The organism is Thiomonas sp. X19 (assembly GCF_900089495.1).
Taxonomy (GTDB): domain Bacteria; phylum Pseudomonadota; class Gammaproteobacteria; order Burkholderiales; family Burkholderiaceae_C; genus Thiomonas_A.
Genome location: NZ_LT605203.1, coordinates 1,644,731 through 1,700,975, shown reverse-complemented (window position 1 = coordinate 1,700,975; position 56,245 = coordinate 1,644,731). Strand labels below are relative to the sequence as shown.

At 67.4% G+C, this 56,245-nt stretch carries 49 protein-coding genes and 3 pseudogenes (2 of these 52 cut by a window edge); 20 read left to right on the top strand and 32 right to left on the bottom strand.

The genetic code is table 11. The features are described 5' to 3' along the window. From THIX_RS07950 to glcF, 3 genes are all read left to right on the top strand, one after another. Positions 1–137 carry the 3' portion of an FAD-linked oxidase C-terminal domain-containing protein gene (locus THIX_RS07950; protein WP_112485804.1) on the top strand. It extends 1,357 nt beyond the left edge of the window, so 137 of the gene's 1,494 nt are visible here — the last part of the coding sequence; the start codon falls outside the window, past its left edge; the stop codon is at positions 135–137. Positions 138–375: 238 nt separating this feature from the next. Further along, the gene (glcE, locus tag THIX_RS07945) at positions 376–1,500 is read left to right on the top strand and encodes a glycolate oxidase subunit GlcE (RefSeq protein WP_112485803.1); all 1,125 of its coding nucleotides are present in this window, start codon (positions 376–378) and stop codon (positions 1,498–1,500) included. A gap of 86 nt (positions 1,501–1,586) precedes the next feature. Beyond that, complete coding sequence (glcF, locus tag THIX_RS07940) at positions 1,587–2,813, top strand: glycolate oxidase subunit GlcF (RefSeq protein WP_112485802.1); 1,227 nt, start codon at positions 1,587–1,589, stop codon at positions 2,811–2,813. A 42-nt stretch (positions 2,814–2,855) separates the two neighbouring features. Here the strand turns inward: glcF and THIX_RS07935 are convergent, their stop codons facing one another. From THIX_RS07935 to lplT, 4 genes are all read right to left on the bottom strand, one after another. After that, positions 2,856–3,407: a glutathione peroxidase gene (locus tag THIX_RS07935; RefSeq protein WP_112485801.1), complete on the bottom strand. Its 552-nt coding sequence runs from the start codon at positions 3,405–3,407 to the stop codon at positions 2,856–2,858. Continuing rightward, positions 3,404–4,333, bottom strand: coding sequence for a DMT family transporter (locus THIX_RS07930; protein ID WP_112485800.1), 930 nt, complete (start codon positions 4,331–4,333; stop codon positions 3,404–3,406). The genes THIX_RS07935 and THIX_RS07930 overlap by 4 nt, the downstream gene beginning before the upstream one ends. Positions 4,334–4,630: 297 nt before the next feature. Then, on the bottom strand, positions 4,631–5,488 hold the full coding sequence (locus THIX_RS07925) for a TlpA disulfide reductase family protein (protein WP_112485799.1): 858 nt from the start codon (positions 5,486–5,488) through the stop codon (positions 4,631–4,633). A gap of 40 nt (positions 5,489–5,528) precedes the next feature. Beyond that, positions 5,529–6,854, bottom strand: a complete 1,326-nt coding sequence (lplT, locus tag THIX_RS07920; protein WP_112485798.1) for a lysophospholipid transporter LplT — start codon at positions 6,852–6,854, stop codon at positions 5,529–5,531. 307 nt (positions 6,855–7,161) lie between these two features. Here lplT and THIX_RS07915 point away from each other — a divergent pair, with 307 nt between their 5' ends. From THIX_RS07915 to THIX_RS07905, 3 genes and pseudogenes are all read left to right on the top strand, one after another. Next, positions 7,162–8,355, top strand: a complete 1,194-nt coding sequence (locus THIX_RS07915) for an alanine racemase (protein WP_112485797.1) — start codon at positions 7,162–7,164, stop codon at positions 8,353–8,355. A gap of 21 nt (positions 8,356–8,376) precedes the next feature. After that, a complete protein-coding gene (gene radA / locus THIX_RS07910) occupies positions 8,377–9,792 on the top strand; it encodes a DNA repair protein RadA (RefSeq protein ID WP_112485796.1) in 1,416 nt (471 codons plus the stop codon). Positions 9,793–9,871: 79 nt separating this feature from the next. Further along, a pseudogene (locus THIX_RS07905) lies at positions 9,872–10,194 on the top strand (type II toxin-antitoxin system HicB family antitoxin). An 84-nt stretch (positions 10,195–10,278) separates the two neighbouring features. On the opposite strand, the gene THIX_RS07900 reads toward THIX_RS07905, so the two are convergent. The 3 genes from THIX_RS07900 to THIX_RS07890 all read right to left on the bottom strand — a co-directional run bounded on the left by THIX_RS07900 (position 10,279) and on the right by THIX_RS07890 (position 11,954). Beyond that, positions 10,279–10,911 (bottom strand): LysE/ArgO family amino acid transporter, encoded by a 633-nt coding sequence (locus THIX_RS07900; protein WP_112485795.1) that lies wholly within the window; start codon positions 10,909–10,911, stop codon positions 10,279–10,281. Positions 10,912–11,003: 92 nt separating this feature from the next. Further along, complete coding sequence (locus tag THIX_RS07895; protein ID WP_233224452.1) at positions 11,004–11,336, bottom strand: type II toxin-antitoxin system RelE/ParE family toxin; 333 nt, start codon at positions 11,334–11,336, stop codon at positions 11,004–11,006. Between the two features lie 87 nt (positions 11,337–11,423). Beyond that, a complete protein-coding gene (locus THIX_RS07890; protein WP_112485793.1) occupies positions 11,424–11,954 on the bottom strand; it encodes a glycine zipper 2TM domain-containing protein in 531 nt (176 codons plus the stop codon). A 231-nt stretch (positions 11,955–12,185) separates the two neighbouring features. Here THIX_RS07890 and THIX_RS07885 point away from each other — a divergent pair, with 231 nt between their 5' ends. After that, positions 12,186–12,608 carry a DoxX family protein gene (locus tag THIX_RS07885; protein WP_112488252.1) on the top strand — a complete coding sequence of 141 codons (423 nt, stop codon included), beginning with the start codon at positions 12,186–12,188 and terminating at the stop codon, positions 12,606–12,608. A 331-nt stretch (positions 12,609–12,939) separates the two neighbouring features. On the opposite strand, the gene THIX_RS07880 is transcribed toward THIX_RS07885, so the two are convergent. Next, on the bottom strand, positions 12,940–14,805 hold the full coding sequence (locus THIX_RS07880) for an ABC transporter ATP-binding protein/permease (RefSeq protein ID WP_233224451.1): 1,866 nt from the start codon (positions 14,803–14,805) through the stop codon (positions 12,940–12,942). A gap of 230 nt (positions 14,806–15,035) precedes the next feature. On the opposite strand from THIX_RS07880, the gene THIX_RS07875 reads away from it, so the two are divergent. The 3 genes from THIX_RS07875 to waaF are packed head-to-tail and all read left to right on the top strand — an operon-like array spanning position 15,036 to position 17,376. Next, positions 15,036–15,971 (top strand): branched-chain amino acid transaminase, encoded by a 936-nt coding sequence (locus THIX_RS07875; protein ID WP_112485792.1) that lies wholly within the window; start codon positions 15,036–15,038, stop codon positions 15,969–15,971. A gap of 36 nt (positions 15,972–16,007) precedes the next feature. Beyond that, positions 16,008–16,208: a zinc-finger domain-containing protein gene (locus tag THIX_RS07870; protein ID WP_112485791.1), complete on the top strand. Its 201-nt coding sequence runs from the start codon at positions 16,008–16,010 to the stop codon at positions 16,206–16,208. Between the two features lie 13 nt (positions 16,209–16,221). After that, positions 16,222–17,376: a lipopolysaccharide heptosyltransferase II gene (gene waaF, locus THIX_RS07865; RefSeq protein ID WP_112485790.1), complete on the top strand. Its 1,155-nt coding sequence runs from the start codon at positions 16,222–16,224 to the stop codon at positions 17,374–17,376. Between the two features lie 242 nt (positions 17,377–17,618). Here the strand turns inward: waaF and THIX_RS07860 are convergent, their stop codons facing one another. The 5 genes and pseudogenes from THIX_RS07860 to THIX_RS07835 all read right to left on the bottom strand — a co-directional run bounded on the left by THIX_RS07860 (position 17,619) and on the right by THIX_RS07835 (position 20,977). After that, positions 17,619–19,025 carry a DEAD/DEAH box helicase gene (locus THIX_RS07860; RefSeq protein WP_112488250.1) on the bottom strand — a complete coding sequence of 469 codons (1,407 nt, stop codon included), beginning with the start codon at positions 19,023–19,025 and terminating at the stop codon, positions 17,619–17,621. Between the two features lie 324 nt (positions 19,026–19,349). Continuing rightward, entirely contained in the window at positions 19,350–19,871 is a 522-nt protein-coding gene (locus THIX_RS07855; protein WP_112485789.1) for a GNAT family N-acetyltransferase, read from the bottom strand. Then, positions 19,872–20,171 (bottom strand): DUF1778 domain-containing protein, encoded by a 300-nt coding sequence (locus THIX_RS07850; protein ID WP_112485788.1) that lies wholly within the window; start codon positions 20,169–20,171, stop codon positions 19,872–19,874. It lies immediately after the preceding gene. A 239-nt stretch (positions 20,172–20,410) separates the two neighbouring features. Then, positions 20,411–20,763, bottom strand: a pseudogene (locus THIX_RS24570) (WYL domain-containing protein). Between the two features lie 34 nt (positions 20,764–20,797). Further along, positions 20,798–20,977 (bottom strand): hypothetical protein, encoded by a 180-nt coding sequence (locus THIX_RS07835; protein ID WP_112485786.1) that lies wholly within the window; start codon positions 20,975–20,977, stop codon positions 20,798–20,800. A 277-nt stretch (positions 20,978–21,254) separates the two neighbouring features. On the opposite strand from THIX_RS07835, the gene THIX_RS07830 reads away from it, so the two are divergent. Beyond that, positions 21,255–21,716, top strand: coding sequence for a RidA family protein (locus THIX_RS07830; RefSeq protein WP_112485785.1), 462 nt, complete (start codon positions 21,255–21,257; stop codon positions 21,714–21,716). Between the two features lie 40 nt (positions 21,717–21,756). Here THIX_RS07830 and parC read toward each other — a convergent pair whose 3' ends face one another. Both parC and THIX_RS07820 read right to left on the bottom strand, forming a co-directional pair. Next, a complete protein-coding gene (gene parC, locus THIX_RS07825) occupies positions 21,757–24,135 on the bottom strand; it encodes a DNA topoisomerase IV subunit A (RefSeq protein ID WP_112485784.1) in 2,379 nt (792 codons plus the stop codon). Positions 24,136–24,249: 114 nt separating this feature from the next. Beyond that, complete coding sequence (locus tag THIX_RS07820) at positions 24,250–26,223, bottom strand: DNA topoisomerase IV subunit B (protein WP_112485783.1); 1,974 nt, start codon at positions 26,221–26,223, stop codon at positions 24,250–24,252. A gap of 374 nt (positions 26,224–26,597) precedes the next feature. On the opposite strand from THIX_RS07820, the gene THIX_RS07815 reads away from it, so the two are divergent. The 3 genes from THIX_RS07815 to bamC are packed head-to-tail and all read left to right on the top strand — an operon-like array spanning position 26,598 to position 29,286. Further along, complete coding sequence (locus THIX_RS07815) at positions 26,598–27,212, top strand: bifunctional 2-polyprenyl-6-hydroxyphenol methylase/3-demethylubiquinol 3-O-methyltransferase UbiG (protein WP_112485782.1); 615 nt, start codon at positions 26,598–26,600, stop codon at positions 27,210–27,212. Positions 27,213–27,242: 30 nt separating this feature from the next. Continuing rightward, a complete protein-coding gene (dapA, locus tag THIX_RS07810; RefSeq protein WP_112485781.1) occupies positions 27,243–28,130 on the top strand; it encodes a 4-hydroxy-tetrahydrodipicolinate synthase in 888 nt (295 codons plus the stop codon). A gap of 10 nt (positions 28,131–28,140) precedes the next feature. Beyond that, a complete protein-coding gene (bamC, locus tag THIX_RS07805; protein WP_112488249.1) occupies positions 28,141–29,286 on the top strand; it encodes an outer membrane protein assembly factor BamC in 1,146 nt (381 codons plus the stop codon). 89 nt (positions 29,287–29,375) lie between these two features. Here the strand turns inward: bamC and THIX_RS07800 are convergent, their stop codons facing one another. The 9 genes from THIX_RS07800 to THIX_RS07760 all read right to left on the bottom strand — a co-directional run bounded on the left by THIX_RS07800 (position 29,376) and on the right by THIX_RS07760 (position 39,623). Then, entirely contained in the window at positions 29,376–30,593 is a 1,218-nt protein-coding gene (locus THIX_RS07800) for a fatty acid desaturase (protein ID WP_112485780.1), read from the bottom strand. 228 nt (positions 30,594–30,821) lie between these two features. After that, positions 30,822–32,087 (bottom strand): RsmB/NOP family class I SAM-dependent RNA methyltransferase, encoded by a 1,266-nt coding sequence (locus THIX_RS07795; protein WP_112485779.1) that lies wholly within the window; start codon positions 32,085–32,087, stop codon positions 30,822–30,824. Then, on the bottom strand, positions 32,084–32,734 hold the full coding sequence (gene purN, locus THIX_RS07790) for a phosphoribosylglycinamide formyltransferase (protein ID WP_112485778.1): 651 nt from the start codon (positions 32,732–32,734) through the stop codon (positions 32,084–32,086). Before purN ends, THIX_RS07795 begins: the two co-directional genes overlap by 4 nt. 151 nt (positions 32,735–32,885) lie before the next feature. Next, positions 32,886–33,317 carry a type IV pilin protein gene (locus THIX_RS07785; protein WP_199195250.1) on the bottom strand — a complete coding sequence of 144 codons (432 nt, stop codon included), beginning with the start codon at positions 33,315–33,317 and terminating at the stop codon, positions 32,886–32,888. Positions 33,318–33,329: 12 nt separating this feature from the next. After that, positions 33,330–37,112: a PilC/PilY family type IV pilus protein gene (locus tag THIX_RS07780; RefSeq protein WP_112485776.1), complete on the bottom strand. Its 3,783-nt coding sequence runs from the start codon at positions 37,110–37,112 to the stop codon at positions 33,330–33,332. A 54-nt stretch (positions 37,113–37,166) separates the two neighbouring features. After that, on the bottom strand, positions 37,167–37,718 hold the full coding sequence (locus THIX_RS07775; protein WP_158540827.1) for a PilX N-terminal domain-containing pilus assembly protein: 552 nt from the start codon (positions 37,716–37,718) through the stop codon (positions 37,167–37,169). Positions 37,719–37,738: 20 nt separating this feature from the next. Further along, positions 37,739–38,551 carry a PilW family protein gene (locus THIX_RS07770; RefSeq protein WP_158540826.1) on the bottom strand — a complete coding sequence of 271 codons (813 nt, stop codon included), beginning with the start codon at positions 38,549–38,551 and terminating at the stop codon, positions 37,739–37,741. Then, entirely contained in the window at positions 38,548–39,114 is a 567-nt protein-coding gene (pilV, locus tag THIX_RS07765; RefSeq protein ID WP_112485773.1) for a type IV pilus modification protein PilV, read from the bottom strand. The genes THIX_RS07770 and pilV overlap by 4 nt, the downstream gene beginning before the upstream one ends. After that, positions 39,111–39,623, bottom strand: a complete 513-nt coding sequence (locus THIX_RS07760) for a GspH/FimT family pseudopilin (RefSeq protein ID WP_112488248.1) — start codon at positions 39,621–39,623, stop codon at positions 39,111–39,113. Before THIX_RS07760 ends, pilV begins: the two co-directional genes overlap by 4 nt. Positions 39,624–39,816: 193 nt before the next feature. Here THIX_RS07760 and nrdR point away from each other — a divergent pair, with 193 nt between their 5' ends. Both nrdR and ribD read left to right on the top strand, forming a co-directional pair. After that, positions 39,817–40,305, top strand: a complete 489-nt coding sequence (gene nrdR / locus THIX_RS07755; protein WP_112485772.1) for a transcriptional regulator NrdR — start codon at positions 39,817–39,819, stop codon at positions 40,303–40,305. A gap of 46 nt (positions 40,306–40,351) precedes the next feature. Further along, positions 40,352–41,491, top strand: a complete 1,140-nt coding sequence (gene ribD / locus THIX_RS07750) for a bifunctional diaminohydroxyphosphoribosylaminopyrimidine deaminase/5-amino-6-(5-phosphoribosylamino)uracil reductase RibD (RefSeq protein WP_233224450.1) — start codon at positions 40,352–40,354, stop codon at positions 41,489–41,491. A 12-nt stretch (positions 41,492–41,503) separates the two neighbouring features. Here the strand turns inward: ribD and THIX_RS07745 are convergent, their stop codons facing one another. From THIX_RS07745 to THIX_RS07715, 7 genes and pseudogenes are all read right to left on the bottom strand, one after another. Next, the gene (locus THIX_RS07745; protein WP_112485771.1) at positions 41,504–42,700 is read right to left on the bottom strand and encodes a pyridoxal phosphate-dependent aminotransferase; all 1,197 of its coding nucleotides are present in this window, start codon (positions 42,698–42,700) and stop codon (positions 41,504–41,506) included. A gap of 253 nt (positions 42,701–42,953) precedes the next feature. Continuing rightward, positions 42,954–43,460: pseudogene (gene nusB, locus THIX_RS24795) on the bottom strand (transcription antitermination factor NusB); the annotation flags it as partial. Further along, a complete protein-coding gene (ribH, locus tag THIX_RS07735; protein WP_112485769.1) occupies positions 43,406–43,873 on the bottom strand; it encodes a 6,7-dimethyl-8-ribityllumazine synthase in 468 nt (155 codons plus the stop codon). The pseudogene nusB and the gene ribH, both read right to left, overlap by 55 nt. Positions 43,874–43,886: 13 nt before the next feature. Beyond that, positions 43,887–45,053 carry a bifunctional 3,4-dihydroxy-2-butanone-4-phosphate synthase/GTP cyclohydrolase II gene (gene ribBA / locus THIX_RS07730; protein ID WP_112485768.1) on the bottom strand — a complete coding sequence of 389 codons (1,167 nt, stop codon included), beginning with the start codon at positions 45,051–45,053 and terminating at the stop codon, positions 43,887–43,889. Positions 45,054–45,209: 156 nt separating this feature from the next. Continuing rightward, positions 45,210–49,187: a translocation/assembly module TamB domain-containing protein gene (locus THIX_RS07725; RefSeq protein WP_112485767.1), complete on the bottom strand. Its 3,978-nt coding sequence runs from the start codon at positions 49,185–49,187 to the stop codon at positions 45,210–45,212. A 1-nt stretch (position 49,188) separates the two neighbouring features. Then, on the bottom strand, positions 49,189–51,096 hold the full coding sequence (locus THIX_RS07720; RefSeq protein ID WP_112485766.1) for an autotransporter assembly complex family protein: 1,908 nt from the start codon (positions 51,094–51,096) through the stop codon (positions 49,189–49,191). Positions 51,097–51,350: 254 nt separating this feature from the next. Continuing rightward, a complete protein-coding gene (locus tag THIX_RS07715) occupies positions 51,351–51,992 on the bottom strand; it encodes a riboflavin synthase (protein ID WP_112485765.1) in 642 nt (213 codons plus the stop codon). A 208-nt stretch (positions 51,993–52,200) separates the two neighbouring features. On the opposite strand from THIX_RS07715, the gene ybgC reads away from it, so the two are divergent. The 4 genes from ybgC to tolA all read left to right on the top strand — a co-directional run bounded on the left by ybgC (position 52,201) and on the right by tolA (position 55,142). Then, complete coding sequence (ybgC, locus tag THIX_RS07710; protein ID WP_112485764.1) at positions 52,201–52,665, top strand: tol-pal system-associated acyl-CoA thioesterase; 465 nt, start codon at positions 52,201–52,203, stop codon at positions 52,663–52,665. A 175-nt stretch (positions 52,666–52,840) separates the two neighbouring features. After that, positions 52,841–53,584, top strand: coding sequence for a protein TolQ (gene tolQ / locus THIX_RS07705; protein ID WP_112485763.1), 744 nt, complete (start codon positions 52,841–52,843; stop codon positions 53,582–53,584). Then, positions 53,585–54,067 (top strand): ExbD/TolR family protein, encoded by a 483-nt coding sequence (locus tag THIX_RS07700; protein WP_112485762.1) that lies wholly within the window; start codon positions 53,585–53,587, stop codon positions 54,065–54,067. It begins immediately after the preceding gene. A gap of 88 nt (positions 54,068–54,155) precedes the next feature. Continuing rightward, the gene (tolA, locus tag THIX_RS07695; protein WP_112485761.1) at positions 54,156–55,142 is read left to right on the top strand and encodes a cell envelope integrity protein TolA; all 987 of its coding nucleotides are present in this window, start codon (positions 54,156–54,158) and stop codon (positions 55,140–55,142) included. A gap of 131 nt (positions 55,143–55,273) precedes the next feature. Here the strand turns inward: tolA and dnaE are convergent, their stop codons facing one another. Further along, a protein-coding gene (gene dnaE / locus THIX_RS07690; RefSeq protein ID WP_112488246.1) for a DNA polymerase III subunit alpha crosses the window boundary here: on the bottom strand, positions 55,274–56,245 show its end. The gene runs 2,499 nt beyond the window's last position; 972 of the gene's 3,471 nt are visible here — the last part of the coding sequence; its start codon lies off the right edge, out of view — the gene reads right to left on this strand; it ends in the stop codon at positions 55,274–55,276.

The window sequence follows — 56,245 nt, the reverse complement described above, 5'->3', positions numbered from 1 at the left end:
CCATGCGCCGCGCCTTCGACCCCGCCGAGCACCTCAACCCGGGCAAGAACATCCCCAGCCACGCGCGTTGCGCCGAGTACGGCAAGATGCATGTGCGCGGCGGGCGCGTGGCGTTTCCGGAGCTGCCACGCTTTTGAGCCGCGCACTCACCCCGCCCGGAGCGCTTCTGTTTCTCCTCCACAAACTGCGGTGGACGGAAAGGGACCGTGATGGCAACCAGCACGTCGCGCAGCGCTGTTCTCACCTCCCCCACTGGTGGGGGAGGCCGGGAGGGGGAGCCGCGATGCGCAACAACCCTCCCTTCCCCAACCCTCCCCACGCCGTGTGGAGGGCGTGAACCCCAGGACTCGATCCACCCTTTCATCGCCTGAACCCGTGAACCCATCCGACACACTCGCCACCCTGCAAGAGCAGGTGCGGCAGGCAGCAGCCAACCACACCCCGCTTGCCGTACGCGGCGGCGGCAGCAAATCCTGGCTCAACCCTGCCTCGCGCCAAGCGCGCACCGGCACCATGCTGGACCTGCATGCCTACGCCGGCATCGTCAGCTACGAGCCCACCGAACTCGTCGTCACCGCCCGCGCCGGCACACCGCTGGCCGAGCTGGAAGCCCTGCTTGCGACCCAAGGCCAATGCCTGCCGTTCGACCCGCCCCATTTCGCCCACACCGGCGCCCGCGCCACGGTGGGCGGCATGGTGGCGGCAGGGCTTGCCGGTCCCGCCCGCCAGGGCGCCGGCGCGGTGCGCGACTATGTGCTGGGCGCGGTGCTGCTGAGCGGCCGCGCCGAGGTGCTGCATTTCGGCGGCCAGGTGATGAAGAACGTCGCCGGCTTCGACGTCTCGCGCCTGCTGGTGGGGTCGATGGGCTCGCTCGGCGCCATTCTGGAAGTCTCGCTCAAGGTGCTGCCGCGCGCCCCGGCCGACGCCACGCTGGTGTTCGAGATGAGCAAGGAGCGCGCGATCGAGCAGGTCAACCTCTGGGGCGGCCAGCCGCTGCCCATCGCCGCCAGCGCCTGGTGCTGTGGCGGCGATGGCTCCGATCACCACCTCCACCTGCGCCTGCGCGGCGCACAGGCTGCAGTGGCCGCCGCCTGCGCCCGTCTGGGTGGGCAGCGCGTGGACGATGCCGCGGCAGCCGCGTTGTGGCAAGGCCTGCGCGAGCAAACCCTGCCCTGGTTCGCCACCACCTGGGCGCAACCCGGAGCCGCCGGCGAAGCCCTGTGGCGCCTGGCGGTGCCGCCCACCACACCGCCCATGCGCCTGCAGGGCGATCTGCTCATCGAATGGGGCGGCGCCCAGCGCTGGCTCAAAACCGCACTGCCCGCCGCCGTGATGCGCGAAGCCGCCGCACGGGCCGGTGGCCACGCCACGCGCTTTCGCGGCGGCGACCCGGACACGCCGGTGTTCACCCCGCCAGCGCCGCCGCTGGACCGCATCCACCGCGAGATCAAGCGCGCCTTCGATCCTCACGGCATCTTTCCGACGGTGATGGCCGGCTGAACCCAGCGCCGACGACCTCCCGCCCTTCGCGTCTCACCGCCCCCGCCTCACCGCCTCCGCCTCACCGACCCCTCCTTCCTGCCTTCATGGAAACCCGACTCTCCCCCGAATTCGCCGGCACGCCCGACGGCCAGCAGGCCCAGAGCATCCTGCGCGCCTGCGTGCATTGCGGTTTTTGCACCGCCACCTGCCCCACCTACCAGTTGCTGGGCGACGAACTGGATGGCCCGCGCGGACGCATCTACCTCATCAAGCAGGTGCTCGAAGGCGCCGCGCCCACGCGCAGCACCCAGCAGCATCTGGACCGCTGCCTCACCTGCCGCAATTGCGAAACCGCCTGCCCCTCCGGCGTGGCCTACGGCCAGTTGGTGGACATCGGCCGCCGTGTGGTGGACGCCAAGGTGCAGCGCCCAATGGCTGAACGCGCCAAACGCTGGGCGCTGAAAGAAGGCCTCACCTCGCCGCTGTTCGGCACGGCGATGAAGCTCGGCCAGGCGCTCAAGCCGCTGGTGCCCAAATCGCTGAGAGAGAAGGTGCCGCCGGCGACACCGGCCAGCGCCTGGCCGACGCGCGAACACGCGCGCAAGGTGCTGATGCTGGCCGGCTGCGTGCAACCGGCCATGGCGCCGAACATCAACGCCGCCACCGCCCGCGTGCTCGACGCCCTGGGGGTGCAGGCGCTGGTGGCCGAAGGTGCCGGCTGCTGCGGCGCCATCCGCCAGCACCTGAGCGACCACGACGGGGCGCTGGCCGACATGCGCCGCAACATCGACGCCTGGTGGCCACAAGTCGAGCGTGGCATGGTCGAGGCCATCGTCGTCAATGCCTCAGGCTGCGGCGTGCTGGTGAAGGACTACGGCCGTGAACTGCGGCACGATCCGGCCTATGCCGACAAGGCCGCACGCATCTCCGCACTCGCACGCGACCCGATCGAATTCCTCGCCGCGCACGGCGAGCACATCGCCGCCAAGCTCCGGCACAAGCCGGCCGAAAACCTGGCCTGGCACCCGCCCTGCACCTTGCAACATGGCCAGCGCCTGGGCGGGCAGGTGGAAGCGCTGCTGCGCGGCCTGGGTTTCAGCGTCAGCCTGCCGGCGGAGAGCCACCTGTGCTGCGGCTCGGCCGGCACCTACTCCGTGCTGCAGGCGGATTTGTCGAAACAGTTGCGCGAGCGCAAGCTCAAGCACCTGGCGCATGTGGCGCCGCAGCGCATCCTCAGCGCCAACATCGGCTGCATCCAACACTTGCAAGCCGGCACCACCATGCCGGTGCAGCACTGGCTGGAGTTCCTCGACGAAGCCTTGCGGAACTGAGAGCGGGCCGAACCGTGTCGAACTGGACCGACCCTGGCCGGATCAACCGGCAGCCACGGGTGCCGACACAGGGTTGTCCAGCGCGATCTCGATGTCGGCCCGCAGCGCATCCGGCTGGGTCTGCGGCGCGTAGCGGCGGATCACCTGACCGTCGCGGCCAACCAGGAATTTGGTGAAATTCCATTTGACGGCTTCGGTGCCGAGCACGCCGCTGGCCTGGTCCTTGAGCCAGCGCCACAGCGGGTGGGTATGGGCGCCGTTGACATCGATCTTGTCGAACAGCGGAAATTCGACGCCGTAGTTGATGCTGCAAAACTGGGCGATCTGTTCCGGCGTGCCCGGCTCCTGCGCGCCAAACTGGTTGCAGGGAAAGGCCAGAACCTCGAAGCCCCGGTCGCGGTAGGCGTGGTGCAGCGCCTGCAGCCCGGCGTATTGCGGCGTGAAGCCGCAGGCGCTGGCGGTGTTGACGATGAGCAGCACCTTGCCGCGCCATTGCGCCAGCGACTGCGCCTGGCCGTGGATGTCGGTGGCGCTGAAGTCGAACACGCTGGGTGTTGCAGGTTTCGTGGTGATATCGGTGTCGGCGGCGCTCATATCGGAGTCTCCCGGGGCGAATGTTGCTGCGGTGGCTGCGGCGGCAGCGCCGGTTGGCGCCAGGCCGCGAGCAGGATGGCCAGCAAAATGAGGCTACCACCGATCAGCGCCTGCACGCTGAGTTGCTCGGCCCCCAGCAGCACCGCGCTGCCGCTGGCGAAGACGATCTCCACCGTCATCACCACCGCCGTGAGGCTGGACGGCAGGCGCTCCGCGCCATATTGCAGGCCGAGGTTGGCGGCGAGAAAGGCCAGCGCCAACAAGCCCACGGCCAACACCAGTGGCAGCGTCGGCACGGGCAGGCCGCTGGCCACGCCAGCGGCCGCCAGCGCCGACGCCAAGCCACCGGCCACCAGCGTGCCGCCGGCGAACATCGCCAAGCCGCGCGCCTCCGGCGGCGTATGCGCATACTTGCGCAACAGCACGTTGTTGAGGGCGAAGGTCATGCCGCCCACCACGCCCAGCCAGTCGGCCGGATGCTGCGGCAGCGGCAAGCCGCCGCCCGGCGGCCACAGCACCACCATCGCCCCGGCCAAGGCCAGCACCAGCCGCAACCCCACCAGCGGCGTGAGCCGCTCCTGCAGCAGCCAGCGCGCCAGCAGCGTCGCCCACACCGGCATGAGGTAGAACAGCAGCACCACCCGCACCACATCTCCTTCGGTCACGCCCCAGTTGAACGCGGCGTTGGTCGCGCCCGAAGACAACAGAATCAGCCACAGCGCAGGGTTGCGCAGCAGCGCGCCCAAAACCCGAGGCCGCGCCAACAGAATGGCTGCCGTGCTCAGCCCATAGATCGCCGCCGTTGCCCACAAGGGATTCAAGCCCAGCGCCCGGAGGTCGCGAAACGGCCACCACGACACGCCCCAAACGAAGGCGTTGAGCATCAGGCCGCTGATGGCGGCCAGGGTTTGGCGGGACGTGTGCATACAGAGAAGTGGAGTCCGCTCGGTGAGCGGAGAAAACATGCAGATCGGTGGGTGGGCAACGTCTTGTTTCGTCCTCCTGCCGCAAGGCGAAGCAAGGTCGCGCACCACCAGCAAGCTTAGGGCAACGCTGAACAAGTCCCTCGTGCGCATCGCGTCCGCGCCTCGGGCGGTCTGCGGCGTTGCAAATCCGCGCCATAGCTTGGGCTATGGCTGTGGTTTGCGCCTTGCATCCCATCCCGATGCAAGGCGAGTTGCATCACGGGAACTTGTTCAGCATCGCCTTAGGTGAAGGACGTCTTAGTTCCCGCCCAGTTCCGCAATACCCTGCTGCAGCGTCGCGGCCGACAGTTCGCCGATATGCATGCGCTGCACCTTGCCGTCTGCGGCGATGAACAGAGTGGTGGGCAGGCCGGGGGACTGGTAGTACGACAGCAGGCGGCTGTCGGGGTCGAGCAGCACCTCGGAGGGCGCGAGTTTTTCGCGGCGCAGGAAGTCGGCGACGCGCTGTGCCGATTCGCCCTCGTTCACCAGCACGATGCGCACGTTGTGTTCCTGCCGCGCGGCCTGCACCAGGGTGGGCAGTTCGCGCCGGCAGGGCGGGCACCAGGTGGCCCAGAGGTTGAGCACCAGCGGCTTGCCTTCCAGGCTTCGCAGCGCGACCTCGCCGCCGGGGCGCGCCAGGGCGAGAGCAGCCCCCTCAGGCGCATTCCCCGCCTCGCCGCCCAAGCGCTGCAGACTGAGCTGCGGCAGTGGCGGCCGGGGTGGCTGCACCGCCTGCAACAAGGCACCGGCTGCCAGGATGACGGCCGCACCGGTTGCCGCGCTCATCGGCAGGCTGCGCCGTAGCGTGGGCCGGCGCCAGGCCCAGAACGCCACGCCAAGCACGGCAGCCGCCCAGCCCGCCACAGGCGTGAAGCCGCGGTCGCGGATGTCCAGCATGGACAGCATCGTGGGGTAGTTCGCCAGGTGCTGCGCAACGAAGACCGCGCGCGCCGCCACCAGGGCCAGCACCAGCAGGGGCAGCAAAGCCGGCTCCGCATGGCCCTGGCCTTTGCGCTGCGCCGCGCCGGCCACAAACACCGCCACGGTGTAGCCCAGCACCAGGATGAGCGGTCCCCAGGGCAGCACCAGGGGGCCGATGCGTAGCGCGTCCATCAGGTGGCGGCAGTTGGGTTCAACCGTGAGGATGATGGGCTCAATGCCCGGACTCGTGGCGCGGCTCGCCGATGATCTGGGTCCAGTCGCGCTCGCGCATATTGCGCTTGTTCCACTGCATCACCAGCCACATGGCGCCGACCACGAACACGCCGAACAGGCCGATGATCCACTGGATATGCAGGTTCAGTTTGATGAGCAGGGCGTACACCGACAGCATGACCAGCACGCTGACGTTCTCGTTGAAGTTCTGCACCGCAATCGAATGCCCGGCCGACAACAGCACATAGCCGCGGTGCTGCAGCAGCGCGTTCATCGGCACCACGAAGTAACCGGCCATGGCGCCGATGGCGACCATGAACACGCCGGCCAGCACCAGATAGAGCGGCAGATGCAGGCTGCCGACGCTGAACTGCAGGTCGGGTACCAGGCTGCGCGTATACAGCGACAGCACCATGCACAGAATGCCCATGCCCATGCCCATGGGCAGCACGGTCAGGCTCTTTTTCAGCGGCACGCGGGTGGCGGCCAGTATGGCGCCTGCCGCCACGCCGAATGCCACGGTGGCTTGCAGCGTGGCGGCTTTGCTCAGGTCCAGCCCCAGGGCGTACTCGGCCCACTTGATGACGATGAATTGCAGCGTGGCGCCTGCGCCCCAGAACAGCGTGGTCACGGCCATGGAAATCTGCCCCAGCTTGTCGGTCCACAGCACCTTGGTGCAGTGGATGAACTCGACCAGTTGCTTCGCCGGGTTGGCGGTCTGGTGCGGGTAGCGGGCGCCGGTGTCGGGAATTTTCAGATTGCACAGCGCGGCGATGATGTAGACAAAGACGATGACCCCAAGCGCCGCCTCGGCCGCGGTGTTGATGCCCAGGTGCGCGAGACCCGGCAGACCCAGCAGATAACGGCTGGCCATCTGGCTCACCAGAAAGCCGCCGAACACGGTGCCGAGAATGATGGAGCCCACCGTGGTGCCCTCGATCCAGCCATTGGCCGCCACCAGTTGTTGCGGTGGCAGCAACTCGGTGAGGATGCCGTACTTGGCCGGCGAGTAGGCTGCGGCGCCGAGGCCGACCACGCCGTAAGCCAGCAACGGGTGGACGCTGGCGAGCATGAGCATGAGTCCGACGACCTTCACCAGATTGGTGATGAACATGACCCTGCCCTTCATCATCGAGTCGGCGAAGGCGCCGACGAACGGCGCCAGCACCACGTAGGACACGGTGAAAAAAAACTTCAGCAGCGGCGTCATCCAGCCCGGAGCCTGCAGTTGCAGCAGCAAGGCGATGGAGGCGATGAGCAACGCGTTGTCGGCCAGCGACGAAAAGAACTGCGCGGCCATGATCCAGTAAAAGCCTTTTTTCATTATCTCGATCGCAGTTGCATCACGGGTGTCGCCGGTCGCGCGGGCGGCCCTGCGCTTGTCTCCCCCAGCCTGTTGCTCGCTGCCGCCAGGCTGCGGCTTTCGAGAAAACGGAGTGCCCCGAAATTTTCTCGATCCCCACGGGGCGGCTGCGCTAAGTTGCAGGTCTGGGGGCGGTTTATAGCACAGCGGTCGAGCCAGGATTTCTGCCAAACTACACTGCGCTTCCACCTCCCGCACACCCCCTGCACGCCTCCTGGTCACCACCTGCACGACCCCATCACGAGCACGGCAACGCCCTGCGCCCCCCATGCCACGCCCCATTCAAGCCACCATCCACCCCGAGGCCCTGACCCATAACCTGGCGCGCGCGCGCCTGGCGGCGCCGCAGGCGAAGGTGTGGGCGGTGGTGAAGGCCAATGCCTATGGGCATGGCATCGAGCGCGCGTTCGCGGCCTTGCGCGCGGCCGACGGCTTTGCCCTGCTCGACCTGGCCGAGGCCGAAGCCCTGCGCGCCCTGGGCTGGGGCGGTCCCATCCTGCTGCTGGAAGGCTGTTTCGGCGCGGACGACCTGCAGCTTTGCGAGCGCCTCAACCTGTGGCATGTGGTGCACGACGTGGCCCAGCTCAACTGGCTGGCGGCTCGGCGCAAACCCCGCGCGCACCGCGTGTATCTCAAGATGAACACGGGCATGAACCGGCTGGGCTTCACGCCCGCGCAGTACCGCGCCGCGTGGGAGCGGCTGCAGCAATGCCCGGCCGTGGGCGAGATCACCCACATGACCCATTTCGCCACCGCCGACGGCCCGCAAGGCACGGCCGATGCGTTCGACTTGTTCCAGCGCTGCATGGGCGACCTGCCGGGCGAGCGCAGCCTGTGCAATTCGGCAGCGTTGTTGCGCCATGGTCAGGGGCGCCGCCCGGCGGATGGGGTGCTCAAGCTCGCCGCGCATGCCACCCGCACCGCAAGCACCGCACAAGCCGCCGAACAAGAAGCGCCCCAAGCCGCCATTCTGGGCGACTGGGTTCGTCCCGGCATCATGCTCTACGGCGGCTCGCCCACCGGCCTGGCGTCCGATGCGAAGGCCTGGGATCTGCACCCGGCCATGAGCCTCGTCACCCGCATCGTCGGCGTGCAGCAGATTCCCGCCGGTGCCAGCGTGGGCTACGGCGCCGCCTTCACCTCCGAGCAGCCGATGCGCATCGGCGCGGCCGCCGTGGGCTATGCCGACGGCTACCCGCGCCATGCGCCCACCGGCACGCCCATCGTGGTGGACGGCATCCGCACCCGCATCGTCGGCCGCGTGTCGATGGACATGGTCACCGTGGACCTCGACCCCGTGCGCGCCGCCGGACGCGCCGCCGACGTCGGCAGCCCGGTGCTGTGCTGGGGCCGCCACAACGGCGTCGAGTTGCCCATCGACGAAGTCGCCGCCGCCGCTGGAACCCTGGGCTACGAATTGATGTGCGCCCTGGCCTTGCGCGTACCCGTGCAAGTGGAGTGAGGGGCATGGTCACGCCGCATCATGGCTAAACCCCAAACCGTCTACGTCTGCTCCGAATGCGGCGGCAAGAACGCCAAGTGGCAGGGCCGCTGCTCGCATTGCGAGGCCTGGAACACGCTGGTGGAAACGGTGGAGAGCGCGGCGTCCGGCCCCCGCCCCGGCGCGCGGCATGGCGCGGCGGCAGCGCAGTTCGCCGCACGCGGCGGGCTGGCCGTCCCCAGCGGGCCCATTCTGCTCACCGAGGTGCAGGCCGAGCGCCATCGCCACCAGCCCAGCGGCATCGATGAACTCGACCGCGTGCTCGGCGGCGGCCTCGTGCCCGGCGGCGTGCTGCTGCTGGGCGGCGACCCGGGCATCGGCAAGTCCACGCTGCTGCTGCAGGTTCTCGCGGGGCTGGCGACCACCTTGCCGGTGCTCTATATCAGTGGCGAAGAATCCGCCGCGCAAGTCGCGCTGCGGGCGCAGCGCCTGGGGCTGAAAGACGCCCCGGTGCGACTGATGGCCGAAACGCAGTTGGAGGTCATGCTCGACACCCTGGCGAATGAACGCCCCGCCGTGGCGGTGATTGACTCCATCCAGACCGTCTACACCGAGGCCTTGTCATCCGCCCCCGGCTCCGTCTCGCAGGTGCGTGAATGCGCGGCGCAGCTCACCCGCGCCGCCAAAACCAGCGGCATCACCCTGGTGTTCGTCGGCCACGTCACCAAGGAAGGCGCGCTCGCCGGGCCGCGCGTGCTGGAGCACATGGTCGATACCGTGCTGTATTTCGAGGGCGACACGCAGTCGCGCTTCCGCCTCATTCGCGCCATCAAAAACCGCTTCGGCGCGGTGAACGAACTCGGCGTGTTCGCCATGACCGAGCATGGTCTCAAAGGCGTGTCCAACCCCTCGGCCATCTTTCTCTCCACCCATGCCGAACCCGTGCCCGGCACCTGCGTGCTCGCCACGCTGGAAGGCACGCGCCCGCTGCTGGTGGAAGTGCAGGCGCTGGTGGACAGCGCCGCCGCGCCCAGCCCGAGGCGCCTGTGCGTCGGCCTGGACGCCGCGCGCCTGGCCATGCTGCTCGCCGTGCTGCACCGCCACGCCGGCGTGGCCAGCGGCGATCAGGACGTGTTCGTCAACGCCGTGGGTGGCGTGCGCATCACCGAACCCGCCGCCGACCTCGCCGTGCTGCTCGCCATCCAGAGTTCGCTACGCAACCGCCCCCTGCCCCGCGGCCTGCTCGCCTTCGGCGAAGTGGGCCTGGCCGGCGAAATCCGCCCCGCCCCCCGCGGCCAGGAACGCCTGCGCGAAGCCGCCAAGCTCGGCTTCTCCATCGCCATCATCCCGGCAGCGAATGCACCCAAGGGCGCGGGCAGACAGTTCGAGGGGCTGGAACTGCACCCGGTGTCGCGCATCGATGAGGCGCTGGAGGTGGTGCGGGGGTTGCAGGGGTAACAACGCGACAGCTCCCAAAAGCGCTTCGTACCGAGTTCGGCAGTGCTCCTTGCCATCGGGAAACTAGAGGGTTTTCACCATGAGCGTTGACCACTACACCTATCGCGTCGCCTGGTCGCCGGAGGATGGCGTGCATGTCGGCTTGTGCGCCGAGTTTCCTTCCCTCTCCTGGCTGGCTTCGACGCCCGAAGCGGCCTTGAAAGGGATCGGCAAGTTGTGGCCGAAGCCGTGGCCGATCTGCTAGCCAGCGGCGAAGACATTCCGGCTCCGCTTGCCGAGAAGCATGACAGCGGCGAGTTCCGGGTTCGCATTCCGCCGGAAGTTCACCGCGCCTTGGCCTTGCAAGCTGCTGAACAGCACGTCAGCCTGAACCGCCTCGCCAGCGCGAAACTGGCGGCTTAAAGATTTTTGGCTTGGTTGGACGCATTGGTGCACACACAGATACGGCGTCGTCCCGCTGTGGATTCAAGCTCGAACCCATCCCGGCTACAGCAGCCCCGCTGCGACATACGCGGCCAATCCCAACAGGCAGAGCGCCACGAAACCATCAAGGATGCGCCAGACGGCGGTCGAGGTCACCCAGGCGCTCGCCCTGCTTGCGCCCCAGACCAGCAGGCTGAACCACAGTGCGGAAGCCAGTACAGCACCGAGCGTGAATGCCGGGCGCTGCGGCGCTGGCAATGCGGCACCCACCGTACCCAGGATGAACAAGGTGTCGAGCCACGCCACCGGATTGAGCAGGGAAGCAGCGAGCAGCTCCGGCCAGCCATTGCCGCGCGGGGCTGTGCGTTCTGCAGGTTCAGTGGCTTGCCACTTCGCCACCTCGGCATCGCCACGCAACGCGGCGCGTGCCGCGCGCTGGCCGTGCCATGACATGACGACCACGCCAATCCATAGCGCCGTGTGTTGCAGTGGGGAAGATTGCTGCAGCATGGCCGACACACCCGCCATGCCGATAGTGATGAGCAGTGCGTCGCTAAAGGCGCCGATGGCGACCAGCCCGGGCGGCCAGCGTCCGGCCAGGGCCATGCGGAGAACAACGATGTCTTTCGGACCGGGATAGATGAAAACGCCCAGGCCAAGGAGCAGGCCTTGCGACAAGGCGGAGGTTGTGGTCATGGTGCATGCCGACAACCTCCGAAGCTGGACCGGCTCAGGTCAGAAACGAGGAGATCATAGCCACGGCGCGTGATGATTCCAATGCGCTCCTGTCATTGCGTCCCCTTGCTGCACTCCCACTGGCTTTCAAAATCGAAAGGGAGTTGCAGGTGGTGCCTGATGGACAACAGATGGATTGTCGAGTCGATGCGGGCGTAGAGCAGCAGGTAGCGAGGAAGGAGGTATTCGCGCAGCTCGCCGTCCTTTGCAATGGCCTCGGGTTTGCGGTGCAAACCGTCGATGCCGTTGCTGGCTTCGACGGAGCGGGTTGGGCGGCCAAAGAACCGCCTGCCCATGCCGGGAAAGCGTTCCAGGTTCGGGATCAGGGTGTCGGTCAGTTCGATCAGCGGGGCATCGAATGCCTGGAGCGCATCGGCCTCCAGCAAGAAGCGCTCGACCTCTTTGACATTGCCCGCGAAGTTCGCCGTGAGCTTGACGCGGGGCCCCTGGCCCGACGCCAAGCCGGTGGCGCCTCAGTTGCACCCCGTGGCCATCGCCCCCAGGCCGGAGCCCACCGCCGCTGCCGCGACGCGGCCGTTGCCGTGGCCGACCATGGAGCCGATCAGGCCGCCAGCCACGGCTCCCAGCGCCTGGTTGACGCTGGGGCCGCCCGGGCAGTTCTGCGTGGCGATGGCGCCGATGCCGGCACCGGCTGCGGCGGCTGCGACCCGTCCGTTGCCATTGCCGATGGCCGAGCCGGCCAAGCCGCCGGCCACGGCCCCCAGCGCGGGGTTGATGGCCGGGGCGGCGTAGCTCGGAGCCGGCGCGTAACCGGGTGCGGGCGCATAGATGGGCGCCTGGTTGTTGTAGCCGTAAGCCGGTGCCGGCTGTGCCGCATAGGCGGGTTGTTGCGCATAACTCGGCTGTTGCCCATAGACCGGCGGGGGGGCGTAGGCGGGCTGCGGGGCGTAGCCATAGCCGGGCTGGGTGGGGTATTGAGCGCAGCCGGCAAGAGCGGCGAAAGCCGGCAGCATGATGGCCAGGGCCAATGAACGGACACGCATCGCAGTTCTCCTTCCTGAGGATGTTGGTTGTCGTATTTAACGAACCAGGACGAATTTTGCGGACAGCTGACGCGAACGGATGTAGCGGGTTGTGACGCCGGGTGCGAATCTGCCTACACTTCGGCAACCGCGGCGCATGTCGCCAAGCTCGCGCGGCGCATGGCGAGCCTTCATCCACGCAGCCGGCGCGGCCACGACCGCAAACCGCCGGCCAACACCCAGGAGATTCGGATGCAAGACGCACTAGGAGCCCTGTTGATTGCCATTGGCCGCGTGTTGATGGCCGCTGTTTTCATCCACGCCGGCCTGTCGAAAATCGACGGCTACGCCCAGACCGCCGGCTTCATGCAGTCGCACGGGGTGCCGGGCGGGCTGCTGCCGCTGGTCATCCTGCTGGAATTGGGCGGCGGCATCGCCTTGGCGCTTGGCCTGTTCACCCGTTTCATGGCTGCGGCGCTGGCGCTGTTTTCCATTGCGGCAATCCTGATCTTCGCGCTGCCGCCGGCCGGGCGCATGGGTGTGATCGTGATGTATGCCGAAATCGCCATGGTCGGCGGGCTGATTCACTATGCGGTGCGCGGCGGTGGCGGGCTCAGCATCGACCAACTGCGGCAGACCAAGAAAAGGCGGCGTTCGAGCGGCTTCGGGTATTGAGCGCAGGCACCGCCCGTGGCTGGGTGCGCGTGATCTGGCGCGCATGGGTCGACCGCAAACCCTACGATCCCGCACTGCACGGCGGGCGGCAAGGCCTGCGCCAAACAGCGGAGGGTTGACACAGGGTGTCTCATGAGCGCCCCAGGGCCGGGCTGCGCCCAACCCGCCCCCCGTGGGGTTCAAGAAAACTTGGGGCGGCCCTGCGTTTTCTTGAGAGCAAACGTCGGGCCGCCCCGGGTTTTCTCATCCCGCTCGGGGGGCTGCTCTCAACCCAACTTGGGCGTGCAGCAGGTGGGCCAGGCCAGTGGCCAGTCGCCAGTCGCCAGTCGCGTCAAGCCCCTGCCAGCGCCCAATCGCCCGACTCGCTCGCGGCCCGGGTTTCGGCCAACTGCGGAGTGTGTGACACCAGGTGGCCCGGCTCGCCTTCGCCACCGGCCTTGACCAACAGAATCTGCCGGTGAAAATGCACCACCCCGGGCCGGTGCGCCACGCTCACCAAGGTGGTATGCGGCAACTCGCGCTGCAGCAGTTCGTACATCGCGGCTTCGGTGGGTGGGTCGAGCGCGCTGGTGGCTTCGTCCAGGAACAGCCAGTCGGGCGCGGCCAGCAAGGCGCGTGCAATCGCCAGGCGCTGTTGCTCGCCGGGCGAGAGGCGCTGCATCCAGGTGTCGGCCTGGTCGATGGACGCGAACAGATACGGCACGCGGGCCTGGGTCAGCACCACTTGCAAACGGGCATCGTCAAACTGCTCTGTCGGCATGGGATAAGTGAGCGCCTGGCGCAGCGTGCCGATGGGCAAATACGGCTTTTGTGGCAGGAACAGGCTGCGCCCCGCAGGCAGGCGGTAATGCGTGCCTTCGGCATACGGCCAGATGCCGGCGAGCCAGCGCACCAGGGTGCTCTTGCCCAGGCCCGAGGGGCCGACGAACAGGGTGTGCTGCATGGGCTGGATGCGCTGGCCGTCGGCCTGGAGCAGCGGCCGGCCGTCGGGCGTGGCGACGCGCAGATCGCCGAGCTCGATGGCGAGCACGGCTCCGCCACTGCTGCCGCCACTGCCGGGGCCTTGCGGCAGCAGCCCGCCGGCCGCAGGCGCTCCGGGCAACTGCCCATCCATCAAGTCTGAAATCGGCACATGGCGCACCGCCTCGACCGACTGCACGAAGGTGTAGAGCCGCTCGACCGTGGCGCGCCAGTCGACGATGCGGCCATACGCGTCGATGAACCATGACAAGGCGCCCTGCACCTGGCCGAAGGCACTGGCGGTTTGCGTCAGCCCGCCAAGCTGGATCTGCCCGGCAAAGTAGCGCGGAGCGGCCACCAGGATGGGGAAGATGATGGCGAGCTGGCCGTAGAACGAGCTGTACCAGGTGAACAACTTCTGCCGCTTCATGATGCCCCACCAGTTGCTCCACACATTGGCGAAGCGGCTGTTGTGGCCTTCCATCTCGCGGTCTTCGCCACGGTAGAGAGCGATGCCCTCGTTGTGTTCGCGCGTGCGCGCCAGGCCGAAGCGGAAGTCAGCCTCGTAGCGCTGCTGGTTGAAGTTCAGTTTGATGAGCGGCTTGCCCACCTTGTGCGCGAAATAGCTGCCGATGCCGGCGTAGGCGATGGCGACCCACACCATGTAGCCGGGAATGCTGTAGCCCAGAAGCGTGAAGGCGCCCGACAGGGTCCACAAGATGGTGAGGAAGGACAGCAGCGTGACCAGGGACGAGATGAAGCCAAAGAACAGGCTGAGCGAATCGTTGACGAAGCTGCGAATGTCATCGGCAATCCGCTGGTCGGGGTTGTCGGAGTTGCCCTGGCGCAGCGACATGCGGTAATGCGCACCGCCCACCAGCCAGTCTTTCAGGAACACCTCGGTGACCCAGCGCCGCCAGCGGATCTGCAGCATTTGCAGGAAGTATTGCGAATACACCGCCAGCACGATGTAGAGCAGCGCATAGCCGCTGAAGACCAGCAGCAGGTGCTTGAAGTCCGGAAAATTCTTGGCCTGAATCGAGTTGTAGAACGCCGCATTCCAGAAGTTGAGCCGCACGTTCACCCAGACGAGGGCCAGGTTCATCGCCAGGATGACGAGCAGCAGTGCCCAGCCCTTTTTCTTGTCGTCGGAGACCCAATAGGGCTTGGCGAGCTGGATGAAATCACGGAACGCGAAACGGTAGGGCTTGGGCTGGGTGTCGGACATGGTGGCCATGGCGGCAAGGAATGGGGAACAGCGGGCGTGCCGACGCGGGCGGGCGGGCAGAAAATCGTCCACAGCATAGCCACAGGTGCTGAAACCTGTCTGAATCCGGGTCTGCGCTGGGGCTGTTCCTGCGTCAGCTCGGACGCCTGCGGGGAGTTGCTCGCCTGGCCAAGCGCCAGGGCGCCGACAGGCTCCTAGAATGATCCGTTCGACCCGACTATCCCTGGAGACTTTGCATCATGGCCCTGCCCACATCCATGTCCGACCGCGACGGCAAAATCTGGATGGACGGCCAGTTCGTCGAATGGCGCGACGCCAAAATTCACGTGCTGACCCACACCCTGCATTACGGCTGCGGCGCTTTCGAAGGCGTGCGCGCCTACAAGACCGACAAGGGCACGGCCATCTTCCGCCTGCGCGACCACACCGATCGCCTGTTCAACAGCGCCAAGATTTTGCGCATGGAGATCCCCTTCACCCTCGAGCAGGCGATGCAGGCGCAACTCGACGTGGTGCGGCTCAACGGCTTCGACTCCTGCTACATCCGCCCCCTCACCTGGATTGGCGACAAGAAGCTGGGGATCTCGCCGCGCGGCAACACCATTCACCTGATGGTCGCCGCGTGGCCCTGGGGCGCGTATCTCGGCGAAGAGGGCCTCAAGCGCGGCATCCGCGTCAAGACCAGCAGCTTCACCCGCCATCATGTGAACATCACCATGTGCAATGCCAAGGCGGTGAGCAACTACACCAACTCCATCATGGCGAACATGGAAGTGACCGCCGATGGCTACGACGAGGCGCTGCTGCTCGACCCGCAGGGGTTCGTGAGCGAAGGCGCGGGCGAGAATATTTTCGTGGTGCGCGAAGGCGTGCTCTACACCCCGGACCTGTCGTCCGGCGCGCTCAACGGCATCACCCGCAAGACGGTGTTCGCCATTTGCGAAGACCTGGGCCTGACGGTGAAGGAAAAGCGCATCACCCGCGACGAGGTGTATATCTGCGACGAAGCCTTCTTCACCGGGACCGCGGCGGAAGTCACGCCGATTCGCGAACTCGACGGCATCACCCTCGGCCACGGCCATCGCGGCCCGATCACCGAGCGCATCCAGAACGCCTTCTTCGACATCGTCGGCGGTCGCAACCCGAAATACGCGGGTTGGCTGTCGATGGTTTGAACATGCGTCCATCCTTCAACGACTGAGGTCTTACCCATGAGCGCCATTCCCAAGCCCGACATGCCCGTGGTCGAACTCAAGGCCAAGGATCTGCCCGCCTACTGCCCCAATCCGAACATGCCCATCTGGAGCAGCCACCCGCGCGTGTTCATCGACATCAGCCACGGCGAAGCCGCCTGCCCCTACTGCGGCACGCGTTACCGCCTGGCCGAAGGCGAAGTGGCGCACGGGCATTGAGGCGGCGTCCCGCATGACCCGCGTCCTGCTGATCGCCCCGCAGTGGATCGGCGACGCGGTGATGGCGCAGCCGCTGGTGGCGCTGCTCGCGGCGCGCGGCGAGCAGGTCACCGCGCTGGGCCTGCCCGGTGTTGCGCCGGTTCTGCGCGCCATGCCGGGTGTGGTGGACGTGATCGAAGCGCCGTTCGCGCATGGCAAGCTCGACTTCCCCGCCCGCCGCCGCCTCGCGGCGCAGTTGCGCGAGCGAGGTTACGAGCGCGCCTACATCCTCGGCAACAACGTCAAGTCGCGGCTGGTGCCATGGCTGGCGCGCATTCCGCAACGCATCGGTTATCGGGGCGAAGCGCGCGGGCTGCTGCTGACCCACGCCGCGCATGCGCCAGACTCCGCCCATGCGTCCAGCGCCACGCACCCGGTCGAACCGCTTGCCATCTCGCCCATTGCCGGCCGCATTCCGCGCGAAGCCGCAGCTAGCAAGCTGGCCAATGCCGGGCAAGCCGGCGCTTCGCGCAGCGACATGCGGCGCCACTACGCGGCACTTGCAGCCTGCGCTCAGCCTGGCGCCGCCACCGCTGGGGCTGCCTCAGCAGCAGCAACGAGCCCAGCGCCGATTCTCGAACCCACGCTGCACATCGCGGCCAGCATGGCTGCCGCCGCCCGCCAGCGATTCGGCCTGCCCGAACGCTGGGTCGCACTCTGCCCCGGTGCCGAATACGGCCCCGCCAAACAATGGCCAGTGGAGCACTATGCGGCGCTGGCCCGGCTGGCGCAGCAGCAGGGCTATACCGTTGCCGTGCTTGGAGCGCCGCGTGATGCGGCCATGGGTGAGGCCATCGCCACGCAGGCAGCGGGAAGCGTCAACCTCTGCGGCAAAACCCGTGTGGAGCAAGTCATCGCCCTGCTCGCCAGCAGCCAAGGCGCGGTCAGCAACGACTCCGGCCTGATGCACGTCGCCGCCGCGCTGGGCCGCGCCACCGTCGGCCTCTACGGCTCCACCGACCCGCGCCACACCCCGCCGGCTGCGCACCGTAGCGCCACCATCTGGCTGCAACTCGACTGCAGCCCCTGCTTCCAGCGCACCTGCCCGCTGGGCCACCTGAACTGCCTGCGCGGCATCACCCCCGAGCAGACATGGGCGCAATTGCGTGGGTTGATGCAGGGGCCGTAGATCTTCGCCGCAGGCCTTCGCTTGCGCATGGCGGCTGGTGGTTCGAAGCAACTTGCCGCGAGCATCGGGCTGGCGTGCAAAGACAAAGGGCGAGGGCCGCAGCTGCGGCCCTCGCCCTTTGTTCTTGTTGATCGGGCTCTCGCGGACCTTGGTTCCGTTCCGCGAGAGCCCGTTCGAGCTTAGGGCGACGCTGAACAAGTCCCTCGTGCGCATCGCATCACGGGAACGGATTCAGCGTCGCCTCAGCGCCCGCCGTCGCGCCTGGGGGCGCCCGACGAACCACGCCGGCCAGCATCGCGGCGCGGTGCGCCAGAACCTGCAGCGGCACCGTCACGGCGGCCGCTGCCATGGGCGTGGCTGGTGGCATCGCTACGGCCATGGCCATGACCCGCGGCGGCGCGCGACGCGCCTTCGCCACGGCGCTGGCCACCACCGCCGCCGGCTGGCTTGCCACCCCCGCCAATGGTGGTGCGACCGACGCGAATGGGTTGCGCACGCTCTTTCGGATCGGGCTCGAAGCCGGTGATGAGCTTGCGGTCGATGGGCTTGCCGATGAGATTCTCGATGTCGCGCAGGAAGCGCAGCTCGTCCACGCACACCAGCGAGATGGCCTGGCCTTCGGCGCCTGCGCGGCCGGTGCGGCCAATGCGGTGGACGTAGTCCTCGGGCACGTTGGGCAGCTCGTAGTTCACCACCATGGGCAACTGGTCGATGTCGATGCCGCGCGCGGCGATGTCGGTGGCCACCAGCACCTGCAGCTTGCCGCTCTTGAACGAGGCCAGCGCGCGGGTGCGTGCGCCCTGGCTCTTGTTGCCGTGAATGGCGTCGGCGCCGATGCCGTCGGTGTTGAGCTGTTCGGCCAGGCGGTTGGCGCCATGCTTGGTCCGCATGAACACCAGCACCTGGTACCAGTTGCTTTCGCGGATGAGGTGGGAGAGCAGTTCGCGCTTGCGCTCACGGCCCACCGGGTGCACGGTCTGCTGCACCGTGGCAGCGGTGGCGTTGCGGCGCGCCACTTCGATCACCGCCGGCTTGTTCAGCAGCCCGTTGGCCAGGCCCTTGATCTCGTCGGAGAACGTGGCCGAGAACAGCAGGTTCTGACGCTGCTTGGGCAGCAGGGCGAGGACGCGCTTGATGTCGTGGATGAAGCCCATGTCGAGCATGCGGTCGGCCTCATCCAACACCAGGGTGTCGATGCCGGAGAGGTTGAGCGAGCGCTGGCCGTGGTGGTCGAGCATGCGGCCGGGCGTGGCGACGACGATGTCCACGCCGCGCTTGAGCGCGTCGAGCTGCGGCTGCATGCCCACGCCGCCGTACATCACCATGCTGCGCAGCTTGAGGTTCTTGCCGTAGTCGCGCACGCTCTCGGCCACTTGCGCGGCGAGTTCTCGCGTGGGCACCAGCACCAGCACGCGGGGAATGACGCGGCCCTGGGCGTCGTGCGCCTGCTCGGTCTGGCTCAGGCGATGCAGGATGGGCAGGGTGAAGGCGGCCGTCTTGCCGGTGCCGGTTTGCGCGGCGGCCAGCAAATCGCCGCCCTTGAGCACCGCGGGAATGGCCTGAGCCTGAATGGGCGTGGGCGTGGTGTAGCCCTGCTCGATCACGGCGCGCAGGATAGGCTCGGCAAGTCCGAGTTGATCAAAGTTCATGGAAGCTTTCGAAGCCGCATGGCGCAAGCCTTGTGCGGCAAGTGTCTTGCAACCGTTCAACCGGGAGGCCGAACACCAGCTTGTTGCAAGACGGAGCCGGAGAGTTCCGGCAGGATGTCAGATTGACAGGGTGCGCAGAACTGGGCAGCACACCGCAGCCGCACACTATAGCAGTGCTGGCCGCTCGCCGCAGGCAACCGACGTTTCGATGCAACGCTGAGGCCACTTGGCCATAGCGGATGCGGCTTGCCGTTCCGACGGGCGGCAGTTCCGCGTCACGCCAGTTCGATCTGCGATCGACTCCCGTCCAGGGACAGGTGCCGGTCAAGCATCAAACAGCCCGGCGACGGTTTTCATGGGCAGGAACAGGCGGCGCGGCGGATGCTGCAGCGGCAGAAAGCTGAAATGCCGGTAAAAGGCGTCCGCCGCTTCGTCCTTGGCGTCAACCAGCACGGCCATCGCCGCGATGTTGGCGGCGGCTTCGAGGCTGCGGCGCAGGGCGTCCAGCAGCAGAAACGCTCCCAGACCCTTGCCCTTCATGCTTTGGTCAACGGCCAGACGACCGAGCAAGATCACCGGCAGCCGCGGATAGCGCGGCAGCTTCTTGGCCAGGGTGTCGGGCAGTTCGCTGGCGTTCACGTGCGACGCTGACAGCGTGTAGTAGCCGAGCACCCGCAGGGCGGGCGGTACGGTCATGGCAAAGGGCGCAGCGACGTTCTTGTCCGCGTCCTGCCGCGCCTGCTGGTGCAGGTAGCGATCGAGTGCGGCGCTGCCGCAGTCGATCGCGGCGCGGTCGTGGTTCTTGCCGAGTGCCTCGATCCGATACCGCGTGGCGGGCGCGGGCAATCACAGCCCCATCTGTTTGCGATACGCCTTGGCGGCTTGGCGCAGGCGCGCATTGGGCGCAGGGGGATTGAGCAAGGCACTGACGAAGGCAATCTGTTCGGCGCGGCTCAGGCGGATGGTCTCGTGTTCCTGGATGACGCGGCTGGCCGCTTCCTGGGCACTGGCGATGACGAATTCACTCAGGGTGCGCCCCGACAGGGCGGCGGCCTGCTGCAGCACGGCCTTCTGTTCGACCGAGATACGGGCTTCCAGGCGTGCGCCCCGTGACTTGCCGGTCGCATCCGGCGTGGTGGTCTGCATGGGGCTACTCCTCGGGTGCGGCACGGGTTGACTCCCGGCGCAGCTTCAATGTACGCCAAATGTACGGGCAATGTAAAAAGTTCCAGGGCACGTCCCCGCGCGTGACCGCCAGGAACCGGGTGCTGCGCGCAGACCAAAGACCGCGCCCAGACCGCCCGGACCTTCCGCACCGCCCGCAGCGAAAGCCTCCTCGGCGGAACAGGCCGCAGCGGCCCTGCGGCAGGTGTCGCGCGCCCGGATCAGACGCCGTACAGCTCCGCAGCTTCGGCGATGCGCAAGGCCAGGTCCCGCTGCAAGCTCTTGGGGGCGATGACCACGGCCTGATCGGCATGACTGAGCAGCCACCAGCGCAGCTGCCAGGTGTCCTGCACGGTGGCCGCAAGGTGCAGAACCCAAGGCGCGTGCTGCCGATGGCTTGATCCGCAGCCAGCGGCGTTTCGCGCAGCACCTGCGCCAGCGACTCCGCGATGCGGGCCTTGAGGCGGATGGATCTTCCCGCGCCAAACTGCATGGCACCCGAGGCGATGTAGGCATCCAGATCGAAGGCTTCCGGCGGCTGGGCGTGTTGATCCAGCACCGCCGCGCTGTGCATGCGATGCACGGCGTAGGTGCGAACGTCGGGATAGTCAAATACCGTCGCCACCAGATAGCTCATCATCCTCGCCGAGATCTGCGTCGTAGCCACGACGCATCAACTCCCGTAGCACATTGTGTATGGCATGGCGCAGCATCCAGAGCTTGACGATGGGCGGCACCAAGCGTGCCGTTTCGAAAAACTCGTGGTTTTCGTCGAGGACGTCGGACATGAACCGTCTCCATTTGCGATTGGAGCGATTGTTCGGCAGAGGTGCGACAGAATGGGGCGCATCAGAGCAAAGCAAGAACTGCGTCTGCACTGGCGCACCGCATGCTTGGCATCACACCAGCACAACTTGGCGCGGCCCATGCACAGCCTTGTCGCCTGCTCCCTGCTTATGCTTACGGCTTGGCGCCATCGCCCGTGTTTCTGGCCTTGAGCAGTGCCTGAATCAGCTTTCACCAGCTTGCAAATTCCACTCCTTTCACATCCGGAACCCCGCCATCATGTCCGACTCCATCTCCGCCACGCTGCAACAACTCGGCATCACCCTGCCGCAAGCCGTAACCCCGGCGGCCGCCTATGTGCCTTTCGTGCAGACCGGGAATCTGCTGTTTCTCTCGGGCCACATCAGCAAGCAAAACGGTGCGGTCTGGGCCGGTCAGCTCGGGCGGGAACTCACCACGGCGCAGGGGCGCGAAGCGGCGCATCTCGTGGCCATCGACCTGATGGGCACGCTGCAGGCCGCCACCGGCGATCTGGGGCGCATACGCCGCATCGTCAAGCTCATGGGCCTGGTGAACTCGGTGCCCGGCTTCACCGAGCAGCATCTGGTCATCAACGGCGCGTCGGAACTGCTCGGCCGGGTGTTCGGTGCCAAGGGCCAGCATGCGCGCAGCGCCTTCGGCGTGGCGCAGATTCCGCTGGGCGCTGCGGTGGAAATCGAGTTGATTGCCGAAGTGGATTGATGCCCGCCGGCCTCACGCTCCGTTTCGCGCTGCGCGGTGTTCACACCACCCGCAGGCCGGCGGGTTTGAAGCCCGGCCCCGCAACGGACTTGCCCTTGCGGGCGCGCTTGCCGGCGTAACCCTGCTGCGCGCGCGCCTGCAGGGTCTGGGTTTTGGGCGTGCCGCCACGGCCGGTTCCCAGGATGTCCAACGCGGCGCCGGGCAGCAGGGCGACGGCGGCCAGCACGGTTTCCTTCGACTCCAGCGCCATCAACGTGACGCCGCGACCGCCGCGCGGCAGTTGGCGCAATTCGTCCACGCCGAAGATCAACAAACGCCCGCTGCTTGCGAGCACGGCGATGCGCTCGGCCGCCACCACGACGCCCGCTTCGCCACGGGCCATGCGCAGGGCTTGCGGCGGCAACAGGGTTTCGCCGGCTTCGATGGCGAGGAAGGTTTTGCCGGCCTTCTGCCGGCTGTTCAGGCTTTCGGCCGGGGCGATCAAGCCGTAGCCGGCGCTGCTGGCGAGCAGCAGCGGCGTGTCGGCGGCGCCGGCCCAGTAGTGCGCGGGCGTGGTGCCCGAAGCCAGGTCGATGCAGCTGGTGACGGGTTGGCCATCGCCACGGCCGCCAGGCAATTGCGCGATGCCGATGCTGTAGGCGCGGCCATCGCTGCCCAGCACCCAGAGGGTGCCGGTGCTGCGACACTCGAAAGTGGCGAGCAAGGCGTCGCCCGGCTTGAAGCCGAGGTTGGCAAGCTCCAGGCCGTGGCCCTTTTGCGTGCGCAGCCAGCCCATTTGCGAGACGATGGCGGTGACGGGTTCATCCGGCACGCGCACGTCCAGCGTGGCCCGGCTCTCGGCCTGAATCAAGGTGCGGCGGGCATCGCCGAACTGCCTGGCATCGGCCTCGATCTCCTTGATGACCTTGCGTGTCAGCGCCCGGTCGTCGGCCAGCAGGGTTTGCAACTCGCCCTGTTCCGCCGTGAGTTTGTCGATCTCCTGCTCGATCTTGATGGCCTCGAGCCGCGCGAGTTGGCGCAGGCGGATGTCGAGAATGTCGTCGGCCTGGCGCTCGCTCAAGTCGAAGCGCTGCATCAGTGCGGCCTTGGGCTCGTCGCTTTCGCGGATGATGCGAATGACCTCGTCGATGTTCAGCAGGACGATGCGCCGGCCTTCGAGAATATGCAGGCGCTCCTGCACCTGCTCCAGCCGGTGGCGACTGCGGCGGCGCACTGTGGCCTGGCGGAAAGCGGTCCATTCGCGCAGGATGTCGAGCAGGCTTTTTTGCCGCGGCTTGCCGTCCGCCCCCACCACCACCAGATTGAGCGGCACGCTCTGCTCCAGGCTGGTGGTGGAGAGCAGCACGCTGACCAGTTCGTCCACCGGCACGCGCGAACTCTTCGGCTCGAACACCAGGCGCACGGCGGCGTCGCGCCCGGACTCGTCGCGCACGCCGTCGAGCACGGCCAGCACGGTCTGCTTGAGCTGTTGCTGCTCCGTGCTGATGGCCTTCTTGCCGGCCTTGGGCTTGGGGTCGGTGAGTTCCTCGATCTCCTGCAGCACGCGCTGCGCGCTGGCGCCGGGCGGCAGCTCGGTGACGATGAGTTGCCATTGCCCGCGCGCCAGTTCCTCAACGGTCCAGCGCGCGCGCACCTTGAGGCTGCCACGCCCGCTGGCGTAGGCCTCGCGGATGTCTTGCGGGCTGCTGATGATCTGCCCGGCGGTGGCGAAGTCCGGCCCCGGCACGATGCTCTGCAGTTCGTCCAGCGTGAGGCCGGGCTTGCGCAGCACGGCGACGCAGGCCGCCGCCACTTCGCGCAGGTTGTGCGCCGGAATTTCGGTGGCCAGGCCCACGGCAATGCCGCTGGCGCCGTTGAGCAGAACGAAAGGCAGGCGCGCCGGCAGCAGGCGCGGCTCGATGGTGGAGCCGTCGTAGTTGGGCACGAAGTCCACCGTGCCCATGTCCACTTCGTCGAGCAGCAGCCGGGCGATGGGCGTGAGCCGCGCCTCGGTGTAGCGCATGGCGGCGGCGCCGTCGCCGTCGCGGCTGCCGAAGTTGCCCTGGCCGTCGATCAGCGGGTAGCGCTGGGCGAAGTCCTGCGTCAGACGCACCAGGGCGTCGTAGGCGGCCTGGTCGCTGTGTGGGTGGAACTTGCCGAGCACGTCGCCCACCACGCGGGCGGACTTCACCGGTTTGGCGCCCGAGGCCAGGCCCATGCGGTCCATCGCGTACAGCAAGCGGCGCTGCACGGGCTTCAAGCCGTCGCAAACGTCCGGCAGGGCGCGGCCCTTGACCACGGAGATGGCGTAGTCGAGATAGGCCTGACGCGCGTAGTCGGCCAGCGAGGGGTTGTCGTCGTCAGCCACGTCCAGGGGTGTGGGCGGCTCGGCAGGCGGGGTCGAGAACAGATCAGGCGTGGGGTCGGCGGGTGTGGTCATGAGGCGGGGATGAAAACAGCAAGCGTGGGACCGCGAAGGACGCGAAGAAAAACACATAAAGCAAGACGAAGATCGAGCGGTGGGCGCTGCGCATTCGGGCGCGCAGCGCCTGCCCTAAACATCCACCTCGATCTGGTCGCCATAGGCCTCCATCAGGTTGCGCCGGGCCTGGGCTTCGCCCTTGCCCATGAGCTGCACGAACAGCTCGGTGGTAGCGGTCTCGCCGACCTGGCCGAGGTGCACGGGCATGAGGCGGCGGGTGTCGGGGTTGAGGGTTGTTTCCCAAAGTTGTTCGGCGCTCATCTCGCCCAGGCCCTTGAAGCGCGACACGCTCCAGGCGCCTTCGCGCACGCCGTCCTTGCGCAGGCGGTCGAGGATGGCGGTGAGCTCGCCTTCGTCCAGCGCATACAGCTTGGTTGCCGGTTTTTTGCCACGCGCCGGTGCGTCCACGCGGAACAGCGGCGGCCGCGCCACATGCACGTGGCGACGGGCGACGAGTTGCGGAAAGTGGCGGAAGAACAGTGTGAGCAGCAGCACCTGGATGTGCGAGCCGTCCACGTCGGCGTCGCTCAGGATGCAGACCTTGCCGTAGCGCAGCTGGGCGAAATCGACGACGTCGTTCGGCCCATGCGGATCGAGCCCGATGGCCACGGCGATGTCGTGAATTTCCTGATTGGCGAACAGCCGGTCGCGCTCCACCTCCCAGGCGTTGAGCACCTTGCCGCGCAGCGGCAGCACCGCCTGGAATTGCTTGTCGCGCCCCATCTTGGCCGAGCCTCCGGCCGAGTCGCCCTCCACCAGGAACACCTCGTTGCGCGCCACGTCGCGGCTTTCGCAATCGGTCAGTTTGCCCGGCAGCACGGCCATGCCCGAGCCCTTGCGCTTCTCCACTTTCTGCGCCGCGCGCTGGCGGCTCTGCGCCTGGGCAATCACCAGCTCCGCAAGCGCCTTGCCCTGCTCGACATGCTGGCTCATCCACAGCTCCAGCGCCGGGCGCACGAAGCCGGACACCAGGCGCACCGCATCGCGGCTGTTCAGGCGCTCTTTCATCTGGCCCTGGAACTGCGGGTCCAGCACCTTGGCCGAGAGCACGAAGGAAGCGCGCGAGAACACGTCTTCCGGCAGCAGCTTCACGCCCTTGGGGCAGAGCGCATGCAGTTCGATGAAACCCTTCACCGCCTGGAACAGCCCTTCGCGCAAGCCCGACTCATGCGTGCCGCCGGCAGGCGTGGGAATGAGGTTGACGTAGGACTCGCGCAGCACATTGCCTTCGCTGCTGAACGCCACGCACCAGGCCGCGCCCTCGCCTGCCGCGAAGCCTTCGGTCTGGCTGCCGGCGTGGCCTTCGCCTTCGAACTCGACCAGCACCGGCGTGTCGCCCAGGGCCTCGTGCAGATAGCCGCGCAGGCCTTCATCAAAACGCCAGGTCTGCGTCTCGCCGGTCTTCTCCTGCAGCAGACTCACCTCCAGGCCCGGCAGCAGTACGGCCTTGCTGCGCAGCAGGTGCAGCAGTTCGGCCTGGGGCAACTGCACGCCGTCGAAATACTTGGCGTCCGGCCACGTCCGCACGCGGGTACCGGTCTTCCATTCACCGCGCGTCAGCGGCCGCGTCTGCAGGGGCTCGACCGGGGCGCCGTGGGCAAAGGCGAGCGTGGCCGCCTGGCCGTCGCGGTGCACTTCGACTTCAAGGCGGGTGGCCAGCGCATTGGTCACGCTCACGCCCACGCCGTGGAGGCCGCCGGAGAAGCGGTAGGCGGCACCGGCGTCGAGTTTGTCGAACTTGCCACCGGCATGCAGCCGGGTGAAGACCAGTTCCACCACCGGCACGCCCTCCTCGGGATGCAGGCCGATGGGAATGCCGCGGCCGTCGTCCTGCACGCTGGTGCTGCCGTCCGCATGCTGCGTCAGTGTGATGTGTCGGGCATGGCCCGCCAGGGCTTCATCGGCGCTGTTGTCGATGACCTCCTGGATGACGTGCAGCGGGTTGACCGTGGAGGTGTACATGCCCGGCCGCTGCTGCACCGGCTCCAGGCCCTTGAGCACGCGGATGGAGGCTTCGCTGTAGACCGGAGGGGTTCGGGTTGCCATGGGGATTGTGGATAAGACGAGGACATTGTGGACAAGCGTCAGGGGTGTCCGGCTGGCCCTGCCGGTTGCGTTGGCGCAAAAACTTATCCCCACCTGATGGGGATAGAGCACCAGGCCGGAAGCCGAAAACCTTGATTCCATGCGGCTCGGCTCGGGCCTGCCCAAAAATTCAGCAGCGAGGGGCCGGCTGAAAAGACGTTAACAAGACTTGACAAGACCAAGCCGAGCCTGTCTTGATGACTTCAAGCGCCGGAATTCTAAGAGCCACGCCTGGCGGCTTGCCCGACTTGGGTTGGTGGAGGTTGGTGGGCGGCAAACCCGGGCCGGGCCGATTCTGCTTGAATGTCGCGACTCACTTCCCGCGCCGCACACCCATGACTCCGCCTTCCCACCATCCTGGCCTCGACGCAGCCGATGCACGACACGCGCAACTCGCGCCTTCGCCCTGGGTGCTGCGCTTTGCCCCGCTCATCGCACCCGCCGCCTCGGTGCTCGACGTGGCCTGCGGCAGTGGCCGCCATGTGCGCCTGCTGGCCGAGCGCGGCCATGCGGTGCACGCGGTGGATCGCGATGCCCAGGCCGTGGCGCCGCTGCGTGCCATCGCCCAGGTCCGTGTGGCGGACCTGGAAGCGGGTGACTGGCCCTATGCGACGCAGACCTTCGGCGGCGTGATCGTCGCCAACTACCTGTGGCGTGCGCTGCTGCCGCAGATCGTGGCGGCCGTGGCTCCGGGGGGTGTGCTCATCTATGAGACCTTCGCACTCGGCAATGCCAGCGTGGGCAAACCCAGCAACCCGGACTTCCTGCTGCGCCCCGGCGAGTTGCTGGACCTGGTGCGCCCTGCGCTGCGTGTGGTGGCCTATGAGGACGGCTATGTCGATGCGCCCAAACCCGCCTTCATCCAGCGGGTGTGCGCGGTGCGCGAGCCCGCGCCCCCGCACCACGCCGCGGCAGGCACTGCGGCGCTTCCCGCCAAGTACAATCTGTAGGCTTCATCTCCAGCGTGGCATGAACCCCGCATGAACCCAATCACCGGCAGTATCGTGGCCCTGGTCACACCCATGGGTGATGACGGCAGCGTCGATTTCGACGCCCTGCGCAAGCTCATCGACTGGCACATCGCCGAAGGCACCGATTGCATCGGCGTGGTCGGCACCACCGGCGAATCGCCCACGGTCAGCGTGAAAGAGCAGCGCGACATCATCCGCGTGGCGGTCGAACACGCCGCGGGGCGCGTGCCCATCATGGCCGGGGCCGGGGCCAATTCCACGGCCGAGGCCATCGAGCTGACGCGCTTCTGCAAGGACGTCGGCGCCGACTGCACGCTGCAGGTCGTGCCCTACTACAACAAGCCGACGCAGGAAGGCATCTACCGCCACTTCCGCGCCATCGCCGAAGCCGTGGACATCCCCATGGTGCTGTACAACGTGCCCGGCCGCACCGTCGCCGACATGCTGGCCGAGACCGTGCTGCGCCTGGCCGAGGTGCCGAACATCGTCGGCATCAAGGAAGCCACCGGCAATATCGACCGTGCGCTGCAAATCCTGCGCAGGCGCCCCCAAGGCTTTGCCGTGTACTCGGGCGACGACCCCACCGCCGTGGCGCTCATGCTGCTGGGCGGCCAGGGCAACGTCAGCGTCACCGCCAACGTCGCCCCGCGGTCGATGCACGCGTTGTGCATGGCCGCCATCGCCGGCCATGCCAGCGAGGCGGCGCAACTGCACTTCAAGCTCATGGAACTGAACCGTTTGCTGTTCATCGAACCCAACCCCATTCCCGTCAAGTGGGCACTCGCCGCCATGGGAAAAATGGGTGGCAGCTTGCGCCTGCCGCTCACGCCGCTGTCCAGCCATCAAGATGCCCTTCGTGCTGCCTTGGCCGACCTGGGCATCCCCGTCCACCACTGAAACGTCCACCATGCGTCGCACCCCTGTCCTGCATTTGTCCGCTCTCGCCCTGGCCCTGGCCTCGCTAGGTGGCTGTTCCTCGCTCAACACCGTCGTCACGGGCAAGAGTGTCGATTACGAAAGCGCCAAAGCCGGCCCCGACCTCGTGGTGCCGCCCGACCTCACGCAACTGGCGCGCGAGCAACGCTACACCATGCCCGAGGGCGGCACCAAGACCGGACCGGTGAGCGCCCTGGCCTACCAGAACGTCACCACGCAGCAAGCGCAAGTCGTCCAGAGCAATGCCGTGCTGCCGCAGTACCCCGGCATGCGCATCGAGCAGGCCGGCGGCCAGCGCTGGCTGGTGGTGGATACACCGCCCGACAAACTGTGGGATACGGTGAAGGAGTTCTGGCAGCAAAACGGCTTCTACCTCACCAAGGCCGATGCGACCACCGGCGAGATGGAAACCGACTGGGCCGAGAACCGCGCCAAGCTGCCGCAAGATTTCATTCGCAAATACCTCGGCAAGGTGTTCGACAGCATGTACGACACCGGCGAGCGCGACCGCTTCCGCACGGTGTTCGAACGCACGCCGGATGGCAAGGGCACCGAGATTTTCATCACCCACCAGACCATGGTGGAGGTCTACACCAACCAGGACAAGACCCAGACCACCTGGCAGCCCGGCACGCCCGACCCGACACTGGACACCGTGTTCCTGCGCAAACTCATGGTGCGCCTGGGCATGAATGAAGCCCAGGCCAAGGCCGCCGTGGCTGACGTGACGACTCCCGCAACAGCCCTGCATGCCAGCCTGATCGACAACGGGCGCGTCCTGCAGGTGCAGGACGGCTTCGACGAAGCCTGGCGCAAGGTGGGGCTGGCCATCAACACGGCCGGCTTCACGGTGACCGACCGCAATCGCACGGCTGGCGCGTATGACATTCGTTACGTCAATCCGGCGCAGGCCTTGAAGGCCGAGGAGAACAAAGGCGGTTTCCTCAGCAAGCTGTTCGGTGGCGACAAGACCGTGGTCAAGCCCGAGGACTTCCGCATCCTGGTGCAGCCCGCGGGCTCGGTATCACAAGTCACCGTGCAGGCGGTGAAGGCCGGCGCCGGCAGCCAGCAGTCCGCGCAGAACATCCTCAAGGTGTTGCAGCAACAATTGCAGTAACAGGCGCCGTGAACGGCGCGCCGGTCGTGGCGCCTGGCTCCCGGCAAAACGCGCTGTGTCGCCAGCCCTGCATCACATCAGGGACAAGATCAAACCTGATAGCTGCGCAGACGTAGCGACATGTTCTGCAGCGCCGCAATGCCGCTTTGCTCGGCGCGCTGGCACCAGTCCTGCAGGTGCAGGCGCACTTGCTCGGCAGAGGCCGAGGACTGCTCCCAAACGGCCTTGAGGTCTTCGCGCATGCGCAAGAGCTTGTCGATCACCGGGCTGTTCTGTGCAGCGGCGTCGACCACCGCAAGCGACTTCGCATCCAGGGTCTCGCGTTCGCGCGTGACGAGTTTGCGCGCGGCGCGCAGCGCCGCCCATTGCCCGCGCGAACCTGCGCCCTGCGAGCGGATACCGGCCTGGGCACGCAGCAGTTCGGCGTGCATCGCGCGCTTGATCTCGCGGGCGTAGCGTGCCATCAGGTCGTAACGGTTGGTGATGACGGTCTGCACCAGCGCCAGATCCACATGCGGCTGCAGCGCGCCGATTTTCGCCTGGGGCGGCAGCTTGCGTGCCTTGGCCAGGCCGAACCAGGAGAGCAGGCGGATATAGGCCCAGCCGATGTCGAACTCCCACCATTTGAGCGAGAGTTTGGCCGAGGTCGGATAGGTGTGGTGGTTGTTGTGCAGTTCCTCGCCACCGATGAGGATGCCCCAGGGGAAGACGTTGTGGCTGTTGTCGCGGCTGGCGTAATTGCGGTAACCCCACCAGTGGCCGAGGCCGTTGATGACGCCCGCGGCCCAGATCGGAATCCACAGCATCTGCACCGCCCAGATGGTGCCGCCGATGGCGCCGAACATGAGGACGTTGGCAATGAGGGTGATGCCCACGCCTTGCCAGACAAAGCGCGAATAGACGTTGCGCTCCAGCCAGTCGTCGGGCGTGCCACGGCCGAATTTGGCCAGGGTTTCCTGGTTTTTCGACTCGGCCCGGTACAACTCCGAGCCGCGCAACAGCACGGTGGAAATGCCGCGTGCGACGGGGCTGTGCGGGTCGTCCACGGTTTCGCATTTGGCGTGGTGCTTGCGGTGGATGGCGACCCATTCCTTGGTCACCATGCCGGTGGTGAGCCAGAGCCAGAGGCGGAAGAAATGCATCACCGCCGGGTGCAGTTCCAGGGCGCGGTGGGCCTGCGAGCGGTGCAGGAACACGGTGACGGCGATGATGGTGATGTGGGTCACCACCAGGGTGTAGAGCACGATCTGCCAGGCGCTTGCATGCAACACGCCATGCCCCGCCCAGTTCAGGAAACCATTCAACATTGTTCTTGCGATCCGTAAGACTTCAAACGTGAGGGTCGGCTCACAAAGCTGCGACACGGACTCGCGAGATGAAGCTGCGCGCGCCGTTATCCGATCTTTCTATTTTAGAGCCCAGACTGACCCGTCACGGAACAAGGCCATGCGCCTGAACCGAGCGGCGCTCCGGTGCGAAACCGCGCCGCAATGCCAGCATGGCGGCCGATGGTTGGCAGCGCACGCGGCCGGGGTTCAAGCGCGTTGCATCACCGCGGCAAAAAAGCCGTCGGTACCGTGCCGGTGGGGGAGCAATTCCAGCATCAGGTTGTCCGTTGCCGGCTCGAAGCTCACTTGCTGGTGGGCCAGCGTTTCGGCTGCATTGTGGAGCGTGAAGTCGGCCCGCTCACGCAGGAATTGCGCCACGATCTTCCAATTCTCGGCCGGCAACAGGCTGCAGGTGGCATAGACCAGGCGCCCGCCGGGTTTGAGCAGCGTGGCCGCCGATTTCAGGATGGACGCCTGCTGCGCCGCCAGCTTGGACACGTCGGCTTCGTTCAGGCGCCATTTCAAGTCGGGGTTGCGGCGCAGGGTTCCCGTGCCGGTGCAGGGAGCGTCCACCAGCACGCGGTCGAGTTTCCCGGCCAGGCGCTGGATGCGGTCGTCGCGCTCATGGGCAATGACCACCGGATACACGTTCGACAGGCCGCTGCGCGCCAGGCGCGGGCGCAGTTTGTCGAGGCGGTGCTCGGCCACGTCGAAGGCATAGAGCCGGCCGGTGTTGCGCATCATCGCGCCCAACGCCAGGGTCTTGCCGCCGGCGCCGGCGCAGAAGTCAGCCACCATCTCGCCGCGCCGGGGTGCGAGCAGCAGCGCCAGCAACTGGCTGCCTTCGTCCTGCACTTCGATCGCGCCTTCGGTGAACAGGGTCGAGCGGTTGAGCGCCGGCTTGCCCTGCACACGCAAGCCCCAGGGCGAATAACGCATGGTTTCGGAGGCGATGCCCAGGCTGCGCAGTTCGGCCAACGCTGCCTCGCGCGTGGTCTTGAGCAGGTTGACGCGCAAATCCAGCGGAGCCGGCTGCAGCAGGCTTTGGGCCAAGGCCTCGAATTCACCGCCGTCCAGGTCGCCACGGGCCTGCAGCGCCTGCGCCATCCAGTCTGGCTGGCTGTAGCGCAATTCAGGCGGCAAGGTGGACAAATCGAACCTGAGAATCCCCTCGCGCCAAGCCAGCAGCTCGGCTGGAAAGGCCTCGTCGAGCTGACCATGCGCGTCGCCCTGCCAGCCGAGCACGAGCAGGTGCAAGTCCTGCGCGCCGCTTGCGCCTTGCGCCAGGTGGCGGTAGAGGCGCAGATTGCGCACGATCTGGTAGATGCTCTCGGCCAGGACATGGCGATCGCGCTGGCCGAGCTGGGGATGGGCGCGGAAATAGCGCGAGATGACGACATCGGCCGGCAGGTCGAAGCGCAACACGATGCGCAACAACTCGCGCGCAGTACTGACCAGAACGCGGCGCTTCATACCGCCTCCTGCCGGGGCTGGGCGCACGGCGCGGGCAGCACCCGCACATGCAGGCCCTGGACCTGCAAGCGTCCTTCCACCAGGGCACGCACCGCTGCGGGATAGATGCGGTGCTCCTGGTCCAGCACGCGCGCGGCCAGGGATTCTTCGGTGTCGCCGTCCAGCACGGGCACGACGGCCTGGGCGACGATAGGGCCATGGTCCACATCGGGCGTGACCAGGTGCACCGTGGCGCCGTGCCACTTCACCCCGGCATCGAGCGCGCGCCGGTGCGTGCCCAGGCCCGCGAACGCGGGCAAGAGCGAGGGATGGATGTTGATCAGGCGGCCGGCATATCGGCGCACAAAGCCGGGCGTGAGCACGCGCATGAAACCGGCCAGCGCCACCGCCTTCGGTGCGTAAGCATCGATGCATGCGGCCAGCGCGGCGTCGAAGGCCTCGCGGTTCGACGCCTGGCAATGATCGACCACGTGTGTGGCAATGCCCAGCTCGCGCGCGAAGCCCAGTCCAGCGGCATCCGGTCGGTTGCTGATGACGGCAGCCACCCGCGCCGGCCAGGCTTCGGCCGTGCACGCGCGCACGATGGCCTGCATATTGGTGCCGCGGCCGGAGATGAGGATGACGATGGGGGCTTGAACTGCTTGCATGGGCGGCAGTGTAGCCGTGGGCTTGCGCGCCAACGGCACCAAGCGCCCTGCGGCGCGGCTGGAGCACTGCACGCAGGCGAACGCACGCAGCCGTGCGTTGTCTCCTCGTCGCCCTGGGTGCGGCCGCGGCAAAGCGGCTGCACCGGCTTGCTCACCAACAAGTGCTGACGGGCAGGGCACCACTCACCGTTTTCACGCCCAGCGCGTTGACCGAAAAATTGCCGCAACCGTCGTTCTGCTGGTCGCCTTGCGCCGTGGCCGTCGCCGTGAACGACGGCGGGCTGGTGGTGTTATCCACCGTGACGCTGAGTTGGAAGTCGTTGGTCGCGGCGTCGGGCACGGCGGCCGGCAGCGCGCTGTAGCCCAGGTCCGCGGCCGTGGCCGAGTAGGCGTTGTTGGTGGTGTAGAACCTTTCTTCGCGGCTGGCCAGGTCCAGCACCGCCGTCTTGGCCGCGGTGCGGCGCGACTTGCGCACCGAGTCCTGGTAGGCCGGCAGCGCAATGGCGCTCAGGATGGCGATCACCACCACCACGATCATGAGTTCGATGAGGGTGAATCCCCGCAGGGTTTGACCGCTGTTCATCATGCCTCCGGCTCAGCGCAGTTCAGTCCAGGTCAGGCGCTGGCCAGTGCCGTTGGGCGCCGGATTGACCTGCTGCACATTGGGATTGCCACTGTTGTCCTGGTTGATCATGTAAGGCTTGCCTTGATCGGTGACGAGACTCGGGGAGCCCACTGCGTTCAGGTACATGCCACTGACGATCTGACCGCCGATGGTGACGAAATTTCCAATGCTGTCGGCGAAGAAGGAGTTGGGCAAGGCGCCCCCATTGAGCGGGTTGATCGCCATGGTCCAGCCCCCTGGCGGCGCTGGCGCGTAGCAGCTCAGGCCTTGCGAATTGGGCGAGGGAATGGTGCTGTTGACGATAAAGGTGCCAAAGGCCAGCGTCGGGTTGTAGATGATGCTTTCGCCGGAACTGGGCAAGTCGAGATAGAAGCCCAACTGGTTGTTGTTGTTGGGGCAGGATGACGAATTCTTCCAGCACACGGTGTTGGTGGTGAGGGTCCGGTAGCCCGTTCCCGTGCCGGCAAACGCCTGGCCGCTGGTGTCATAAGCGCCTTGCACCGCTTGTTGCTGCATCACGCTGCGGGCAATGCTTTGGGTGCCGCTCAAGGATGTGTACTGCGCCTGGGACTGCGCATTCCAACCATTCATATCCCAGTCCCAGACGCCGTAGATGCTCTGCACGCCCGTGGGCGAGTTGTTCGGCAACTGGTCGGCGGTTTCGATATTCTTGCCCGTGCCGAACATCACTTCGATGCGCGGCTGCCCCACGCGCGAAGGCACCGAGAGCACTTGCACTTGCGTGGTGATGGGCTGGGCCGTGGACGTCGCGTTCTTGGCGGAAAACAGCGCTTTCGCCGACGTGCCGCCAAACTTCGAGACTGCCCATCCGCCCGAGGCCGTGCAGCCGGTGGTGGTCACGCCCGGGGGATTGCAGCTGCTCACGTCGAATCGCCAGAGGTTGCCGAACAGGTCGCCGGCGTACAAGTAGTCGACGACGTGGTCGCCGTCCAGATCGGCCGAGGTGACGTAGTTGATGCCGTTGGCACGATGCTGGCCGGTCGGGTCCGAACTGGGGCCCGCGCCCGTATCCAGTTCGTAAATGGCCCCTGTCTGGCCGTTCGGGTTGGTGCCCGAGGCGCCGTTCTTCACTGTGGCGATGAAAATGGCTGCGGTTCCCGTGCTGCTGTTGTAGCCGTTGCCGAAAATCACCGCCCAGTCGCCGTTGTGCATGCGGCGGACGATGGGCGTGCCATAGCTGTAGCCCAGGTCGTTCTTGCAGTTGGCATTGTTGGCGCAGGTGAGGTTGCTCAGGTTGAGCTCCTTCACCACCAGGGTCGACGCATTGCTCTGGCTGAAGTTGGCTGGATTCGTGATGTCGAGGGCATACACGCCCTGTCCGCCGCCGCCCAGCCCCCCCACCAGCCAGGTATGCCAGGCCCCGTTGTAATAAAGATCGCCCGTGCCCGGCGTGGCATCGACGAAATAGCGATGCGTGTAACCCGGGGCGGTGAAGTTGAAGTTGCGGTTGATCGGCGTGCCTGAGGGGTTGGTCGCAATCTGGCTGAGCACGGTGCTCGGCATATAGGCGATCAACTCCTTGCCGTTATTCGTCGTGGTGCTGAACGTTCCCGTCGAGGTGTACTTGCCTGCGGCGAAACCATGGACGAAGCCATCGTTGCTGCCAACGTAGACGACGTGCTGCCGGGTCTTGTTATTCGACACAAAGCTGCCGTAGCTATTGCTTGCTGCGTTTTCGGCCGGTGCCAGGCTCGTGTACAGCGCGTCTCCCCAGGATGTCGGGTAGCTCAAGTTCGGCGGCCCGACCCAAACCGGGCTGGAGCCGACGATGTCGCCGAGCACGCTGGTGCGGGTGCGAAATGGGCCGCCCTTGCTTTGCTCCTTGCTGCGGTCGCCACGCAGAAAATTCACCACGTCGGAACCAGTGAGTGACGTTCCGCTCAGCACCGGATCATGGTTCAGGGCCGCCTGCTGCGCACTGTTCAAGCTGCCGTAGGCGAAGGCAACGCCTTGGCTGCCGTTCCAGGTCAACATCGCGCGGCTGGTTGCGCTTTGCGCCCCTGACGAAAGATAGGCCGCGGCAGGAGTTGGGGGCGACAGGCAGGGGAACCCGGTCAGCTCACAAGCTGCGTCCCAGTTCGGTGTCGAGCCGGCGGCGAGCTTGCCATTGACATCGGCCCCAAGCGGGTAGGCGAACAACTGCCCCCACCAGTTCGCCGGGTGGTACTGGCCGAGGTAGATCTGGGTGGAGGCTTGAACCACCGCTCCCTTGACCGCGTTCACCCCAATGGAGTTGAGGGTCTGCGGAACCTGGGCCAGGTTCAGACTGGCCGTGGCCGGATTCGTGTTGATGGTTGACGCCAGGCTCGTGCTGTCGTTACTCGGATAGGCATCGGTGAACTCCGTCGTGCTGATCGTGGCCACGTTGCTGAGCGCACCGGTGGTGCCCGCCGGAACCTGCCCCTGAATGGTGAAGGTGGCATTGCCCACGAGGGCGAGCTTGATGCCGCTGACACTGAAGCTGCTGCCGGCGATCGTGCCCGCGCTTGCCGCTGCCGGGCAACTGGAGCCCGCGCTCGCCGTGCAAGACCAGGTCACGTTGGCCAGGGCGCTGGGGAGGACGTTCGTGAGGGTGGCGTTGTTGGCCGGGGTGGAGCCGATGTTCGCGGCGGTGACGACATAGGTGACCGTGCTGCCTGCGGCGACCGTGCTGGGGCCGGACTGGGTCACGCTCAAATCCGGCAGGCCCTCGGTGAAATACACATCTCGGACTTCGTGGTAATTGGTCGCCCCGCCGGTGGAGCCGGCAAAGCCGAACTTCACGGTTGGCGGCAATGGGGTCCAGTTCGATGGAATCGTGAAGTCCGGCGCCTTGTTACCGGCGGCGGGGGGCGTATTGCCTGCTGGATAGGGCGCACGCATCATCTGTGTGAAGGCGCCATTCGGTGTGGTCGCCCAATACAGCGTGACGGTGTAGCCGTTTTGCGGATTCGCCGGATCCGTCGGAGAAATATTCAGCCGGACGCGACGGTAGAACAGCGCATCGGTCGGCCGCACGCTGGTGGACGGTGTGTAGAACGTCGAAAAAGGCCCGACCGAGGCCGGCACGTTTTTCTGGTTGACGTCGGCCAACCATTTGTAGCCATTGCTGCCATTGCCCGGACCGCGGATCCCCAGCGCAGTGTAATAACCTGAGCTGTGGCCCTGAGGCTCACCGCCATTCTGGCAACGGTCGTAGCCATTCTCGAAATTGCCATAGTCGTCGATGCCGACGCCGATCACGGCGTTGCTCAGGCCTCCCGGAGTATTGCCATAGCCGGCGCAATAGCCGAGCGCACCGCCGAAGTCGCCCTGCACGAATTTCGTGGTCGCGCCATCGAACAAATACATGCTGATGCCGTCGGCGCCGGTACCGCCCCAAGCGGTGTAGGTGAACTCCACCTGAATGCCCAGACTGCTGACGTTGATGGGCAGGTTGTAATAGGCCGAACCCTTCTGGTTGTTCGTATTGTCGGTCAGCCGCAGCCAACCCTGGCCTGCCGCGTCGACGCCCGTTGCCGCCGTCAGCGAGGAGTTCTTCCCGGTATAGGCCACCCCAGGGCTTGCAGCGCTGGCGTAGGTCCAGCCGCTGGCGCCGGCATCGCGAAAGCATTGCGAAACCGGCTGGAAACTGGCCGATGTGGCGGGCTTTTCTTCGTCAGCTTGCGAGGCGCAGGCGAACAAGACCGAGCTCGCCGCAAACAGCACCCGGTACACAGTGCTGCGGTAACGAATTGGATTGAATCGAGCCATGGTGCTTGCCCCTGGGAATGGTGTTTGATGTGCCGGGTCGATGCGTTGTCCGCCTCAAGGTCCGGTGAGGTCTTTGATCGACGTGAAGGCGTACGTGCTCTGCACCACGGCAACGGCATTGGCGTTGCCGCCATACCCCAGCGCCGTGATGAGATAGACGGTGGCGTTCTTGGTGGCGTCGGGCCCGAGGTACTGGATGTGGAACTTGGGGCTGGCGTAGTAGGTGCCAGCGCCTCCCGAGGTGGACACCGTGGCTGATGGCAAGGCGTAGGTGGTGGCCTTCGTCCAGTTGGATAAGACTGCTGGGCTGCTGAGCTGGTTGGTGCACACGCGCGCCGTATCGACGGGCGAAGGCGCGCCGGAGCATGCGGCCCCGGTGCCGGCGTTGTTCTGGTTCAGCCACCACTCGGCATAGCTCAAGGCACTGTTGGCGGCTTCGAGGGCACGTGTTTTTTCGCGCAAGTTGCCGGCCATGCGCTCTTGCATGCCGAAGCTGCGAAACATGGCCACCGCAATCACGGTGAGCACCACCAGAATGAGCAGACTGGCGATGAGCACGAAGCCCGAATGCCGTGGACGATGGGACTTGCAGGCCAGTGCCTGCATGGCGATTGGCGACGGCCTTGTCATAGTTGCCCCAGGATGTCGATGACCCGCGTGAAGTTCACGGTTGCCGGCTGCCCCGGCTGTCCGGCGAGCGGGTTGCTGAAGGTCAAGGCGACCTTGACGCTCTTGACGCTCGACCAGTTGCTCACGCTGGCCGCCGAGAGGTATTGATTGACCGAACCGCCGCCATTGGTGTCCACCCCGTACTGCAAGGTCATGGCGGTCACGCCGTCCGAGTGCAGCGTGCCGGCCAGATTGCTGCCGACGAGAGCCTGGGTCTGGCCGCCAGTCCCGCTGGTTGCGGTGCTGACGGTGCAACGCAACGTGCCCCCGCTGAAGGAGTACGTGTTCAGGTAGGTGACGTTGGCCGTGGCCGTGGACGGATTCGTGTCGCCCAGACAGCTCATGGTGCCGTCGCCAGGGGCTGCCACCATACGCACGACGATGGCGTCCTGGCCATTGAGGGTGCCGCCGAAAACCGACTGGCCAGCCGCAAAAATTGCCGGCAAGGGGGCGGAAGCCGCGTTCTGCACCGGCAGCGCCGTCCCCGTGTTGGGGATCGGCGTTGGCGGCTGGGGGGTCGGGTAATAGCCCGCGCCATGGATGACCTCGCTCATCAGGGTCATGGCCAGACGCTCGTTGTCCTGCAAACCGGCAATGCCCTGCTGCGCGCTGAAGGTCTGGCGGGTGGTGTAGAAAATGGTGAACAAACCGCCGAGCAGAAACAGGGCAATCGCCATGGCGACGAGGACCTCGACCAGCCCCAAGCCGCGCTGCCTGAAATGCCCCGCCGGCTTCAGCGTGCGCTGAGGAATGCAACGGCGTGTTGTCATGGCTGCACCAGCAGGGTGTAGGTTTGTGTGGCCGAGGAACTCGGCGCCCCATTCAGCGCCACCGTCTTTTCGGACCAGGACACGCTCACCTGGCAGCTCACCGGATTGCCGGCTGCGCATTGCACCCGCCCGGTGCCGTTGGGCAATTGCTGCGCGATGGACAGGCCCCAGCTCTGCAAGTCGTAGGCGGCCATTTGCAGCGGTGCCGAGCACACGCTCGTTTCGCAGTCCGTCCCCTGGCTGCTCACGGAACCGCTCAATGTGGTTGACGACCACGAGGTTCCGGACAGCGAGCCCGTGACCGTGACGTCCACCGAAGACGCCGACTCCCAATAGCCCCGGTTGGCGCGCATCATCGAACCCATGCTGGCGGCCTGGATGGCGGCAAGACTGCGCTGGCGCGCCGTGCTGGTGTTGCTGAGGGCAAGAGCCTGCATGCCGGCGATGCCGAGCAGCCCGATGGCGATCACGAGCAGCGCGATCAGAACCTCGATCAAGCTGAACCCCGACTGGAACTTGTGAGTGCTCCAGGGGTGGCCCTGCGTTTTCTTGCGTGGCTTCATGGGCAGCCCGATCCTGAAAGTAATTGCACATAGCCAACCGTCGAAATCCTGACGCACTGGAGGCGATCGGCAGACCCTGCCGCGTCGTCAAGCTTGATGCTGCCGGCATTGCTGCTGAAACCGTTGCGATTGAAGGTCACGGCCAGAAGACTTGACGATGCCAGGGTGTCGGCGGAGCCGAGAGCGGGCTGAACCCGCAAAATCGGCTCTCCCGTATCGACTGTCCTATTGCCGTTGGCATCCGAAAAAATCAGCCACCCATTCGCCCAGTTCGTGGAGTTGCTGCATGCCGTGCCATTGATCGAAGCGCAAACCGTGACCGGCTGCCCCTGTTTCACCGCCTCGCCGCGGGCGTATTGCAGGTCGCCGATCAAGGCGTTCATTTCCGACGCCATGCGGTTGGTGGTGGTGATGCCCTGGTAGGACGGCAGGCCCACGATCAGCAGGATGGCCACCAGGGTCACCGTCACCAGAAGCTCGACCAGGGTCATGCCGGATGCAGTTTTCATGGGGGCAAGCCTAGCCAGTCTTCGTTTCCTTCAGTAACTTTTCGGGACGAACGGTATCAATTGGCCGATGAACGGTCAGTTGCGGCGAGGGTTTGCGACACTGGGTGCGTGGCTGCGCCGGTGCCTGCCTGGCGTTTGGCGCTTGACCCGGCGGCGGGGAATAATGCCGGTTGCGCCTCTTTGCGAACCCGCCATGAAATGTCCTTTCTGCCAGCATCCCGACACCCAGGTGGTGGAGACCCGTGAGGTGGAAGACGGCACGGCGCTGCGGCGCCGGCGGCGCTGCGCGGGTTGCGACAAGCGCTTCACCACCTATGAGCGCGCCGAGGTGAGTTTTCCCGCGGTGGTGAAAAAAGACGGCCGGCGGGTGGACTATTCGCGCGACAAGCTCCTCGCCTCGCTGACCCTGGCGCTGCGCAAGCGCCCGGTGGGGGCGGACGCGGTGGACGCCGCCATCGGCCGCATCGAGGAAAGCCTGCTGCAGACCGGCGCTCGCGAGCTGGATTCGGCCCAGATCGGCGAGTGGGTGATGGACGAGCTCAAGCGCCTGGACGACGTGGCGTATGTGCGCTTCGCCTCGGTCTACCGCAGCTTCAAGGATCCGGCGCAGTTCGTGCAGATCCTGGAAGAAATGGCGCGCAGCGGCAAGCCGATCCGCGCACCCCGCGCCAGGAAAACCTGACCCTCCCCAACCTGTCAGGCGCTGCCTGATCGACCAAGCACCGCGCATGACGATCCCCTCCACCCCCACCCATGCGGACTCCGCCGATGCAGCCTTCATGCGCCGCGCGCTGGAGCTGGCCGAAGGCGCGCTCTACCGCACCAGCCCCAATCCGCGCGTGGGCTGCGTCATCGTGCAGGGAGGGCGCGTCGTGGCCGAAGGCGCCACCGAGCCGGCCGGGCAGCGGCATGCGGAAATCGTCGCGCTCGACGCCGCAAGGGCGCAGGGCGTGGACGTGCGCGGCGCCAGCGTCTACGTCACGCTTGAGCCCTGCGCCCACTTCGGCCGCACCCCGCCCTGCGCCAACGCGCTGGTGGCGGCCGGCGTGGCCCGGGTGGTGGCCGCCGCGCGCGACCCCAACCCGCGGGTGGACGGCGGCGGCCTGGCGCGCCTGGCGGCCGCCGGCATCCGCACCGAGTGTGGCCTGCTGGAAAACGCGGCGCGTGAACTCAACCTCGGTTTTTTCTCGCGCTTCGAGCGCGGCCGGCCCTGGGTGCGGCTGAAAGCGGCGGCCTCGCTGGATGGCATCACCGCCCTGCCCAACGGCCAAAGCCAGTGGATCACCGGGCCCGCGGCGCGTGCCGACGGCCACCACTGGCGCGCACGCGCCTGCGCCGTGCTCACCGGCATGGGCACCGTGCGCGACGACGACCCGCAACTCACGGTGCGCCATGTGGCCACACAGCGCCAGCCGGTGCGCGTGGTGGTGGACAGCCGCCTGGAGTTGCCACCCACGGCCCGCCTGCTGCGGACCGAGCCGCACAAGGTTTGGGTGGCGCACGCGCTGCCGCCGGAGCAGGCCGAGCCGCGTGCACGCGTGCTGCGCGAGCTGGGCGTGCAACTCATCGCCCTGCCGGTGGACGCCGCCAAACCGGGCAAGACCGACCTGGACGCACTGCTGCGCGAACTGGCGGTGCGCGAAATTGGCGAACTGCATGTGGAAGCCGGCGCGCGGCTCAACGCCTCGCTGCTGAACGCCGGGCTGGTGGACGAGTTGCTGCTCTACCTCGCACCCAGGCTGCTGGGCCAGGGCGCGGGCATCGCGCCCTTCGGGCCGCTGCAGGCGGTGGCCGATGGCATCAAGCTGCAGCGCCTGCAGATCGAGCCGGTTGGCGAGGACTGGCGGGTGCGTGCGCGCTTGGGGTGAACGAGAACCGGCTCAGCCTGTGGCGCTGCGCCTGTTGCCACGGGCCAGGTAAGCGCCCAGCCGACCGGCTGCTTCGCGCAAGTTCTCCACGCTGTTGGCGTAGCTCAGGCGGAACCAGCGTTCGGGCTGCACGGTGGCGAAGTCCTTGCCCGGCACCAGCACCACGCCGGTCTCGCGCATCACGTCGAAGCAGAAGTCCCAGCTGTCGGCAGCGTGGCGCGAGCAATCGGCCCAGACATAGAAGGCGCCGTCGGGCAGCACCGGCACGTCCAGGCCGATGGCTTGCAGCGCAGGGACGATGACGTCGCGCCGGCGCTGGAATTCGGCGCGGCGGCGCTCGGCCTCGGCCAGGGTGGCTGGCGCGAAGCAGGCCAGCGCGGCATGTTGTGCCGGGGTGCTGGGGCAGATGTAGAGGTTGCCGGCCAGGCGGGTCAGCGGTTCCACGAGTTCCTGCGGCACCACCATCCAGCCGAGGCGCCAGCCGGTCATCTGGAAATACTTCGAGAAGCTGTTGATGCTGATGATCGATGCATCCAGCGCCAGCGCGGTGCGGCCGTAGGCGGGGTCGAAACCGAGTTCGAGATAGATCTCGTCCACCAGCAAAAAGCCGCCATGCTTGCGCACCACGGCGGCGATGCGCGCCAACTCATCCGGTGCAATCGACGTGCCGGTGGGGTTGGACGGCGAGGCCAGCAGCACGCCGCGCGTCGCCGGGCCCCAGGCGGCGTCGATCTGCGCGGCGGTGGGCTGGAAGCGCGTGGCCGCCGTGGTGGGCAGCAGGCGTGCGCTGCCGCCGGCCGCCGCCACGAAGTTCTTGTTGCACGGGTAGGTGGGGTCGGGCATCAGCACTTCGCTGCCCGGCTCGACCAGCAGCAGGCAGGCCAGGGTGAGCGCGCCGGAGGCGCCAGCGGTGATGAAGATGCGCTCGGGCGACACCGCCACGCCATGCTTGCCGGCGTAATGCTGGGCGATGGCTTCGCGCAGCGCCGGCAGGCCCGGGGCCAGGGTGTAGCCGCTGCGGCCCTCGCGCAACGCGACGATGCCGGCGTCCACCACCGGTTGCGGCGCGGTGAAGTCGGGTTCGCCGACGCTGAGGTGAATCATGCTGCGGCCCTGGTGCCTCCATTGCGCCTGCTGCTCCCAGGCGGCGCGCACCACATCCATCACATAAAACGGCTCGACCTGTTGAAGGCGGCTGGCGAGTTGCATGGCTTCAGGACTCCTCGGGTTTGCGCCTCGCGGCCGGTTTGCGCTGGGCCCAGACGTCGTCGGGTTTGGAAGCGGGCCGGGTTGCGGCTGCGGCGTCCTGCCCGGCGACAGCGCTGCGCGATGCCGCAGGACGACGCGGTGCACGCTCCGGCTCGCGGCGAGCGGACTCTCTGGGCTTGAAGCTCACCGGCACCTTGGCCGCAGGGTTGGCCGGCATGCCGCCCTCGTGCTCCTGGTAGGGCTGCGGCGTCAGCCGGTCGCCGGTTTCATCCGGGCGCAGGATGATGGCCAGACGGTCGAGCACGCCGTTGACGTACTTGAAGCCGTCGGTGCCGCCATAGACCTTGGCCAGATCCACCGCCTCGTTGATGATGACCTTGTACGGCACCTCCAGCATGAAGCGGAGTTCGTACGTGCCCAGCAGCAGCAGCGCATGCTCCACCGGCGACAGCTCGCGCGTGGGGCGGTCCAGATAGGGCTGGATGACGGCGTCGAGGCTGCCGGCCTCGCGCATGCAGCCATGCAGCACGGCCTGGAAATGCTCGGTGTCAAGCTTGATGGTGGGGTAGCGCTCGCGCAGAAAAGCCTCGATGGCGCCAGCCTCGCTGCCCGACACCAGCCACTCGAACACGCCCTGCAGGGCCAGTTCGCGCGACTTGCGCCGCGCACTCTTGGGATTGGCTGAATTCATGGTGTGGCTGGGCCTCAGGCGCCGACCTGCACCAGCAGATTGGCCATTTCCACCGCCACGCGAGCGCATTCGCCGCCCTTGTCGATGCGCACGATGGCCTGCGCTTCGGTGTCGACCGTGATGATGCCGTTGGCCACCGGCAGGCCGAAGTCCAGCGCCACCTGCTGCACGCCCACGGCGCTGGTGTTGCACACCAGCTCGAAGTGGTAGGTGTCGCCGCGAATGACGCAACCCAGGGCGATGAGCGCATCGAAACTGCCGCCCGCGGCCATGGCGGCCAGCGCCTGCGGCACTTCCAGCGCGCCGGGAACGGTGATGTGGCGAACGGCATCCGGCTCGACGCCGAGCCCGTGCAATTCAGCCAGACAGGCCTCGGCCATGCGGTCGGTGAGCTGCACGTTGAAGCGCGCCTGGACGATGCCGATGCGCAGATCGGTGCCATCGAGCAGGGCGGGGTTGTCGCGATGTTGGGCGTGTCGCATGAAAGGGCTGAGGTTAAGGATCGGATCGGCGTGCGGGAGCTTGCGGCTGCACGACAGAGATGGCCGTGGCGCCTGGCGTGGCGGGCGGGGGTTCGAAGCCTTCCACCTCCAGGCCGTAGCCGGTCATGCTCGGCATCTTGCGCGGCGCGGCCAGCAGGCGCATGCGGCGCACGCCGAGGTCGCGCAGGATTTGCGCGCCAATGCCATAGGTGCGCAAGGCGGCGGCCGCGCCGCGTGGCGGCACCGGCTGGTGCAAGGCGGCGAAATGCTGCAGCAGCCCGGAAGCGCTTTCGCCGGCGTTGAGCAGCACGGCCACCCCGGCCTCGGCCTGGGTGATGCGCGCCAGCGCCTGCGGCAAATTCCACGAATGGGTGGTGGCCTGGGCGTCGAGCAGGTCGAGCGCCGACAGCGGCTCGTGCACCCGCACCAGCACCGGCTCGCGCGCCTGGGCGGGCTCGCCATGCACCAGCGCGAGGTGCACGCCGCTGCCGGTGCGGTCGCGGTAAAGCAGGACTTGAAACGTGCCGAACGCGGTCTGCATCGGGCGCGCATCCACGCGCTCGATCAGGCTCTCGGTGCGGCTGCGGTATTCGATCAGGTCGGCAATCGCGCCAATCTTCAGGCCGTGATGCGCGGCGAAGCGTTCCAGGTCGGGCAGGCGGGCCATGGTGCCGTCGTCGTTCATGATCTCGCAGATCACGGCGGCTGGCTCCAAGCCAGCGAGGGCGGCGAGGTCGCAGCCGGCCTCGGTATGGCCGGCGCGCATCAACACGCCACCGTCCCGCGCCATCAGCGGAAACACATGGCCGGGCTGCACGATGTCGGCGGGCTTGGCATGCGGCGCCACGGCCACGCGCGTGGTGAGCGCGCGATCGGCAGCGGAAATACCGGTGCTCACGCCCTCCGCCGCTTCGATCGACACGGTGAACGCGGTGCCGTGGGAGGAGCCGTTGCGCTGCACCATGGGCTTGAGGCCGATCTGCTCGCAGCGCGCGCGCGTGAGGGTGAGGCAGATGAGCCCGCGGGCGTGCATCGCCATGAAATTGATGGCCTCGGGCGAGACATGCTGGGCGGCGAGCACCAGATCGCCCTCGTTCTCGCGGTCTTCCTCGTCGACGAGGATGACCATGCGGCCAGCCTGCATCTCGGCGACGATTTCGGGGATGGGGGATAAAGGCATGCGAAGGCTGCGCCCGGGAGGCGCGCTGGACTCAAAACGGCATTGTAGGAGGCCGGCTACAGCGATGTAGCCACGGAACACACGAGAAAACAGCGGTGCCGCCGCGAGGGCGATGGTTCTCCCCCGACCGCATGCTGCCGACGGCGGCAAACCGACTCAATCGAAACGGAAGGTGTAGAACAAGTCGACCGCGCTGTCGGCGCCGGACTGCAGGCGCAGGTAGAAGCGGTGGGTGAAGTCGTAGCGGATGTTGAACAGGCTGCCGGTGGCGCCCAGGCCGCGCTCCACACTGACCGAGAGCTTGGAGGTGATGCGTTTGCCCAGGGTGACGATGCTGTTTTGCAACCCGCCCTGACCGCTGAGCGAGAGCTGGTCCAGCCCCAGCGCACTGGCGATGCGGCTGGTGACGGGCGCGCCCTGCCCGGAGGCCAGCAGCGCTCCGGCAGCGGTTTGCAGCAGCGCCAGATTGTTGGGGCTGGCGCTGGCGAGGTCTTGCCCGAGCACCAGCCAGGACAGGATTTCGCTGTCGGGCATGACTGGCGTGGAGGTGAGCGTGACGATGGGCGCGCGCAGGGTGCCTGTCACTTGCACCCCCACCTGCACCGGCAGGCCGTCGCGCTGGGCGCTGAAGTTCAGCCCGGGGCTGTCGATCGGGCCGGAGAAATTCACCGCCCCGCCTCTCACCAGGGCGAGAGTCTGGCCGTAGGCGCTGTAAGTGCCTTCGCGCACTTCAATGCTGCCGAACGCGGCCAGCGGCCGGCCGGGCGCGGCGCGCAGGGTGAGCTGGCCGCCGAGCTTGGCGTTCAGGCCGTAGCCGGTGACATGCACTTCGCGCCCCAGATCAACCTCGACCACGGCCGCGATGTCGTAGCCGGCCGTGGGCGACGACGTGGGCGCAAGCGCCGGCCGGCCCACGACGACCACGTCGCTCGCCAGCTTGGGCGCACTGCCGCGCGGCAGCTCGAAGTCGGCGCTGTCCACGCTCAGTTTGCTGTTCAGCTGCACGCTATGGCCTTGCAGCGTGAGCGTGCCGCCGCCGCTGACCACCGCCTGGCGGTCGGGGCGGTTGAGCACCCGCAACTGCTGCGCGCTGAACTGCAGGCTGGCCTGCGGCTTGGCGTTGGCGAAGCTGGCGCTGCCGCTGGCCGTGAGCTTGCCCTGCCCGCCCTGCACGCTGAAGCTGGTGAGCTGCAGGGTGTCGCCGCTGAAGCTGGCGTCGAGCACACCGCCTTGCAAGTTGAGGCCTTCGTCGGGCAGGGCCACGGCCAGGGCGCGGCCGGTGAACGCGCCACGCAGTTCGGGCTTGGCCACGCTGCCGGCGGCTTTCATGTCCAGCAGCAGCGTGCCGCCCAGCTTGGCGGTGGGGCCGAGCAATGGCGCGGCCCAGGCGATGCTCGGCAAGTCGGCATGCAGGCTGCCGGCCAGCGGCGCTTCCCCGGCCACGCCCCAGGCCTGGCCGTGTTTGCTCACCTCGGTTTGCACCTCGGCGTGCAGGCTGCCGAGCAGGCTGCCGGCGGCGTCGAACCGGGCGGACACGGCATCGTCCTTCGCTTGCAGTTGCAGCCGCAGTTGCGACAAGCCCAGGCTCAAGCGCGGGTCGGTGGGCAGGTTCACATCGCCCGCGCTGCGCGCAACGACGACATGGCCCGACAGGGTGTTGGCGGCATGCAGCGACCAGTCGGCGTCGAACCGCAGGGTGGACTGCACGCCGCGCTGATGGACGCCGAACAAGGTCAGCCAGTAGGCCGGGTCCAGGCCCTGCGCGCTGCCCGTGGTGTCGAGTTGCCCGGCGTTCCACGCCGCGCTGGCGAGGTCGAGCGAGCCGCCGGCGCTGCGCAACCTGGCGTGCTGCAGCTCCACATGGTCTTTCGCCAGCAGCAATTGCGCCGGGGCCAGCAAGTCCACGGCGTAGCGCCCGCGGTTGCTGAACTGCTCGATGCTCCCCTTCCAACCCTGCGCGGCGGTGTAGCCGCCGGCCAGCGCGGCGCTCAAGTCGAGGTCGGCATTGCGCAGGCGCAGCGCGATGCGCTGCGCGTCCAGCCGGCCCGTCGCATCCACCTCGGCCTGCTGCAGCGTGAACGTGCCGGCGGTGATGCCGCTGCCCTTGAGGTGCAGCTTGAGCAGGCCCTGCGCTCCGGCTTGCAATTGGCCGCTGGCGTCCAGCGCCTGCACCCGCACCTTGCCGGGGGCGGCCAGTTGGCTGGCGCGCAAGGTGAACTGGCCCGACGGCGCCGCGGGCGTGCCGGCCAGGGTGCCGCTGCCCTGCGCCCGGCCGGCGAAAGCGGGGTCGATCTCGGCCAGCGCGGGCGCGGCCAGGGTCCAGTGCAGCAGGTCGCCGGCGCGGCCGAAATCGCCCCGCGCCTTGAGCGTGTTGCTGCCGAGCTTGAGGTCGGCCTCGAGGCCGCGCACCCCCGCCGGCGACACCTGGCCGCGCGCCGATCCGGAGAACACATGGCCGCGCCAGCGGCTGGGCTGCACCTGCAAATCCACCTGCGCGCTGCGTGCGGCGGCGTCGCCCCGGGCTTGCAGCTTGAGGTTGAGGTCGGCTGCGGGGTAGGCGCCGGGTGTGGCACCAAAGCGGCTGGGATCGAAGTGGTCGAGCACGGCATGCGCGGCGAAGCGTTGCGGCGCGCGCAAGTCCAGCGAGCCGCTGGCGTCCAGCTGCCCGCCCTGGGCCTGCAGATGGGCGCGGGCGATGTCGATGCGCTCGCCACGCCGGCTGGCGCGCAGCTCGGCCAGCCAGCCGGGCTGCGCCAGCCGCGCCTGCAAATCCTGCTGCTGCAGGCTGCCGCGCAGTTGCAGCGGGCCGCTCAGGCGCGTGGCCAGCAAGGAGGAGTCGAGGGCGCGCAAGTCGAGCTGGCTGGCCTGCAGGTCGAGGCGGAAGTGGCCCGGGGCCGCAGCATCGGCAGCGTGGCCATCAGCCCGAGCGACGGCGGTGCCGGCCGTGGGCTGCGTGCCTGGCCGGCTTGCGGGCTGGACGACAGGCGCTGCAGCCACGCCAGGCGCCGGCGTTGCCATGTCGTAGCTGGCGCTGCCGGCCAGGGTGCCGCCACCGGACAGGCGGGCCAAAAGCTGCTGGACCCGCACCCGCCCCGGCTGCAAGTCCAGCACCGCTTGCAGGCCGAGCAGTGGCAGACGCTTGGTGTTGATCGCGCCGGGGCGGGCGTTGCTCAGCTTCAAGCTGCCACGCACGCGCTGCGCGCTGGAAGGCTGCAGGTCGAGCTGCAGGTCGAGCAGGGCCGTGGGCAGCTTGGGGTCGATGCGCGCCGGGTCCACATGTTTGGCGTCGATCGTCGCGCTGCGCAGCGGCAGCGCGGCAAACGGCGCCAGCTCGGCGTTGAAACTGGCGCGGGTTTGCAAGGCGCTGGCTGTGCCCCGCAGGCGCAAGGCCTGCAGGCTGCCGGTGGATTGCACGTCGAGCTGCATCTGCGCTGGGACCCTTGCGCCCTGCAGGCGCAGCGTCGCCTGCAGGGCGCCCTGCACGGCGAACGGCCGCGCCGCGCCCAGCGTCAACTGCGTCCGGCCCTGGCCCCAGGGCGTGGTGGCTTCGGCATGAAGCCGCACCTGCCCTGCCCCGGTCTGCAGGCTGGCGTCGAGTCCGCCCAGGGTTTTGCGTGCGCCGGACGGGCCCAGGCGCAGGGTGCCGATGTGCAGCCGCGCCACGCGCAGGTCCAGTGGCAGCGCCAGGCTTTGCGGCAGCGTGGGCGGCCCGCTGCTCGGGCTGGGCGGCAGGGTCAAGTCGAGCGCGCTGACCGACAAGAGCCGCACGTCCACCAGCCCGGGCTGGTGCAACAGGGCGCGCGGGTTCCAGCGCAGGCGCAGATCGCGCGCATCCACATCCACCTTGGGGCTTTGCAGTTGCAGCCGGTCGATGCGCAAATCGCCCCAGACATCGCCCCGCACACCCTGCAGTTCCAGGTGGACGGCGCCGAACTGCAAGGGTTGGCTGCTGAGCCAGCGCAGGCCCGGACCGCTGCCCAGCCAGGCGAGCGCCGCCAGCGGCAGCGCGATGAGCAGCAGCAAAGCCGCAAGGCCGCGCCAGGCCCAAGACCATGGCCGGCGCCAGGCGCTGCGCCGACGTGGCGCGGGTGCCTCGGGCGCAGCGGAAGGGCTTGGATCCGGCGTCAGGGCCATCTCAGAAATTCACCCCGGCGTTGAACTGCAGGCGGTAGGACTGGGTGGCCTGGCCATAGGCCAGGTCGACGCTGATGATGCCGGCCGGGCTGCGCCAGCGTGCGCCGATGCCGTAACCGGCCACGGTCTTCAAGGCGCCGAAGCTGTTGGCAGCGTCGCCCCGGTCGTAGAACACCGAGGCGCCCCATTGCGGCGTGAGCCAATGCACCGCCTCGGCGCTGGCGGTGAGCAGGGCGCGGCCGCCGACGATGGCATCGCCCTCGGTCACGCCCAGGCTCTGGTAGGCGTAGCCGCGCACCGAGCCGATGCCGCCGGCGCGAAACAGCTCCTGCTGTGGAATGCCGTTGGCCGAAGGGCTGAGCACGCTGCCCACCTCGCCGCGCAGGATGAGCTGGTTGCGCGTGCCCAGCGGGATGTACTGCACCCCGCGCAGCACCAGGCGAATGAAGTTCTGGTCCGACAGGACAGCTTTGCTGCCAGCGCCGATCTGGGCGTTGACCAGGCTGCCGCTGCTGGGGTCGATCGGGTTGTCCAGGCGCCGCCGCGTCCAGGAATAGTTGGGCATGAGCGCCTGGGCGGTGGTGCTGCCGTAGCCGGCCACGTCCTGCCGCTCGGTGATGTACTGCAGCGACAGCACGGTGTCGATCGGCCCGTCCAGGCGCTGGCGCTGGCCGCCGAGAATCAGGCTGCGCGTGGTCAGGCCCTGGATGTTGGCGTGCTGCACATCGGCGCTCAGGCTGTAGCGCGAGCCGTTTGCCACCTGCGGGAAAGCCAGGCCCGCGCTCAAGGACTGCAGCAGGGTTTCCAGCTTCAGTGCACTGGTGAAACGCCAGGCGCGACCGAGGATGTTGAGGTTCTCGTAATCCACCTGGGTACGCGCCCCGGTGTTGCTGCTGTAACCCACGCCCAGCCCCAGTTTTTGCGGCCTGTATTCCACCACCTGCACCTGCACCGGCAGCGTGGTGCCCTGCGCCTCGGCCAGCGGCGCGGCCACCGTGGCCGTGCGGAAATAGCCGCTGCCCTGCAGCAGCTGCTGGTATTCCAGCAGCTTGGCCTGCGCATAAGGCTGGCCGGGCTGGAAGGGCGCCAGGCGCTGCACGATGGTCTCGGGGTAGCGCTTCAGGCCTTCAACCTGCACCGGGCCGAAGCTGTAGCCCGGCCCGGTGTCGAGCACCAGACTGAGCGCCGCGCCGTGCCGCCTCGGGTCCACCCGCGCCTGGCTTTGCGCGATGCGCGCCGCCGGGTAGCGCTGCGTCAGCAGGGTCAGCAGGGCATTGCTCTTGGCGGTTTCCCAGGCGGCGCTGCGAAACACCTGACCGTCGGCCAGCGACCAGTCGTGGCGCAGTTTGGCTGCCAGCGGCGCATCGGGCTGGCCGTCGGGGCCGTTCACCTGCAAATCCAGGCTGCTCACGCGTGTCGGCTCGCCGGCTTGGACCTGCACCTCCACCAGCGGCGGCCGCGCTGCCGCGTTCAATGCGGCCTTGACCTGTGGCGCGAAATAACCCTCGGCAGCAAGCAAGGCATCGGCCTGCTGCGGAATTTTGTCGACCAGACCGCGCAACTGGGTGGGCGTGATGCCGGGGAAAAAGCGCCAGCGCTCGATCTCCAGGTATTGCGCCAACATGCCGCGCAAGGCCTCGGGCGCGTCGATGCGGACGTCATAACTGGCCTGCATGCCGGGCTGCGATGCCGCAGCGGCGGACGGCCCTGCCGATGCACCCTCTGCGCCCGATGCCGCAGCCTGGGGCGCGGATGCGGCAAGGACCCCCGGCGCCGCCGATGCCCATGCGCCCGGCGCGGGCGCCGCCAGCGCCCAGAAGGCGCCAAACAGCAGTCCGGCCCACAGGCGCCGCCGCGCAGCAGCCCAAAGGCGGCGGATGGACGGGACGGCGGCGTACTGACGGGGCATGCAGTGAGTCTTGCGCCGCGCACGGGCGCAGCGTCTGGGCAGCGTTGGAAAAGGGTTGATTATGGCTGCGCCGCCAATTCGGCTGGGCGCAGTCGGTCAATCGGGAAAACCCGTCGCCCGCCGTCTATCGCGGCTGCATGGATTCGCGCCCAAGGCGCCATGCTCCATGGCTGCTGCGACGCGGCAAGATCCAAGTATGGACGATGATGGCACCGCAGCCCGGATCTCGGGGGGCCGAAAGCCCCAGAACCGCTTCAGGTCCTAGCTGCCAAATCCGCCCGCAAGCCCGGCAGCATGCGTTCCACATAGCGCGCGATCAGATCCACCTCCAGGTTCACCGCGCTGCCAGGCTTGAGGCTGTGCAGATTGGTGTGCCGCAGGGTGTGGGGGATGAGGTTGATGTGCACGCTGGACGAGGCGTCGTTGGCGTCGGTCACGCGGTTCACCGTCAGGCTCACGCCGTTCACGGTGATCGAGCCCTTGTCGGCAAAAAAACGCGCAAGCTCACTGGGCACGCGCAGCGCCAGATGCCAGGATTCGCCCACCGGCTCGAAGCGCTCCACCTGACCGATGCCGTCCACATGGCCGGTGACCAGGTGCCCGCCGAGCTTGGTGGCCAGGGTCAGCGACTGCTCCAGGTTCACCTCGGTCCCCGCCGCGTCGAGCCCGGTGGTCCGCGCCAGGCTCTCGGCCGAGATGTCGAAGGCAAAGTGCACTGCGCCCAGCTCCACGGCGGTCATGCAGGCGCCGCTCACGCAGATGCTGTCGCCCAGGCCCACGCCCTGCAGCCACGCTGCCGGCGCCCGCACCGTGACGCGCAAACCGCTGCCCTCGCCGGCTTGCAGCGGCACCACTTCGGAAATACGGCCAAGAGCCGTGACGAGACCTGTGAACATGGTGGAATGAACGCAATGAAAGGGTTGAAAGGATCGGAGATGTGGTTTTGGCGCTGCCGGCAAGGCTGGCCTGCGGCCCCGCCGAGCATAGCCGGCATCGGCCGCGCTGGTGCAAAGCCGCCCACGTTCAGCGCTGGTCAGATCGACGCGGGCGCAGCAATAGCGTGAACAGGCCCTCGGTGCGCCAGAAAATCAATAGACTCCCCGCATGAGCGCAACCCCATTCACCGCCCCTGCCACCGCGCCCGCCTTCATCTGGCCGGTGCGGACCTATTGGGAAGACACCGACGCCGGCGGCGTGGTGTATTACGCCAACTACCTCAAGTTCTGCGAGCGCGCGCGCACCGAATGGCTGCGCTCCCTGGGCCTGGATCAGCAACGCCTGGCCGAACGCGACGCGCTGCTGTTCGTCGTCAGCAGTGCGCAGGTGCGCTACCTCGCGCCGGCGCGGCTGGACGATCAACTCACCGTCAGCGTGACCGTGGTCGAGGTGGGCGGCGCCAGTCTGGAGTTGTTGCAGGAGGTGCGCCGCTGCGCGCCCGCGTCCGGCGCGTCGGACGCCGCGGCCGCCACCCTGCTGGCCAGCGTGCAAGTGCGCGTGGCCTGCGTGCAAGCCGGCAGCTTCAAGCCAAGGCGCCTGCCGGCCGCGGTGCTGCAAGCCATCATGGGATAGTCCCCAGGGCACCGCCAGCGCGGGCGCTACACAAAACGTCACGCGGGCACGGCTTGCAGCGGTGCAAAATAGCGGGCTTCAGGAGTCTGCCCGCACTCCCCGGGGAACCCGGCGCCGTCTGCGGGCTCTGCATCCATAGCGCCGCTCTTCCCGCCACTTCCAGCCTGGACTTTGCATGGACCAAAACTTTTCCATCATCTCACTCGTACTGGGTGCCAGCGCCGTCGTCCAGTTCGTCCTGGCGCTGCTCATGGCGGTGTCGCTCGCGAGTTGGACCGTCATCTTCCGCAAATACTTCGCCATCAAAAGCGCCCGCCTGAAGACCGACGATTTCGAGCAGGAGTTCTGGTCCGGCACCAGCTTGAACGACCTGTACCAGGCGGCCATCAACAGCGCGCGCCAGGGCAGCCCGCTGCAGCGCATCTTCGCCTCCGGCATGCGCGAATTCCTCAAGCTGCGCGAGCGCCGGCTCGACTCCACCACCCTGGTGGACGGCTCGCGCCGCGCCATGCGCGCCGCCTTTCAGCGCGAGATGGACGTGATCGAGTCCAACCTGTCCTTCCTCGCTTCGGTGGCGTCGGTGTCGCCCTACGTGGGCCTGTTCGGCACGGTCTGGGGCATCATGCACGCCTTCGTCGGCCTGTCCAACCTGCAGCAGGTGACGCTGGCCACGGTCGCCCCCGGCATCGCCGAGGCGCTGGTGGCCACGGCCATAGGCCTGTTCGCCGCCATTCCGGCCGTCATCGCCTACAACTTTTTCGCCCGCGACATCGATCGCCTGGCCATTCGCTTCGAGTCCTTCACCGAAGAGTTCTCCAACATCCTGCAGCGCCAGGTGGCACCGCACCCGCAAAGCGCGCCGGCGCAGGACGCCGGGCCCATGACCCGGCCCATGTCGGCTGCAACGGGAGCGCGCTGAATGGCCTCGATACAGCGCGGCAGCGGGCACCGGCGACGCGCGCTGGCCGAAATCAACGTCGTGCCGTATATCGACGTGATGCTGGTGCTGCTCATCATTTTCATGGTCACCGCCCCCCTCATCACCCCAAGCGCCGTGAAGCTGCCCAGCGTGGGCCAGGCCACGCGCGCGCCCGACACCGTGGTGGAAGTGGACATCAAGGCCGACAAGATTCTGAGCGTGCGCCTGCGCGACCCCAAGGCCAAACCCGGAACCACGGGCCTGAATCCGCAACCCACGAGCATGGCCGATTTGCAAAAGGCGGTGGCGCAACTCGCCCAGCAAAGCGGCTCCACCCTGGCCGCAATGCCGGTGCTGATCGCCGCCGACAAGGACGTGAAATACGACGACGTCATCAAGGTGCTCAACCGCCTGAAGGAAGGCGGCGTGCAGCGCGTCGGCCTGGCGGTGCAGGCGACTGGGCAAGCCGCACGTCAACCGTGAAGCCCAACGCGCCGTTTGTCCTGCATGCTGCAATCTCCACGCTTCTGCGCCGGCGCATGGGCCTGAACAGGCCTTGGCGCCTTCTGACATGAACACCTACAACCCCCCGGCCGACAAGCTGCGCCCACCGCCCGAAAAGGGCATTGGCCGCGCGTTGCTGTTCGCCGCCCTGATCCACCTGCTGCTCATCATCGTCATCGCGCTGGGCGTGCACTGGAAAAGCCACACCCCTGAAGCCATCGAGGCCGAGCTGTGGGCGCCCACGGCGCATCTGGCCGCGCCACGGCCACCCAAGGTCGAGCCCCAAGCGGTGCGGCCCGCACCCAAACCACAGCCTCAGCCGCAGCAGCAGCCAGCCCCACCACCGCTGGCCAAGGTGCAACCCACGCCTGACAACGCCGAGATCGCGCTGGAAAAAGCCCGCAAGCGCAAGCAGGAAGAAGAGAAGCGCCAAGCCGCCCTGCTCGCCCAGCAACAGGCCCAGCAACGCCTGGCGGACAAGCTGGCGGCGGAAAAACTGGCGCTGCAACAGCAGCGTCTGGCACAGGAAAAAGCCGCTGAGCAACGCAAACTCGCCGAGCAGAAGAAACAGCAGGAACTCAAGGCGCAGCAATTGGCGCAACAACAGGCCGAGAAAAAGGCGGAGCAACTGCGCAAGGCCGAGCAACAACGCGAACAACACCTCGCCAAACTGCAGCAACAGGCGCGCTCGGACTACATGAAAAACCTCATGTCCCAGGCCGGCACCGGCCCTGCGACCAGCACGGCTACGGCCGCCGCGAGCTCGGGCCCGTCTGGCGCCTACGCGGCGCGTCTGGCCACACTGGTGCGGCAGAACGTGATCTATCCGCAGATCGACCAGATTCAGGGCGACCCGAAAGTGATCATCACCGTCACGCTCGACCCGAACTCGGGCGAAGTCCTGGGCACGAAAATCGAACGCTCCAGCGGCGTGCCGAGCTGGGATCAGGCCGTGCTGCGCGCCGTCCAGCGCGTCGGCCGCTTCCCGGCGGACGGCGGTGGCCGGTGGTACACGCCGATGGAAATCAAGGCCGGGCCGCGCGACGCGGGTTGAACGCCATCCCATCTCGTCTTACCGACTTGCTGCCGGGCAAGGCGAGAACGGCAAAAGATCAGGCCCGGCTGGGTTGGACTCGTCTCGGCCCGGAAGCGACAGCGATTCACGCAGCCTGTGCCGCAGGCACCTCAATGCTGCATGCGCTGGGCCGTGGCTGAGTCGCTGCCGTCGTACACCACCTGCACCCGTCCATCCAGCGCCAGTGTGGCCAGTTCCGCGAGCACGTCGTCGCCGGGGCGCAGGCGCACGCGGTCGAGGCGCAGCAGGGCGGCGGCGCCGCTGCGTTCGACTTCGATGTCCAGCGGCAGGCCGTCTTCCTTGGCGGCAGCCCGGGTGCGGGCCAGCGCGATGAGCGGGGCGGCGTCGGCCAAGCCGTTGACGCGCAGGCGAATGCGCCGGCCCAGGCGCGCGCGGGTCTGCTCCAGGGTCCACACGGCGTCGACGTTGAAGCGCAGGCCGCCGCTGAAGCGGTCGGTCTGGGCGCGGCCTTGCAGCACCAGCAGTTCGTCGTCGCGCAGCAGAGCGCGCACGGTGTCGAGCAGGCGCTCGTTGACCACGGTTTCGAGCATGCCGGAGCGGTCTTCCAGAGTGACGATGGCCACCCGCCCGCGCTGGCCTTGCACCACGCGCACGGCGGCGACGATGCCGGCGACGATTTGCGGCTCGCGCGCATCGGCCAGCTCCGCCAGCGGGCGCGGGGCGAAGCGGCGCACCTCGTCGGCATGAGCGTCGAACAGATGGCCGCTGAGCACGAAGCCGATGGCGAGTTTTTCCTCGGACAGGCGTTTGCGCAAATCCCATGGCGGCTGCGGCTCGGGCGCGGGGGCGCTGGCGTCGTCGAACAGGCTGTCGAACAGTCCGCCTTGGGCCGCATGCTCGGCACATTGGGCGGCATGCTCCAGCGCCATGCCCACCGCCGCCATGAGGGTGGCGCGATTGGGGTCGATGGCGTCGAAGGCGCCAGCACGGATCAGGGCTTCGAGCACGCGGCGGTTGATGCGGGTGCGGTCCACGCGCGCGGCGAAATCCATCAGCGACGTGAAGGGTTTGTCGCCACGCGCCTCGACGATGCCTTCGATGGCCGCACGCCCGGTGCCCTT

Excerpts from the sequence above, each read along its gene's own strand:
- glcF (WP_112485802.1), top strand. The coding sequence starts at position 1,587 with ATGGAAACCCGACTCTCCCCCGAATTCGCCGGCACGCCCGACGGCCAG.
- THIX_RS07935 (WP_112485801.1), bottom strand. The coding sequence starts at position 3,407 with ATGAGCGCCGCCGACACCGATATCACCACGAAACCTGCAACACCCAGC.
- THIX_RS07930 (WP_112485800.1), bottom strand. The coding sequence starts at position 4,333 with ATGCACACGTCCCGCCAAACCCTGGCCGCCATCAGCGGCCTGATGCTC.
- THIX_RS07925 (WP_112485799.1), bottom strand. The coding sequence starts at position 5,488 with ATGGACGCGCTACGCATCGGCCCCCTGGTGCTGCCCTGGGGACCGCTC.
- lplT (WP_112485798.1), bottom strand. The coding sequence starts at position 6,854 with ATGAAAAAAGGCTTTTACTGGATCATGGCCGCGCAGTTCTTTTCGTCG.
- THIX_RS07915 (WP_112485797.1), top strand. The coding sequence starts at position 7,162 with ATGCCACGCCCCATTCAAGCCACCATCCACCCCGAGGCCCTGACCCAT.
- radA (WP_112485796.1), top strand. The coding sequence starts at position 8,377 with ATGGCTAAACCCCAAACCGTCTACGTCTGCTCCGAATGCGGCGGCAAG.
- THIX_RS07900 (WP_112485795.1), bottom strand. The coding sequence starts at position 10,911 with ATGACCACAACCTCCGCCTTGTCGCAAGGCCTGCTCCTTGGCCTGGGC.
- THIX_RS07890 (WP_112485793.1), bottom strand. The coding sequence starts at position 11,954 with ATGCGTGTCCGTTCATTGGCCCTGGCCATCATGCTGCCGGCTTTCGCC.
- THIX_RS07885 (WP_112488252.1), top strand. The coding sequence starts at position 12,186 with ATGCAAGACGCACTAGGAGCCCTGTTGATTGCCATTGGCCGCGTGTTG.
- THIX_RS07880 (WP_233224451.1), bottom strand. The coding sequence starts at position 14,805 with ATGGCCACCATGTCCGACACCCAGCCCAAGCCCTACCGTTTCGCGTTC.
- THIX_RS07875 (WP_112485792.1), top strand. The coding sequence starts at position 15,036 with ATGGCCCTGCCCACATCCATGTCCGACCGCGACGGCAAAATCTGGATG.
- THIX_RS07870 (WP_112485791.1), top strand. The coding sequence starts at position 16,008 with ATGAGCGCCATTCCCAAGCCCGACATGCCCGTGGTCGAACTCAAGGCC.
- waaF (WP_112485790.1), top strand. The coding sequence starts at position 16,222 with ATGACCCGCGTCCTGCTGATCGCCCCGCAGTGGATCGGCGACGCGGTG.
- THIX_RS07860 (WP_112488250.1), bottom strand. The coding sequence starts at position 19,025 with ATGAACTTTGATCAACTCGGACTTGCCGAGCCTATCCTGCGCGCCGTG.
- THIX_RS07850 (WP_112485788.1), bottom strand. The coding sequence starts at position 20,171 with ATGCAGACCACCACGCCGGATGCGACCGGCAAGTCACGGGGCGCACGC.
- THIX_RS07835 (WP_112485786.1), bottom strand. The coding sequence starts at position 20,977 with ATGTCCGACGTCCTCGACGAAAACCACGAGTTTTTCGAAACGGCACGC.
- THIX_RS07830 (WP_112485785.1), top strand. The coding sequence starts at position 21,255 with ATGTCCGACTCCATCTCCGCCACGCTGCAACAACTCGGCATCACCCTG.
- parC (WP_112485784.1), bottom strand. The coding sequence starts at position 24,135 with ATGACCACACCCGCCGACCCCACGCCTGATCTGTTCTCGACCCCGCCT.
- THIX_RS07820 (WP_112485783.1), bottom strand. The coding sequence starts at position 26,223 with ATGGCAACCCGAACCCCTCCGGTCTACAGCGAAGCCTCCATCCGCGTG.
- THIX_RS07815 (WP_112485782.1), top strand. The coding sequence starts at position 26,598 with ATGACTCCGCCTTCCCACCATCCTGGCCTCGACGCAGCCGATGCACGA.
- dapA (WP_112485781.1), top strand. The coding sequence starts at position 27,243 with ATGAACCCAATCACCGGCAGTATCGTGGCCCTGGTCACACCCATGGGT.
- bamC (WP_112488249.1), top strand. The coding sequence starts at position 28,141 with ATGCGTCGCACCCCTGTCCTGCATTTGTCCGCTCTCGCCCTGGCCCTG.
- THIX_RS07800 (WP_112485780.1), bottom strand. The coding sequence starts at position 30,593 with ATGTTGAATGGTTTCCTGAACTGGGCGGGGCATGGCGTGTTGCATGCA.
- THIX_RS07795 (WP_112485779.1), bottom strand. The coding sequence starts at position 32,087 with ATGAAGCGCCGCGTTCTGGTCAGTACTGCGCGCGAGTTGTTGCGCATC.
- purN (WP_112485778.1), bottom strand. The coding sequence starts at position 32,734 with ATGCAAGCAGTTCAAGCCCCCATCGTCATCCTCATCTCCGGCCGCGGC.
- THIX_RS07785 (WP_199195250.1), bottom strand. The coding sequence starts at position 33,317 with ATGAACAGCGGTCAAACCCTGCGGGGATTCACCCTCATCGAACTCATG.
- THIX_RS07780 (WP_112485776.1), bottom strand. The coding sequence starts at position 37,112 with ATGGCTCGATTCAATCCAATTCGTTACCGCAGCACTGTGTACCGGGTG.
- THIX_RS07775 (WP_158540827.1), bottom strand. The coding sequence starts at position 37,718 with ATGCAGGCACTGGCCTGCAAGTCCCATCGTCCACGGCATTCGGGCTTC.
- THIX_RS07770 (WP_158540826.1), bottom strand. The coding sequence starts at position 38,551 with ATGACAACACGCCGTTGCATTCCTCAGCGCACGCTGAAGCCGGCGGGG.
- pilV (WP_112485773.1), bottom strand. The coding sequence starts at position 39,114 with ATGAAGCCACGCAAGAAAACGCAGGGCCACCCCTGGAGCACTCACAAG.
- THIX_RS07760 (WP_112488248.1), bottom strand. The coding sequence starts at position 39,623 with ATGAAAACTGCATCCGGCATGACCCTGGTCGAGCTTCTGGTGACGGTG.
- nrdR (WP_112485772.1), top strand. The coding sequence starts at position 39,817 with ATGAAATGTCCTTTCTGCCAGCATCCCGACACCCAGGTGGTGGAGACC.
- ribD (WP_233224450.1), top strand. The coding sequence starts at position 40,352 with ATGACGATCCCCTCCACCCCCACCCATGCGGACTCCGCCGATGCAGCC.
- THIX_RS07745 (WP_112485771.1), bottom strand. The coding sequence starts at position 42,700 with ATGCAACTCGCCAGCCGCCTTCAACAGGTCGAGCCGTTTTATGTGATG.
- ribH (WP_112485769.1), bottom strand. The coding sequence starts at position 43,873 with ATGCGACACGCCCAACATCGCGACAACCCCGCCCTGCTCGATGGCACC.
- ribBA (WP_112485768.1), bottom strand. The coding sequence starts at position 45,053 with ATGCCTTTATCCCCCATCCCCGAAATCGTCGCCGAGATGCAGGCTGGC.
- THIX_RS07725 (WP_112485767.1), bottom strand. The coding sequence starts at position 49,187 with ATGGCCCTGACGCCGGATCCAAGCCCTTCCGCTGCGCCCGAGGCACCC.
- THIX_RS07720 (WP_112485766.1), bottom strand. The coding sequence starts at position 51,096 with ATGCCCCGTCAGTACGCCGCCGTCCCGTCCATCCGCCGCCTTTGGGCT.
- THIX_RS07715 (WP_112485765.1), bottom strand. The coding sequence starts at position 51,992 with ATGTTCACAGGTCTCGTCACGGCTCTTGGCCGTATTTCCGAAGTGGTG.
- ybgC (WP_112485764.1), top strand. The coding sequence starts at position 52,201 with ATGAGCGCAACCCCATTCACCGCCCCTGCCACCGCGCCCGCCTTCATC.
- tolQ (WP_112485763.1), top strand. The coding sequence starts at position 52,841 with ATGGACCAAAACTTTTCCATCATCTCACTCGTACTGGGTGCCAGCGCC.
- THIX_RS07700 (WP_112485762.1), top strand. The coding sequence starts at position 53,585 with ATGGCCTCGATACAGCGCGGCAGCGGGCACCGGCGACGCGCGCTGGCC.
- tolA (WP_112485761.1), top strand. The coding sequence starts at position 54,156 with ATGAACACCTACAACCCCCCGGCCGACAAGCTGCGCCCACCGCCCGAA.